The organism is Kitasatospora sp. CM 4170 (genome assembly GCF_032110285.1).
Classification (GTDB): Bacteria; Actinomycetota; Actinomycetes; order Streptomycetales; family Streptomycetaceae; genus Kitasatospora; species Kitasatospora aburaviensis.
This window is the reverse complement of record NZ_CP134877.1, coordinates 8,696,694-8,754,364: the sequence shown is the minus strand read 5'-3', so window position 1 is coordinate 8,754,364 and position 57,671 is coordinate 8,696,694. Positions and strand designations below refer to the sequence as shown.

Sequence of the window (57,671 nt, the reverse complement as noted above, 5' to 3'; positions counted from 1 at the left end):
CAGGAGCAGGCCGTCGGCGCCCTCGGTCGCGACGCCGCCGCCGTCGGGACCGTCCGCCGCGACGCCCCCGCCGGCGAGGCGGCTCCAGCGGTAGCCGAGCGAGAGGCCGGTGGTGTCGCCCACCCGGCCCGCCTCGACGCCGACGCCGGGGGTGCCGATACCTTCGACGACGGCGGCCATCCCGGCGGAGGTGACGTCGAGCGTCCAGGCGGCGATCGGCAGCCGCTCCTCCTGGTAGGTGTCCAGCAGGGCCGGTGCGGCCAGGCCGCGCACCACGTACCCGAGCTTCCAGGCGAGGTTCCACGCGTCCTGGATGCCGGTGTTCATGCCGAGCCCGCCGGCCGTGGGGTGCACGTGCGCGCAGTCGCCGGCCAGGAAGACGCGCCCCTCGCGGTAGCGCTCGGCCATCCGGACGTTGACCCGCCAGGTGGAGAGCCAGGTGGCGTTGGTGAGCCTGAGGTCCTCTCGGCCGGTGTGCAGGACGGCCAGGCGCTGGAAGCTCTCCAGCGACGGGGCGACCGCCCGGCCCTCGGCGTCCGTCTCCAGGCTGGCCTGCAGCTGCCAGCGGCGGGTGCCGGGGAGCGGGCAGAGCATGAAGGCGCCCTGCGGGCCGAACCACTGGTGCCAGGCGTCGGGTTCGAGCCCCTCGACCTCGACGTCCCCGCAGACCATCATCGGCTCCGGGTCGCCGTCGCCGACGAAGGGGATACCGAGCAGCTTGCGCACCGTGGAGCGGCCTCCGTCGCAGGCGACCAGGTACTCGGCGGCGATCCGCCCGCCGTCCACGAGGTGCACCTCCACTCCCCCGCCGTCCTGCCGGAACTCCACCAGCTCGGTGGCGAGTTCGACCTTCACGCCGTACTCGGCGAGCTGCTCGCGCAGCAGCCGCTCCACCCGGGTCTGCGGCAGCCACAGGCTCGCCGCGTAGGGGACGGTGGCGGTGGGGCGGGCGCCGGCGAACGGCTCGGTGTCGTTGACGAACTCGCCGTCGAAGTACTTGCGGAACGGCAGGTGGGTGCGGCCCACGGCCGCCAGGCGCTCCCCCAGGCCGAGGTCCGCGAGGATCTCCAGGCTGCGCAGGTTGAGGGTCTTGCCGCGCGAGCCGGTGTGGAACTCGGCCGCCCGCTCGATGATCCGGACCGCGACGCCCTGCCGGGCCAGTGCGCACGCCAGGGTCAGCCCGGTCGGCCCCGCGCCCACGATCACCACACCCGTCTCGTCCACCCCGGTCATCGTCTTCTCCGCCTTCGCCGTGTTGGTCGTGTTCGTCATGGCTCCCCGCCCCTTCCGGTGTTGTCGGCGGCTGCCGACACACACCATGAAACAGCAACTCGGTCACACATGCAACCGGGTAACAAATGTTTCCGGGTTATGATCTGGACATGAGTTCCAGCGAGCCAGACCCGGGTCTACGGACCGTCAAGAAGCAGCGCACCCGGCAGACCATCGCCGACGTGGCCATCGCCCTCTTCCTCGACCGGGGCTTCGACCAGGTGTCGGTGGCGGAGATCGCCTCCGCCGCCGAGGTCTCCAAGCCCACCCTCTTCCGCTACTTCGCCAGCAAGGAGGAGCTGGTCCTGCACCGCTTCGCCGACCACCGCGGCGAAGCCGGGCGGGTTGTGCGCGAACGCGCCGCCGGCCTCACCCCGCTGGACGCCCTGGAGCGCCACCAGCAGGAGCGGCTGGCGGCCCGGGACCCGAACACCGGGCTCAACGACACCCCCGAGGTGCTCGCCTTCCTCCGGCTGATCTACGAGACCCCCAGCCTCTCCGCCCATCTGCGCGAGTACGTCGACGCCGACACGCGCGCCCTCGCCGAGGCGCTCGACCCGGACGGACGGATGGCCGCCCGCCTGCTCGCCGCCCAGTTCACGTCCGTCCGCCAGGTCCTCGCCCACTCCACCTGGGCCCGGCTCGCCGCCGGCCAGGACATCGACACCGTCGCCCGGCTGGCCGCCGACGAGACCGCAGAGGCGTTCGCCCTGCTGCGCGACGGCGCCGCCACCCACGGGTTCTGAACCCGGACGCACCCCAGGGGCCGGCACGAGGCCCGAACGGCCCCGCGCGGACGGCCCGGGCCGATCAGCGGCAACCCCCGGAGGTTCGCGCACCCACCAGGGCCGCCGAGCGGTCCACGGCCGGGTGTTTCGCGGCGTGCGCACGCCGCGAAACACCCGGCCGTAACACCCCCGTCGCCGCCCGGCGGCCCACCGTGCGGCATCTCACCAGCCGCCCTCTCTGGTTCGTTCGCGTCCCGATGTGGTGAGATGTGCCCGTCAAGAGGTGTTGGCCGCTGACGGGGGTGTGTGTTGAGAAGTGGACGGCTGCTGGGGACCGGTCTGGACGGGGACGCGGTGCAGCTCGCCGCGGCCGGGCTGGTCCGGCTGACCGCGGAGGAATGGCTGGGCGGAGCGGCCGGGGCCCCGGCGTGGTTCTCGCACGTCCGGGCGGCCTCGTTCGCGGACACCTGGCTCGCATTCGGCGAGACCGCGGCGCCGGGCCTGCGGGTACCGGCACGGGCCGTCGTGCGGTCGGTCGCCCGCCTGGCGGCGGAGCTGGTCCTGCAGGCCCGCGCGTACGACGATCCGGCGACGCTGGAGTGGCTGGGCCGGGAGTCGGCCGAGGCCCGCGACCGGGCACGCCGGGACGACGTGTCGCATCCGGCGGAACCCGCCGCCCTCGCCCTCGTCTGGCACGGCGTGCAGGCGGCCGCCGACGACGAGGACGCCACCGCGGAGGGCCGGGAGTCCCACGACAGGCGCATCACCGAGCGGGCCGAGGCGTACGTCCGCGAGCGGCACCACCGCCAGGACACCCTGGCCCTCCTGCTGGCCTGCGCGCGGATCGCCGCGACCGCCCTCCAGGAGCTGAGCAGCGGAGACCGCGCCGAGGCCGCCCGCCACCTGGACGAGCTCGCCGGCCGGCACATGCCGCACACCGCCCCCGTCCCCCTCTGGGTCCCGGGCCGCCCCGACCAAGCCGCCGCCTGAGCCACCCGCCCGGCGCGGGCGTCGAGCGCATCCGGCGACCGGCGGCGATCGGCCCTGCGGGCGGAGTGGTGGGCTCCTAGGGTGGAGGTGTGCGGCGTCTCGGGCGGGGCGGCCTGCCGCGGCGGGGCGCTCATCCGGCCTTCGGCCGGGGTGCAACCCCACGCCGCCGTGTCGGCCGTGCCGCTCCCCGAAACGGGTGCGGCCGCCCGGTCCGAACGCCCCACCGGAGCGAGGTGCGATGCGCCACTTGCCCGGCGGGCCGGAGCAGAAGCGCCGTGCCCGCCCCGATCCGACGGTGGTGCACCGCGCCGTCCGGGTGACGGCGGCCGCGTGCGCCGGCTTCTACTCCTTCCGCTACGGCTTCCACCAGCCGGTGACGGCCACCTACGCGCTGTTCGGCGCCGTGGCGGTCGGAGTCCTGGCCCGGGTCGAGGGCGGTGCGCGCACCCGGGCGCGCACGCTGCTGCTGACCCTGCCGTTCGCCTGGGTGCTGATCTGCCTGGGCACCGCCCTGGCCGTCCACTCGTGGACGGCGGCGCTGGGCATGGCGGGCGTGGGGTTCGCGGTGTCCTTCGGCTCCGTGGGCGGGCCACGGCTGGTGGGACTGACGAACGGGCTCCAGCTCTTCTACATCCTCCCCTGCTTCCCGCCCTACGCCCCGGACACCCTCCCGCAGCGGCTGGCCGGCGTGACGGTGGGGCTGCTCCTGCTCACCGCGGCCGAGCTGCTGCTCTGGCCCGAGCCGGCCCCGCCGGACTACCGCGACCGGCTGGCCCGTGCCGCCCGGGCGGTGGCCCGGCTGGCCGACCTGGCCGCCGCCGAGTGCGCCGACGGCCACCGGCCCGCCGCAGCCCCGTCCGGTCCGCGCCCGCCCGGCGCACCGCCGGACGGGCGCGCACCGCCGGCGGGCGGGCCGTCTCACGACGCGGACGACGCGGAGGAGGCGGAGGAGGCCGCGGCCCGGTTGGACGAGCTGAGGCTCTCCCGGATCCCGATGATGGAGCGGCCCGCCGGGCCGGGCGCCGTCGACCGGGCCCTCACCCACAGCGGCAGCGTCCTGCACGCCATCGCGGCCGACCTGCAGCGGGTCCGCCGCTACAGCGCCCCCGGCGGCCCGTCCGCGCAGGCGGCCGGCCTGGTGGCCGCCACCGCGCAGGCGCTGCGCGCGGCCGCCGCCGGGGTGCGGCCGGGCGGCCCGCTCCCGTCCGCCGAGCCGATCGAGGCCCGCATCGCCGCCTTCGAGACCGCGCGCATCTCTGCCGCGTCCGTCCCCGACGCGATCGGCGACACCGCCGGCCCCGGTCCGGCCGCCGACCCGCCGTCCAGTGACGGCGACGGCGACGGCGACCACGCCCGCGGCGCCGGTGACCACGACCGCGACCATGACCACGACCGCGGACGAACGGCGGTGGCCCGGCTGGTGCTCGGCTCGGCCGCGCTCAACGCCGCCGAGGGCGCCCGGTTCCTCACCCTCACCACCCGCACCGCCCGCCACGCGCCCCCGCCACCCGACGACACGCCCCCCGACGAGCGCCCCGGCCCGTTCTGGTACGCCCACGAGCCGGCCCCGAGGCTCTGGTGGCACCGCATCAGCGGCAACCTGACACCCCGCTCCGTCTACTTCCGCAACGCCCTGCGCACGGCCTTGGCCCTGAGCGCGGCCCGACTGGTGGCCGGCGCCCTCGACCTCAGCCACGGCTTCTGGGTCCTGCTGGCGACCCTCACCCTGATGCGCACCAGCGCCGCCGACACCCGGATGACGCTGCGCCCCGCGCTGGTCGGCACGGCCGGTGGCGCGGTCGTCACCGCCGTACTGCTGATCGCGGTCGGCGAGCACCCGGTCTTCTACGCCGCCGCGCTGCCGCCGGTGATGCTCTTCGCGTTCACCGTCGGCCCGGTGCTCGGACTGGCCTGGGCCCAGGGCACCTTCACGGTCGTGGTCGCCATGGTCTTCACCCAGCTGGCCCCGGCCGGCTGGCGGCTCGCCGAGGCACGCCTGGTCAACGTGGCCACCGGCGCGACGATCGGCATCCTCGCCGGGCTCTGTGCCTGGCCCAAGGGCGGCGGCCAGGACCTTCGGAGGCGCACCGCCGAACTGCTCGACCAGAGCGCCGCCGCCCTGCGCGAGACGGTCGCCGTGCTCACCGGGACGGGCCCGGCGCAGGGCGCGCTGCGCCGGGCCCGGCACTCCGTGCTGCTCACCGAGGCGCTCTACGCCCAGTACCGGAGCGAGCGGCACGATCCCGCCGAGGACGGCCCGAACTTCCAGGCGGCCGTACGCACCGGCCAGCACACCGTCCGCCGCGCCGAACCGCTGCTGGTCCGCGTCCCGCCCGGCGGTGCGGCGACCGGCCCGGACGGGGCGGCCGCGCTGGTGGGCCGCGCGGACCAGGTCGCGGCCGCCTTCCGCCGCCAGGGCGCGGCCCTGCGCGGCCGCGCGCCCACCGGCACCCCGGACCACCAGCTGGCCGACGCCCGCACCGCCCTGCGCCACGCCCGGCTGATCGCCACCCGGACGCCCTCCGACGCCGCGGCGCTGGACGCCGTGGACGTGACCCTGTGGCTCTCCGGGCTGCTCGACGACCTGGAGCGCGTCAACCACGGTGCGCCCGCCCGTCCCGCCCCGGGCGCGGCCCGCTGACGCCCCTCCCCCAACCCGCCCGCGCACACCCGGCGCCGACCGCCCCCGGGATTCCCGAGGCCGGGGCCCGTACCGGGATTCCCGCTCCGGCCGGCCGCCGCCCGGCTAGCGTTGCTCCGTATGACGCACGCCAAGATCGAGATCACCGCCGAGGTGGTCCGCGACCTGCTCCGCGACCAGCACCCCGACCTGGCCGACCGCCCGGTGACGTTCGGTGCGCGCGGCTGGGACAGCCAGCTCTGGCGGCTCGGCGAGGACCTCGCCGTCCGCCTGCCCTGGGCGACGGAGTCCGCGGACGCCCTGCTGCGCAAGGAGCACGCCTGGGTGCCCGGCCTCGCCCCGCGGCTGCCCCTGCCGGTGCCCGTCCCGCAACGGCTCGGTACGCCCTCCGAACGGTTCGCGCGGCACTGGATCGTCACCACCTGGGTGCCGGGCGATCCCGCCGACCGCGCCCCCGTCACCCGGGGCGCGGAGGCCGCCGACGCCCTGGCGGCCTTCCTGACGGCCCTTCACCGGCCCGCTCCCGACGGGGCGCCCGTCGGCCGCGGCCGCGGCGGTCCGCTGGCCGAGTACGCCGAGGGGTTCGCCCGGACGCTGGCCGAGGCGACCGGGCTGGGGCTGATCCCCGACCCGGACGCCGTCCGCACGGTCTGGGAGGACGCCGCCGCCGCGCCCGCGTGGGCCGGGCCGGCGCTGTGGCTGCACGGCGACCTGCACCCGGCCAACGTCCTCACCGCGGACGGCACCATCTCCGGCGTGGTCGACTTCGGCGACCTCTGCGCGGGGGATCCGGCCTGCGACCTCGCCGCCCCCTGGATACTCCTCCCGGACGGCGCCGCCGAGGACTTCCACCGGGCCTACGGGGCGGCCGCGGACGCCGCGACCCTGCGCCGCGCCCGCGGCTGGGCAGTGATGCGCGCCCTCACCGGCCTCCTCATCGGCGAGGCCGGCCGGCTCGGCCGCCCCGGCGGCAAACCCACCTGGGCCCCACCGGCCGCCGCCTCCCTGCGCCGCCTCGTCGCGACCGCGCCCCGCTGACCGGGAACGCCACCCGCCCGGGAACGACGCCGAGGCCCGTCGGGAGTGGGAAGTCGGACCGGCCGACTTCCCACTCCCGACGGGCCTGACCTGAGCCCTCACCCGCGCGGCGACGTCGGGGCCCGCTGCCCGTCTACCGGCGTGGCGCACGCCGCGCCTGAACGTGCATCACGCGAGACTGACGCTGGATGTGCGTGACGGCGCGAAGCCCCCGAGCGGTGGTACGGCGTCGACGACTGTTACCGCCCTTCGGGCGGCAACGGGATTCCCTGATTCCCTGGACAAGGAGGCGGTCATGACGGATCAGCGCAAGGGGAGCTACACCGTCCCGGAGGAGTTCGGCGAACTGGTCGCGGAGTTTCGCGGTCTGCTGGAGAAGTACCCCCGGGCGGCAGGGCAGTTCTCGCTCGCGTACCACCCCGCGGGTGACGGAGGCGGCCCGGGCACGACGATGACGGCGAGCATCAGCCAGCCCGTCTTCGAATGCTCGGAGATCGACACCGGATTCGTCGTGTGCAGGCGCATCGACGAGCAGTGACCGCGCAGGCCGGGCGGAGCGGGACGTCGAACCGGCCGACGCCCCGCTCCGCCCGGCACTGCCGCCCCCGGTGTCACTTCACGGATCCGGCCATCGCTCCCTGGATGAAGAACCGCTGGAAGCAGAGGAACACCCCCACCGGGACCAGCGGGGACAGGAACGCGCCGGGCGCGAGGACGTCCATGTTGCTGCCGAACTGCCGCATCTGGGACTGCAGGTAGACGGTCAGCGGCTGCGAGTCGTTGCCGGCGAAGATCAGCGCGACCAGCATGTCGTTCCAGACCCAGAGGAACTGGAAGATGCACAGCGAGGCGACGGCCGGCGCGGCGAGCGGCAGGGCGAGGGTGCGGAAGATCCGCCACTCCCCGCAACCGTCCATCCGCGCCGCCTCCAGGAGTTCGGCGGGGATCTCCAGGAAGTGGTTGCGCATCAGGAACACCGCGAACGGCAGCCCGTAGCCGACGTGGAACAGCACGACGCCGGGGACGGTGCCGAACAGCCCGAGGGCGCCCTCCAGCTTGGCGACCGGGATGAGCCCGACCTGCACCGGCACGACCAGCAGCCCGACCACGCCGAGGAAGATGGCGTCCCGGCCGGGGAAGCGCATCCAGGCGAAGGCGTAGCCGGCGCCCGCGGCGAGGGCGACGGTCAGCAGGGTCGCCGGGACGCTGATGAGCACGGTGTTCCACAGCGCCTCGGGGACGTCGCCGCCGCCGAGCAGCGCGGAGTAGTTCTGCAGCGTGAGCTGGGCGGGCTCGGTCAGTGCCGTCCACCAGCCTCCGGTGGCCGCGGCCTGCTTGGGCCGCAGCGAGGAGACCAGCAGGCCGACGGTGGGCACCAGCCAGGCGACGGCGGCCACGATCAGCACGGCCTGGACGAGGCCGCTCCGGGTGAGCGCGGCGAGCCGGGTCGTGAGCGGCACGGCGGGCCGGCCGGCGGGCACCGGAGCGGCGGCGGGGGTGGTGGTGGCGGCGGCCGGGACCGCTCGGGTGGTGGTCATGCGCGGCTCCCTCGGAAGCGCCGGACGTTGAGGAGCATCACCGGCACCACCAGGAGCAGCAGCAGGACGCTGAGCGCGCTGCCGAGGCCCTGGTCGTTGCCGCCGCCGAAGGAGACCAGGTAGAGCCGGAGCGCGAGCACGCTCGCGTCCTGCTGCACCGGCCCGGGCGCGATGATGTACACCAGGTCGAAGATCTTCATCACGTTGATGACCATGGTGATGAACACGACGCCCAGGACCGGGGCGAGTTGGGGCACGGTGATGCGGCGGAGGATCTGCCATTCGCCGGCGCCGTCGATCCTGGCCGCCTCGATGGTCTCGCGGGGCAGGTTGGCCAGACCTCCGGCGATGATGACCATGGCGAAACCGGCCCAGATCCAGATGTAGGCGCCGATGACGGCGGGGGTGATGAACGCCGGGCCGAGCCAGTCGACGCCGCGGTAGGGGGCGGCGAAGTCCGCCGCCGGCAGGACGACCGAGGTGGTGGCGGACGGGGCCGCGGCGAACCGGAAGGTACCGTCGCCGGCCGTGGTCGTGGTGTCGACCGTCCGTCCGCCGTCCCGGAGTTGGACGGTGACGCCGGGCAGGCCCTTCTTCCCGTCCTCCAGCCGGCCCGGGTGGCCGCCGCCGCCGGGCACGAAGTCCAGGAACACCGTGCCGCTGACGCCGTCGCCGGCGGCCGGCTCCCGGGCCGTGCGGGCGTTGGCCGGGAGCGCGCCGGGCTGTACGCCGACCAGCGGCAGCAGGACGACGCGCGTGGGGGTCGGCGCCGTCACGTCACCGCCCCGGTCCTGGTCGAGGCTGCCGCCGGGGCGCGGGTGGGCGCCCGGGTAGGACGGCCGGTCGTCGAAGGTGTCGTGGACGGCGACCGCGGCGGCGTTGAGGACGCCGCGCTGCGGGTCCGCGTCGTACACCGTGCGGAAGATGATCCCGGCGGCGAGGAAGGAGATCGCCATCGGCATGAAGACGAGCAGCTTGAACGCGGTGGCCCAGCGGATCTTCTCGGTGAGCACCGCGAACACCAGGCCGACGGCGGTCACCAGTGCCGGGGCGACGGCGACCCAGATCGCGTTGTTGCGCACGGCGGTGAGGGTGGCGTGGTCGGTGAAGGCGGCGCCGTAGTTGTCGAGTCCGACGAAGCGGTGGCCGGAGGAGTCGAAGAGGCTTCGTGCCACCGAGTAGCCGATGGGGTAGACGACGAGGGCGCCGAGCAGCAGCAGGGCGGGCAGGACGAAGAGCAGGGCGAGGCCCCGGTGGCGCCGGACGGCGCCACCGGATGCCCGGCCCCTGCGGGGTGAGCGCGCAGACATGGTGGATCAGCCCTTGTAGGCCTTGGCCGCGTCGGCTTCGAGCCTGGCCGCGGCACCCTGGACGTCGGTCGGGTCGGCGAGGAAGTCCTGGAGGTCCTTCCACTCGCCCTGGCCCGCGGTGCCGCCGAACGCGGCGGGGGCCTGGTCCGACATGTCGAAGCGGAAGGAGTCACCGGCGTCGATCACCGACTTGGCGAACTGCCGGGTGGTGTCGTCGGGGTAGACGGACGGGTCGAGGGCCTTGTTGGGCGAGATGAAGCCGCCGGCCTTCGCCCAGACGGTCGCGGCCTCGGGGCCGGCCAGGAACTCGACGAGCTTCTGCGCGGCCTCGGGGTGCTTGGCGCCCTTGAGGACGACCGCGGCGTCGCCCGCGCCCATCACCGGGGCCTTGCCCCCGTCCACGGCGGGGAAGGGGAACACCTTGGCGTCGGTGCCGACCTGCTTCTTCAGCTCGGAGGCGATGACACCGCCGACGAAGTCGCCCTCGTGGGTCATGGCGGCCTTGGGCTGCGCGCCGAAGACCTGCTGGACGGAGGTGGGGAAGTCGGTCTGCAGGGCGCCCTGCTTGCCGCCGGCGACGAGTTGCCGGTCGCCGAACACCTTGCCGAGGGTGGTCAGGGCCTTGAGGACCGACGGGTCGGTCCACGGGATCTCGTGCCGGGTGAGCTTGTCGTAGAGCTCGGGTCCGGCCTGGGAGAGGTAGACGTTCTCGAACCAGTCGGTGAGGGTCCAGCCGGCCTGACCGGCGACCGAGAAGGCCGGGGTACCGGAGTCGGAGAGCGTACGGCCGGCCTTGAGCAGGTCGTCGAAGGTGGTCGGGGGCTGGACGCCGGCGTTCTCGAAGGCGGTGGGGCTGTACCAGACGGTCGACTTGTCGGCGGCCTTGAAGTAGAGGCCGTACTGCGTGCCGTTGACGGTGCCGAGGCCGGACCAGACGCTGGCGTAGTTCTTCCTCGCGGCGTCGGTGACGGCGGGCGAGAGCGGCGCCAGCCAGCCCTTGTCGGCGAACTGCCTGATCACGCCGGGCTGGGCGACCATGACCACGTCCATCGGGTCACCGCCCTCGATCTTGCTGCCGACCACGGTGGAGAGGTTGTCACCGGTGGAGGTGTAGCTGACGGTGGCGCCGGTCTTCGCGGTGAAGGCGTCCAGCACCTTCTTGAAGTTCTCCTGCTCGGTGCCGCTCCACACGGCGGCGACCGTCAGGTTCTGTCCCTTGAGCTCCTGGGTGCCGGAGTCGGCGGCGGTGCCGCCTCCCCCGCTGCCGCAGGCGGTGGCGGTGGCGGCCAGGACGACGGAGGCGGCCAGGGTGGGGAGAGCGCTACGGAGTCTCATCGTCGAGTCTTCTTCCGTGAGGCGGGGTGGGAGGTGTGCGATGGGGGCTTGTGATGTGATTGGACGTCAGACGAGGCCGACAGCCGCGTGGTTGATCCACCAGGCGGCGGTGGCGGGCGGCAGGAGGCCGTCGCCGCAGGGAGCGCTGGCCAGCAGGGGCGGACCGGCGACCGGGGCGGGCGCGGGGGTGTCGCCGAAGTTGACGGCGCACACCAGACCCTCGCCGCGGACGAACGCGAGGACCCCGGGCGGGGTCTCCAGCCACCGCAGCGTGCCCTCACCGAGCTGCGGGAGTTCACGGCGCAGTTGGAGGGCGGTGCGGTACAGGTGGTACACCGATCCGGCGTCGGCCCGCTGCCGCTCGGCGGTGTGGGCGGCGAACGACTCCGGCTGCGGCAGCCAGGGTGCGGCCGGGGAGCCCGGCGGGCTGAAGCCGTACGGCGCCCCGGTGCCCGACCAGGGCAGTGGTATCCGGCAGCCGTCGCGGATGCCGGTCCGGCTGCCGGTGCGGTGGAAGATCGGGTCGGTGATCGACTCGTCCGGCAGGTCGAGGACTTCGGGCAGTCCGAGTTCCTCGCCCTGGTAGATGTAGGCGGCGCCGGGCAGGGCCAGCATCAGCAGGGCGGCCGCCCTGGCCCGGAGCGGCCCGGAGGCGGGGTGCTCCCCCGCGAACCGGCTCACGGTGCGGACCTGGTCGTGGTTGTTGAGCACCCAGGTGACCGTCGAACCGGTGGCGGTGATGTCCCGCACCGCGTCGTCGATGACCCGGTGGAAGTGCGCGAGGTCCCACGGTGCGTGCAGCAGGTGGAAGAAGAAGGCCTGGTGCAGCTCGTCGGGGCGCACGTACAGCGCCTGTTCCGCCGGTGTGGGCACGGAGGCCTCGCCGACCAGCAGCCGCTCGCGGCCGTCCCGGGCGGTGTACTCCTCACAGACCGCGCGCCACCGGCGCCAGACGCCGTGCACCTCGGGCTGGTTCCAGGCCAGCGGGTTGACCGAGTCGCGGGTGCGCTCGTCGGCGTCCGGGTCGGGCGAGTCGGGCAGTTCGGGGTGCTTGTACAGCCCGGCGGCCACGTCGATCCGGAAGCCGTCGACGCCGCGGTCCAGCCAGAACCGCAGCACCTCCTCGAAGTGGGCGGCGACGTCGGGGTTGCGCCAGTTGAAGTCCGGCTGCTCGGGGGTGAACAGGTGGAGGTACCACTGGCCGGGCCGGCCGTCGGCCTCGGTGGCCCTGCTCCAGGCCGGGCCGCCGAACATGGCCCGCCAGTTGTTGGGCGGCAGCTCGCCGGCCTCGCCGCGCCCGTCGGCGAAGTGGAACCGCGCCCGCTCGGGGCTGCCGGGGCCGTTGGCCAGCGCCTTCTGGAACCACGGGTGCTCGCTGGAGCAGTGGTTGGGGACGACGTCCAGGACGAGCTTGAGGCCGAGCAGCCGGCAGTCCGTCACCAGGCGGTCGAACTCGGCGAGGTCCCCGTAGACGGGGTCGACGGCGCAGTGGTCGGCGATGTCGTAGCCGTGGTCGTGCTGGGGTGAGACGTAGAAGGGGTTGAGCCAGACGCCGTCGGCGCCCAGCTGCCGCACGTGGTGCAGCCGTTCCCGGACGCCGGCGAGGTCGCCGACACCGTCGCCGTCGGTGTCCCGGAAGCTGCGCACGTAGATCTGGTAGATCACGGCGTCGCGCCACCAGGCACGGGTGGCGGGGGTGGTGGTGGGGGCCGCCGAACGGGCGCGCGGAAGGAAGACCGCGTCGCCGTCGGGGAGGGTGGGGTTGGGCATCTCGCTACTCCAACGGTTATGCATTCGCGTTAGGTATAGCAGGCAGAGACGTCCGCTGTTAAGCCCTTGTTCCACACGGTTTCCCAGGAGTTACGGCAGGACGCACCGACTCATGAATAGATACATGTTAGGTACTGGAGAGTAGAGGCCCGCAGAGAAGGGGCGCCAGGGAGGAGGGGCCGGCAAGCCCGGTCGGCGTCGACTCAGCCGACGATGGCCCGCAGGTCGGCGGCCAGCCGGGGCAGCGCCGCCTCGGCGGTCCGACGGCCCGACACGACCTCGAACGCGGTCTCGCTGAACGCGAGGCTCAACTGCTGGTACTGCGGGACGGCCGGGCGCGCCCCGGCCGCCAGGATCGCCGTGCGCAGCACCGGCAGGTAGGGGAAGCGGGCCGTCAGGTCCGGGTCCGCGTAGAGGTCGGCCCAGACCGGCGGCAGCCCGCCGTCGGTCAGCACGCGGTACTGCGCCCGCCGGCTCGTCAGGTGGGCGATCAGGGCCCGCGCGGTGCGCTGGCGCCGGGAGAACCGGCTGACCGCCAGCCCCGAACCGCCCAGCACGCCGCTGCCCGGGCCCTGCGGACCGGGCAGCGGCACCACACCGAACCGTCCGGCCACCGGGGACCCGGCCGCGCCGACGGCGTGGTAGACGTACGGCCAGTTCCGCAGGAACAGCAGGCCGCCCCCGCCGAAGGCCGCGCGGGACTCCTCCTCCTGGTAGCCGAGCGCCTCGGGCGGGATCCAGCCCTCGTGCACGCCCCCGGCCAGGAACTCCAGACCGGCCCTGGCCTGCGGGCTGTCCACCACCACGGTTCCGTCGGCGGCCAGCAGGTCCCCGCCGGCCGAGCGGATCGCCTCCAGCGTGTTGACGGCGAGCCCCTCGTACGGGCTCAACTGGCCCGCGTACCCGGACATCCCGTGCGCGGGGGCCAGCGTCCTCGCCTGCCGGGCCAGGTCGGCCCAGGTGGCGGGCGGCTGCTCACCGGCGGCGGCCAGCACGTCGCTGCGGTAGTACAGCAGGGCGGCGTTGGCGACGAAGGGCACCGCGTACAGCCGTCCGTCGTAGCGGCCGGTCCGCACGACCGGCGGCAGGAGGCTGTCCAGGGCGAAGTCCGACTCGTCCAGCGGCACCGTCCAGCGCCGGGCCGCGAACTCGGCCGTCCACACCACGTCGAGGTTGAGCACGTCGAAGCGGCTGCCGCCGGCCGACAGTTCGCCGGCGAGCTGGGCGTGCACCTCGTCCGCCGCCTCGGGCAGCTCGACCAGCTCGGCCGGCTGGTCCGGGTGCTCGGCGTTCCAGTCGGCCAGCAGCCCGCGCAGGTAGCGGGTGGTGTCCCGGCCGGTGGCCAGCGTGACCGGCCCGACGCCGTCCGGGTCGCCCGCCTCCCGCGCGCCGCCGGCCAGGCCGTACCAGGCGGACGCGCCCCCGGCCGCGAGCGCCGCCGCCCCGCCCACCAGCGCGCGCACCACGCGCCGACGGCCCGCATCGGGCCCGGTGGGCGGCCGGTCTTCCATGGAGCTCCTTCGGTCGGCCGGCACGGGTGGGCGCCGACGCACGTCCCTTTATACGGCCTCCCTGCTCGTGGGGTCCCACCTGCCCGTACTGTGTGACCGAGGTGTAACCAGCGAACAGGGACGAGAAGGAAGAGGTGACGCCCGGTGCGCCATCAGCTGCTGGCGCTGCTGGCCCGGCAGCCCGCCTACGGGTACGAGCTCAAGCAGGGGCTTGAGCAGACCTTCGGCGCGGCGTACCCTCAGCCGAACATCGGCCAGATCTACGTGACCCTGAGCCGGCTGGAGAAGTCCGGTCTGATCCGCGGCACCGAGGTGACGCAGGAGGGCAGGCCGGACAAGAAGGTCTACGAGATCACGGAGAAGGGCACCGAGGAGCTCGCCGGCTGGTTCGAGGCACCCACCGAGGGGCCACGGGTCAGGGACGAGTTCTTCATGAAGCTGATCCTGGCCGAAGGCACCGACCTCGCCGACCGGCTGACGCTGATCAACAACCAGCGCCGGCACTGCATCAACACGATGCGCGGACTCAACAAGCTGGCCGCCACCGAGCGCGGCAACCGGACCTCACTGCTGCTGATCGAGGGCGCGGTCCTGCACCTGCAGGCCGACCTCGACTGGCTGGAGCGTTGCCAGGAGGAGCTCACTTGACCGGCTCGGAGCCGACACCGCCGCTGCTGGCCGCCGACACCCTGGTGCGCTCGCACCTGAGCGGCTCGACCCTGATACCCGCGGTCCGCGGCATCAGCCTGCGCATCGACCGGGGCGAGTTCGTCGCCGTCACCGGGCCCTCGGGCGCCGGCAAGTCCACCCTGCTGCACCTCCTCGGCGGTCTGCTGCGACCCGACGAGGGCGAGCTGCGGCTCGACGGCCGCCGGGTGGACGGCCTTCGGGAGGCCGCCTGGGCCCGCCTGCGCCGGCGCCACTACGGCATCGTCTTCCAGAGCGGCAACCTGCTCTCCGACTTCTCCGTCGCCGACAACATCGAACTGACCGCCGTGCTCGCGGGCATGTCCGGGCGCACCGCCCGCGAACGCCGCCAGGAACTGCTGGCGGACCTCGGCCTCGCGCACAAGGCCGCCGCCGGGCCCGGGGAGCTCTCCGGCGGCGAGCGCCAGCGCGTCGCCCTGGCCCGCGCGCTGGTCAACCGGCCGCAGCTGCTCCTCGCCGACGAGCCGACCGGGAACCTCGACAGCCGCAGCACCCGCGACGTCCTCGCGCTGCTCAGCCGCTACCACGAGCAGGGCACCACCATCGTGCTGGTCACCCACGACGCCCGGGCGGCGAGCACCGCCGACCGGGTCGTCAGCCTCTTCGACGGCCGGATCGCCGACGACGCCCGGGTGGAGGAGCCCCCGGCCGCGCGGCGCGCCGTCGGGGTCCGCGACGTCATCGATTTCGGCGGGTGAGCCGGTGCGTGCCCTGTTCCGCTGGATCCGCGCCGACCTGCGCTCGCACCGCGTCCACGCGCTGCTGATCGTCCTCGCCACCGGCGGCACCGCTGCCGCCCTCCTGCTCGCCGGCGCCCTGCTCGGCGCCGCCGCCGACCCGTGGCAGCGGCAGTTCCAGGCCGCCGGGTCGCCCGACGTCCGGATCGACCTGCGCCCGTCCGCGACCGCCCGCGGCGGGGCCGACGAACCCTCGGCCGCCGTGCTGGCCCGCGAGCCCGGCGTGCTCGCCGTCTCACCACCCCAGCACACCGCCGAAACCACGCTGGTCGGCCGACAGGCCGGCGGCGCCGCCACCGCGGGCCCGCCCGGCCGCACCCCGCTCGTGCTGCGCGGCGACACCCCGGACGCGGCCCGCCCACTGCTGCGCTCCGGCACCTGGCTCGACCCCGCCGACGCGCACGGCATCGTGCTCGAACAGTCCGCGGCCGATGCCGCCTGGGCCCACCCCGGGGACCACCTGACCGCCCTCGACGGCCGCGGCTCGGCCGTCGACCTGCGGGTCGTCGGCATCGCGGACAGCCCCGACCAGTTGCCCGCCGAGGCCGCCGGCCACGACCTCGGCTGGGCCCTCCCCGCCACCCTCGACCTGGTCCAGCCGGACCGTGCGACACACGGCCTCACCGTCGGACTGCGCCTCGCCCACCCCTCCGACGCCGGATACACGGCCCAGCGGGTGGTCAGCGTCCTCGGGGCCGAGCGGGTCTCCCGGATCACCACCTGGCTGGACGCGCGGGCCGCGCGGCAGCAGGACAACCGGCTGGCCGGCCTGCTGCTCGGGCTCAGCGGACTCGCCGCGCTGCTCGCCGCCGCGCTCGCGGTGGCCGGCGCGGCCGGCGCCCGGATCAGGACCAGGACCGCCGACATCGCCCTGCTCAAGGCGCTCGGCTTCACCGCCGGCCAGGTCGCCCGGATGTTCGTCGCCGAGCAGCTCCTGCTGGCCGGCACCGGAGTGCTGCTCGGCGCCGGCGGGGCCGCGATCGCCGCCCGCACCGTACCGGCCCTCGGCGGCGGGACCGACGCGTTCCACGGTCTCGTCCCCGGTGGCACGGCGACCACCGCCGCCGTCGTCGCCGCCGCGCTCCTCGCCGTCGGGGCCGCCGCCGCACTGCCCGCACTGCGGGCCGCCCGGGTCGCCCCCGTGCCCCCGACCGACGGCACCCGTCCCCCCGTCATGACGGCCCGACCGGTCCGGCTCGGCCCGCTCCGACGGCTGCCGCCGGCCCTGGCGATCGGGCTCGGCAGCGTCCTGCGCCGGCGTTCGGACCTGGTCGGGAGCGCCCTGCGACTGACCGTTCCGGTGGTCGCCGCCACCCTGGCCCTGAGCACCTGGGCGACCCTCGACTCCGTCACCCGGCCCGACGGCGGTGCCACCGTCCCGTCCGTCACCGCCCGCCGGACCTCCCCGGAGCAGACGCCCGGCGACGGGCAGCTCGCCGGCGCCCTGGCCGCCGACGCCGCCGTGCAGGGCGTCTACCCGGGCACCGAGATGCAGGCCCTCGCGCCCGGCCAGTCCGCGACCCTCACCCTGCGCGCCGTCGGCACCACCGACGCGCCGTACCCGTACACCGTCGTCGAGGGCCGGGCGATCCGCGCCACCGACGAGGCCGTCGCCGGACAGGGCGCCCTCGATCTGCTCGGCGCCCGGGTCGGCCAGTGGGTGCGGCTCACCACCGGAAGCACCCCGCGCATCCTGCACATCGTCGGACGCAATCTCGAACCGGAGCACGGCGGCCGCGTGCTGTCCACCGGCTTCGACACCCTCGACCGGCCCGGCGACCCCACGCACCCCGACTTCTGGAGGCTGGCCCTGCGCCCCGGCCAGGACCCGGCCGAGGTCCAACGCGACCTACCCGCCCGCACCGGCCTCGCCGGGCAGACGGAGGTCCGCCTCCCCACCGGCCCGGTCACCCGGCCCGGCGCCCTGCGGGCCAGCGTGGTCGGCCTGCTGCTCGTACTCGCCCTCATCTGCCTGGTCGACCTGCTCACCACGGCCACCGCCGGCTTCCACGAACGCCGCCGGGACCTCGGCCTGCTCAGGGCGCTCGGCCTCACCCCGGGCCAGTCCGCCGTCGTGCTCGCGGTCCGCGGGACGACCATCGCCCTGATCACCGTCGCCGTCGGCTCCGCGGTCGCCGTGCCGCTCGTCGGCCGGCTCCTCGACCGGCAGGGCGAGCTGAGCGGCATCGGCGCCGGCATCGCCCGCGCCCCGTCCGCCTGGACGGTCCTCGCCATGGCCGCCGTCTGCGCCACGACGGCGGCCGCACTCTGCGCACTCCCGGTGCTGCGGATCCCCCCGCCCACCCGGGCCCCGGACGGCACCGGCCGGTAGGGCCCCGTACTGCTCGGCGGTGGTTACAGGTGCTCGCCGAGGGTGGTGCCCTCCGGCGCGCCCGGGAGGACGTAGGCGACGGCGGACGCGGTGTGTTCGAGGAAGGGGTTGAGCGCGTCGCGGGCGGCGAGGCGGTTCTGGACGCGGGTGAACTGGCCCGGGTCGCGCATGAAGGCGCAGAAGAGCAGCCCGCGGTCGCCGGGGCCGTCGTCGTAGCTGTAGCCGCGGCGGAGCATCCGCGCTCCGCCGTCGAGGCGGGGGCTGGTGAGGCGGACGTGGGCGGTCGCGGGGATGACGTAGGAGCCGTCCGGCCGCTTGGCGTAGATGTCCGGGTCGTCGTGCTCGGCGGTGCCCGTCAGCGGGGATCCGTCGCCCCCGCGGCGGCCCATCACGAGGTTCTGCCCGTCCTCGGGGAGGGCCGCGAAGGCCGCGGTGTCCATCCGGATCCGCCGGTAGACCAGAACGGTGCCGTTCTCGTGCGGCCCCGGCGGGCCCCACACCCACTGCTTGGCGGCCCCCTCGTCGGGGTTGGCGGTGCCGTCCTTGAAGCCGAACAGGTTGCGGGGCGTGGCGCCCGGCTCCGTGGGCGGCAGGAAGCCGGACTGTGCCCAGCGGGGCGCGGCGCCGGCCGTACGGGCGGCGCTCGTGAGGAGTTCGCCGACGACGGCGAGCGTCCAGCGGTCCTCGGCGCACAACTGGACCAGCAGGTCGCCGCCGCCGCGGGCCGGGTCGAGGCGGTCGCCCGGGAACGGCGGCAGGTCGGCCAGTCCGGCGGGGACGGCGAGGTTCAGCCGGGCGGCGAGCGCGGGGCCGACACCGACCAGGGAGGTGAGCCGGGCCGTTCCGGCGCCCCGCAGGCGCGGGTCGGGCGGAGGGCCGGTCACCGCGCTCGACAGCGTGCGCGTCCACGCGCCGAGGAGGGTCCGCAGGACGTCCCGGTCCGCGGCGGCGGAGGCCTGCGGAAGGTCGAAGGCGAGCAGCTGCGTCGCCGCGGGCTGAGGGAACGTCACCCCCGCCTGCCGGGGCGCGTGGAAGGGGATCGCGGCCTCCGGCGGCGGCCCGCCGGCGGCGTCCGTGCGGCCGGCGGTTCGGCCGGACGGACGTCCGCCGTCGGTCAGTTCGGCGGCGGCCGCACCGACCCCGGCGGCGAGCACCGCCCCGGCCGCCAGCAGCGCCCGTCGCCGCCCGACACCGGCCGCGGAGAATCCGCTCGACGGTTGCGCGTTTTCCGGTTCGGTGGGCATGCGGCCCATTGGAGACGATAGAACACGTACTATGCAAATCACGCCTCCTGATCGACCGTCGAGGCCGGCGGCCCCCCGCCCGACGAAGTCCCGGGCGGCGCTGCGGCGCCTGCTGGTCCTGGCCCTCCCGCTCACCATGGCGGCCACCGGGTGCTCGTCGACGGCTTCGACGTCGGACGACGCCGGGCATCCGGCCGGGAGCGTGGTGCGGGTACCGGAGGACTTCCCCACCGTCCAGAAGGCCGTGGACGTCGCGCGCGAGGGCGAGACGGTGCTGATCGGCCCCGGCACGTACCGCGAGAGCGTACGCGTCACCAAGCGGAACCTCGTGGTGCGCGGGACGGACCGCAACGCCGTGGTGCTCGACGGCGGACTCCGCCTGGCCAACGGCATCACCGTCACCGGCCCCGGCTCGGTGGTCGAGAACCTCACCGTCCACGGGTACCTGGCCAACGGCGTCCTGTTCACCGGCGTCACCGACGAGAAGCTGCAGCAGCGCGGCGCCGGCGGTTCGGCCTACGACCCGCTGGACACCGCCCGCTTCCCGCCCGTCCAGGGCTTCCGGGCGACCCGGGTGACGGCCTACAACAACGGCCTCTACGGCATCTACGCCTTCGACGCGCGCGGCGGCGTGATCGAGGACTCCTACGCCTCCGGGCACGCCGACTCCGGCGTCTACGTCGGCCAGTGCAAGCCCTGCGACACCGTGGTGCGCGGCAACACCGTGGAGCGCAACGCGGTCGGCGTCGAGCTGACCAACGCCTCGGACGGGCTGTCGATCCTCGGCAACCGCGCGGTCGGCAACCGCGTGGGCGTCACGGTGAACTCCAACGACCTGGAGGCGCTCGCCCCGCAGCACGGCGCCGTGATCGCGGGCAACGTGGTCGCCGACAACAACGCCGCCGACACGCCCGAGCAGGCGGACGGGGGCTTCGGCATCGGCATCGGGATCGGCGGCGGCACCGCGAACCGGGTGGAGCGCAACCTCGTCCGCGGCAACCGCGCGGCCGGAGTGGTCGTCACCGACCCGCCCGGGCACCCCGCCGGCGGCAACCGCGTCGAGGGCAACCTGGTGGACGGCAACGGGGCCGACCTCGTCCTGGCCTCGGCCGACCCCGGCAACTGCTTCAGCGGCAACCGGCCCGCCCTCCAGAGCCCCGAGGGCCTGGAGGCCGCGGCGGGCTGCGGTGGCCAGGGCCACGGACCGCTCGCCGCCGGCCGCACCGCTCCGGTCCAGGCCCCGCCGGGCGTCCCGTTCAGCCAGGTGCCGGCCCCGCCCGCCCAGCCGTCGCTGCCCGACCCCTCGGCCCCCGGCCGGCCGGCGACCGACCTGCCGGGGGCGGTGGACCCCGGCGCCTACCCGCTGCCGGCGGACGCCGGTTCGCTCCCCGGCCGACCGGCGTGAGGGTGCCCGTCCGTCCGGTCCGTCGCCGGTCCGGACGGACGGGCACCGCACTGCGGGCGCCGGGAGCCGATCCCGGAAGCCGCGTCGGAACCCGCGCCCCGGAGGCCGGTGCGCGGGAGGCCGGTGCGCGGGAGGCCGGTGCGCGGGAGGCCGGTGCGCCGGAAGCCGGTGCGCCGGAAGCCGGCCCGGCGACAGCCGGTGTCAGCCGGTGAGCCAGGGCGCCTCGGGGAGCTTCGCGGCCCCGTCGTGGCCGCCGAACTCCACCGTGGCCGGCGTGCCCAGACCGGGCATCCGCATCGTGACCCGCCGCAGCGTGCCGTCGCCGTCGACCCAGTAGGTCAGCGGCGACCGGGCGCCGTCGGGCGCGGCGCCCTGCGCCCGCGGGCCGGCGAACCGGTCGTGGTCGCGGCCGTCGATCCGGTCGCGGCCGAGCCGGCGCGCCCCGGACTGGGCGAGCAGCAGCGGGTTGTCGGGCCGGTCCGCGCCCAGCTCGATCAACAGCTGGAGCCCGGCGTCCAGCGGGTCCGCGGTGTACGTGCGCGGCGACCATCCCTGCCGGGGGACGCGCTCGGCCTGCTCCCAGGCCGGGCCGTCGGTGCCGGCCGGTTCGGGAGCGAGCCCGAGGCCGCCGGCGTCCCAGACGACGAGTCCGTGGTCGAGCGGGCCGCTCGCGCCGGTGACCCGGTAGCGGCCCACGCCGCGGCGGGCGTGGTAGTCCACGACCCCCTCGACCCGGACGTCGACGCCCCCGCCCTCGGCGGCGGCGAGCGTCACCGTGACCGGGCTGGCCTGGTACAGGTTCAGGCGTGACAGGGCCAGCCGGGAGGCCTCGTCGACGGTGACCGGTCGCTCCCCCGGCTCCTCGTCGACGGTCCGGTAGGCGACCAGGCCGGCCGTCGCCGTCGCGCACACCACGAGCGCGATCAGCGCCCTGAACCGGAGGGTCCGGCCACGTGGCCCGCGGGGGGCGGCCGTCGTCTTCCGGGCCATGCGATTGCCTTCTCTCGTCGGTCGGTCACGACGGTCGGGCGGGCCCGCGGACCGAACGTCCGCCGACCCGCCCGACCTCTGCCGGTGCTTCGGCACCGGCGCCTGCCCGGCCCGGGGCGGGCCCGGGCAGGCGGGGGTACTACTGCTGCCCGGCCCTGCGCCGGCGGGCCACCAGCACGAGCGCCGCACCGAGGACGGTCAGCGTGCCCGCGCCGGCCAGCATCACCGGGATCCCCTGGCCCGCACCGGTACTGGGCAGGTGCGACCCCGGGACGGGAGCCGGAACGGCCGGCGGTGCCGGGGGCGGCATCGTCGGGGCGGGCACCGCCGGGGCGGGGCCGGTCGGCGCCGGCGTCGGCGTCGGCTGCCCGGTCGGCGTCGGCGACGAAGTCCCGGTGGGCGTCGCCGTCGGAGTCGGCGTCGGCGTCGGCGTCGGGATCAGGCGGTTGACCGCCGTCACCTCGACGCCGGCGTCGAGGTTGTCGGCGTTCAGCACCAGCGGCCCGAACACCGTCACCTCGGGCGCGGCGTAGCCCTCCGGCGGACTCAACTCCTGCCAGTAGTACGTCCCCGCGGCACCGCTGCCCCGACAGGTGCCGTCGGCCCCGGTGGTGCAGGGGTCGCCGACCGCCGTGTCGGGCTTGTCACCGGTGCTCTGCAGCCCGCTCGTCCCGTTCGTCTCCTTCCACAGCCGGAACTTCGCGCCGGCCAGCGGCTTGCCGTCCTGGTCGTGCTTGACCAGGCGCAGCGCGCCCTCCTTCTGCCGGAAGCCGAAGTCGTAGGTGTGGTCGTTCTCGCCCGGCCCCCCGGTGGTGAGGGCCCGTTCCACGTACGTGCCGCCCGCCGGGACGACGCCCTTGGAGTCGACGAAGTGGTTGTCACCGACGTCCGCGTCGGTCGGCACCCACTGGTACAGGGGTCCGCCCTTGGCGTAGTCGGCCGGGTTGTCGAGCCGGACGGTGTACTTGGTGTGCGGCTTGAGGCCACCGGTGACGTTGGAGTCGTCGAAGTAGTACTCGCCGCGCGCCGTCGTCTTCGTCGTGCCGACGACCTTGCCGGCCTCGTCGTAGAGGTTGACGGTCGCCCCCGGCACCGGCTTCTGGCCCGGGCTCTGGATGCCCGTGCGCTCCGGGTCGTACCAGACCCGGTTGCCGATCTGCAGCGGCGCCTGGTCGCAGAGAACCTCCAGGTCGCCCATCGAGGCACCCTTGCCGAACGGTGCGCTGTCCACCCCGGACGGGTTGAGCCGCAGGCCGAACCTCGGGTCCTGCTTGCCGTTCCGCTGGAGGAACGACGTGCCGTAGCCGAGGGCGGTGTGATTGGGGTCGAAGGCGGAGACCGCGATGGTGTTCTCGACCTTGGAGAGGGCCATGCCGGCGAACGCCGTGTTGTGGTGGCCACCCCAGCTGGTGTCGAAGAAGCGGGTGCCCCGGGAGGTCACTCCGCAACCGTTGTTGGTGTCCATCACGTACGTGCCGTTCACCGGGCACGCCTTGTTCAGGTCACCGCCCGACATGACGACGGAGGCCGAACCCGGCGTCGGACCGGCCGGTGCGCGGTCGCCGAAGCGGTCGCGGAAGGCCAGCAGCATCGAGCCGTCGGACTCGAAGGCGATCTCGCCCAGCTCCGGTTCGGGCTGGGCGATGGTGGAGGCACCGCACGGCTTGCCGTTCTGCGAGGTCGGGTAGGAGTCGGTCCACGGGAACCAGCCCGCTCCGTCGCACGGGCCCGTGCCGACCGTCGACTCGCGCGGGTAGTCCAGCGGCTGGTCCAGCACCGCCTTGCCGAAGACCCCGGTGGTCAGGTCGAACGGCAGCACCACCGCCCGCAGGTCGGACGTCTTGCCGGTGGACTCGCCCGAGCAGACGCCGCCCAGGTACCCGGTGCCGTCCTGGAGGCCCAGGCCGAACGGGCGCCAGTCCCCGGCCGCCGGGCAGCCCGGGTCCGGGATCGGGTAGGCCGCGTTCGGCGACGGGGCCGTGGGCACGGTGGCGTTGTAGCGGTAGAGCCTGCGGTCGTGGAGGTTGACGACGAAGAGGTCCTTGCCGTCGTCGGTGACCTTGATGCCGCCGAGGCTCTCCTTGCCCGGCACCGCCAGGAACCCGTCGTCCGTTCCGTCGCCGTGGACGGTCGAACCGGCGTCCGGGACGGTGGTGAACAGCGTGGTCTTCTTCTGGGCGAGGTCGGTCACGTAGATCGCGCCCGCACCGCCCGGACCGTAGTCCGTGGTCCGCTTGGCCAGCGCGGAGGAGAACACCCGCCGGTCCGCCCGGTTCCACGCGATACCGAAGAGCGTCCCGGTCTCCGCGTCCGTCGCGAGGTTCGTGACCTTCACGTCCACGCCGTCCTCGCCGCGGGCGCTGTACGGGAAGGACACCAGCGTGCGCTTCGCCCCTCCCTCACGGCTGGCGGACTGACAGGTCGTCACCAGCGGTGCGTTCTTCTGGCAGTAGTCACCGGGATTCCACAGCCCGGTGGTGTACGTCACGTCCTTGCCGCCGGAGAGGTCGACGAACTCCTCGTTGCTGCTCAGCCGGTTGGGCTCGCCGTCCAGCCCCTGGCGGGAGGCGAAGGCCGGGAAGAGCGTGCCCGGCTTCGGATTCACCACCTGGACGCGGTACTTGCCGCCGGTCAGCTTGGCCGCGGCCGGCGCCAGCGCCACCGTGCCGTCCGCCGCCGTGGTACCCGTGATACTCGTGCCACCGTCGTCGGTGAGCGTCACCTTCACGCCCGCCATGCCCGGCTCCAGCCCGGGCGTCCACACTCCGTCCGTGTCCACGGCCCGCACCACGCGGACCGTCACCGTGCCGTCGCCGGTCTGCGGGAAGGCCGCCGGTGCCGCCACCAGCGAGCAGGCGCCGATCCCGACGGCCAGCGCCACGGCGCCGCCCACGGTGCGCCCGCCGAGCGCACCCGATCGGCGCCGGTCCGGGCCGCGCGCGGCACCGGCTGTTTGTCCAAGTGTCGTTGTCATCCCTGCTCTCATCGTCCAGTTGGGCGTTCCGCCCGACCTCGTGAGGGAGTTCGTGAGTGGCGGAGCGCCGCCATTGTTAATGGGAGCTTAAAGGGACTCCGCACAAGTTCGCAGCAGAACCGGAACGTTGTCACTCAATCAGGGATTCGTCGGCGAAGGGTCGCGCCTCCCGCAGTGGGCGCACACGTACTGGCGGTCCAACTCTCCTTCACCGCAGACAACTTCTTCCTCAGGTTTCACTGCCCGGAGACCCTGCCGGAGCGGACACGACCGAGTCCCCGAGAGGGCGGCCGCCCAGCGCCGGAAGGGGTTCATCAGGCGCGCCTTTCGCCCGACGGTCCGCCCGGCCCATCCGAGCCCGGACACCCGTTCGTCACACCGTCTGCACGTTCAGTGCGGCCGTGAAGCCCTTGGACAGGAGAACGGAGTGGGAAGTCGGGCCGGCCGACTTCCCACTCCGCACGTTCCGGCGCATGGCCGCCCGGCCGCTACCGCAGGTGACGGGCGAGGAAGAGCTCGGAGTCCGTCACCTCGAAGTCGGGCACGTCCAGATGGCCTCCGGGGTTGGCGTGCAGGGTCTTCTCGGCGGAGGCGAAGGCGTCGAACAGGGCGAGGGCCGCCCGGCGCGGGACGAGTTCGTCGTCCCACTGGAGCAGGAACTCGACCGGGACGGTGACCCGGCGGGCTGCCTCGGTCAGCGAGTCGTCGCCGGCCAGGCCGAACACGGCCACGGTGATCCGCGGGTCGGCCCCGGCGAGCGGGACGCCGATCACGCTGCCCAGCGACAGCCCCCAGTAGCCGACCGGGCCGTCCGGCCCGACGCCGTCGAGCTTGCGCAGCGCGTCGATCACGGCCTGCCACTCGGGCACGGCCTGCTCGGCGAGGGCCGCGGTGTGCCGGGCGACCCTTGCACTGATCGGCCGTCCCGTAGCCAGCAGTTCCCCGATCTCCGTGGCGAACCGTTCGTCCTGCGCCGTGCGCGGCCGCTCCCCGTGCCCGGGTGCGTCGAGGGCCGCGACGGCGAATCCGTACCGGGTGGCGCAGCGGCCGGCGCGGGCCACCAGGCCGGGGGCCAGCTTGTGCGAGCCGCCGCCGTGGCCGAGCAGCACCAACGGCCGACGGGTGGGCGCAGCGTCGGCCGGCGCTGCGGCAGGCGAACCGGCCTGCGCAGTGGCCGGCAGCCAGAGCACACCGGGGACGCCGTCGAGGGTGAAGCAGTGCTCCGTGACGCCGTCCGCGGTCGTCTCCGAGGTGAAGTGCACGGGTGTGGTCGCCTTTCGAGGTGGCTGCGGGAGCCGGACGTCCGGGATGCCGAACGTCCAGAGGACCGGTCATCCAGGGGTCCGGTCGTCTCATGGTGGCGGCCGCCACCGGCCGCCGGTACACCGGGGTCCGCTCGCCCGGCCCGCCCCTCCCTCGACGCCGCCCCGCGCTCGGTTCGCATACCGGCACATGGCAGGATACTTGCGACAACCGGCATTCAGGTCACGTCGGCATTCAGGTCACGACGGCGGCCGGACAACGGCCGGAGGCGCAGGAGTGGAGGAGAGACCGATGGCCCGCAGGAAGCACCGCGTCGCCGTGCTCGTGCTGGACGGCGCGAAGCCGCTCGACGTGGGCATCCCTGCCCAGGTGTTCTCCACCCGGCCGAGCATGCCCTACGAGGTACGGGTCTGCGGCGCCGCCCCCGGTCTGGTGACCGGCGGCGACGGACTGGCGTACCACGTGGCCGACGGATTGGACGCCCTGGAGCAGGCCGACACCGTCTTCGTCCCGGGCTACCGGGATCCCGCGACCACCGCGCCACCGGCGGAGGTCGTCGCATCGCTCGTGGCCGCCCACGACCGGGGCGCGCGACTGGCGGCCATCTCGACGGGGGCGTTCGCACTGGCGGCGACGGGCCTGCTCGACGGCCGGAAGGCGACGACGCACTGGCACTACACCAAGGCGCTCGCCGAGCAGCATCCGCTGGTGTCGGTCGACGAGAACGTGCTGTTCGTCGACGAGGGCGACATGCTCACCTCGGCGGGCGCGGCCTCGGGCATCGACCTCTGCCTGCACCTGGTGCGGCGCGACCACGGGGTCGGCCTCTCCAACCACGTGGCGAGGCGGCTGGTGGCCGCGCCCTACCGCAGCGGCGGGCAGGCGCAGTACGTGCCGCGCAGCGTGCCCGAGCCGCTGGGCGACCTGTTCGCGGACACCCGGGAGTGGGCCCTCGCCCACCTGGCCGAGCCGCTGACCCTCGAAACCCTGGCCCGGATCGCCCGGGTCTCGGCCCGGACGTTCTCGCGGCGCTTCGTCGAGGACACCGGCTACACGCCGATGCAGTGGGTGCTGCGGGCCCGCGTCGACCTGGCCCGCGAGCTGCTCGAACGCACCGACCTGGGCGTCGAACAGATAGCCGACCGGGTCGGACTCGGCACCGGCGCCAACCTGCGGCTGCACTTCCAGCGCATCCTCGGCACCTCGCCCACGGAGTACCGGCACACCTTCGCCGCCCCGACCGCCTGACCGACGACCCTCGACGCGGCCACCTACGGGCACCGCCCCGACGACCTGGCCGTCCTGCCGGCCGCCTCCACCCCCACACCGACCGCGTCCGCCCCTGCGCCCTCCGCGTCCGCCCCTGCGCCGGCCGCCTCCACCCCACCCGCTTGCCCGACATCCGCGCTGGTCGGGGCACTTGAGCCTGCCCGGAACCGGCGCCGACCGGGGTGCCCCGAGCGACCCCGAGCAGCAGTGGCGAGATCCTTGCGGTGGTTGGCGAGGATCATGGCGAGATCCTTGCGCACCCTGTCATTCCTGCCCCTGTCCGGCGGGCGCCCGGCTACCGATCATGGAGGGCGAAACGACCGGAATCCGGAAGGAAGCCTCCATGACCCGCATCGCCATCAACGGATTCGGCCGCATCGGGCGCAACAGCCTGCGCGCCCTGCTCCAGCGCGGCAGCGACCTCGAGGTGGTCGCCATCAACGACCTCTCCGCGCCCGAGTCGCTCGCCCACCTGCTGAAGTACGACAGCGCCCTCGGCCGCCTGAACCGCAGCGTGACGGTCGACGAGGGCGACCTCGTCGTCGACGGCCACCGCATCAAGGTGCTCGCCGAGCGCGACCCCGCCGCCCTGCCGTGGGCCGAGCTCGGTGTCGACATCGTGCTGGAGTCCACCGGCCGCTTCACCTCTGCCGACGCCGCCCGCGCGCACATCCAGGCCGGCGCCCGCCGCGTGCTGGTCAGCGCCCCGGCCGACGGCGCCGACGTCACCCTCGCCTACGGCGTCAACACCGACGCGTACGACCCGGCCGAGCACGTCATCATCTCGAACGCCTCGTGCACCACCAACGCCCTGGCCCCGCTGGCGTCCGTCCTGGACGACCTGGCCGGCATCGAGCACGGCTTCATGACCACCGTGCACGCCTACACCCAGGAGCAGAACCTCCAGGACGGCCCGCACCGCGACATGCGCCGTGCCCGCGCCGCCGGCGTGAACATCGTGCCGACCACCACCGGTGCCGCCAAGGCCATCGGCGTGGTGCTGCCGAACCTGGACGGCAAGCTGTCCGGCGACTCCATCCGCGTTCCCGTCCCGGTGGGCTCGATCGTCGAGCTCAACACCACGGTCTCGCGCGAGGTCACCCTCGACGAGGTCCTCGACGCCTACCGCGCCGCCGCCGACGGCAAGCTCAAGGGCATCCTCGACTACGCCGACGAGCCGCTGGTCTCCGGCGACATCACCGGTGAGCCGGCGTCCTCGATCTTCGACGCCGCCCTGACCCGCGTCGACGGCAAGCACGTCAAGGTCGTCGCCTGGTACGACAACGAGTGGGGCTTCTCCAACCGCGTCATCGACACGCTGGAGCTGCTCGCCCGCGACTGACCCGCGCCGGGCCTCGGACGTCCGAGGCCTCCGGACGGCCGGGCCCCCGACCATGGAGGCGCGGGGACCCGGCCCCGGCGACAGCGCAGACGGCACGCACCCGAGTGGGCCCGGCCGGAATGTTCCGACATTCCGGCCGGGCCCACTGCCGTTCCCGAGCGGCCTTGACGGCTCGGGCTCGACGTCCTGCGCAGTGGCGCCTCACGCCTTGCCGCCGCTCACCGCTCACCGCTCACCGCACATCACTGCCGCCCGACCTCAGGGGCGCGCACCGAGGACCTGCTCCAGGGCGATGCCGTCCGCGTCGTCCAGACCGCCGGCCACGAAGGCGTCCACCGCCGGCGCGGTGTCGAGGCGGCCCTGCCAGGTGCGGACGACCTCGTGCAGCGGGGTCAGGTCGTAGGTCTGCCGGGAGTCCTCCAGCGCCTTGCCCCAGTCCCGCTCGAACGCCGTCAACCACCGGTTCGCGCGGGCCGCGTCCCGGTCGGCGCGGATGCGCGCGACCAACCGGGCGGCGGCCGCCGGGGCCGGAGCGGGCAGCGGGGCCCGCGGCGGGGCGGGGATGCGGTCGGGCTGGGCGCTCAATCGGGTCCTCCACTTCGTCCTCGGCCACGGTACGGCAATCACACCCACCCAGTGGGCGCCAAGAGTTGATTCCCCGTTCGCCGGCCACCGTGAACACCGGCACCGCCGCCGGTACCGCGCGGGGAGCCTCCGGCCAGGCCCACCCGGGCCCGGCCGCCGAAGGCCCGCCGACCGCCCGCCGACCGCCCGCCGAGCCACCTCCGTGATGACGTCGCGACACACCAGGCCCTTTCATATCTGCTCGAATCTGGCTATCTTCAAGCACATGCAAGCAGGCTTCGCCGGTGGACGCGCGAGCCTGTCCGCCGGTGCCGCCGACGACCGAGCAGGACGGCAGCCCGTCCCCCAGCGCGCGACAACGTTCCCAAGACTGCTCACAGCTCTCTGCAATCCCCACGAGCGGACCAGGCCAGGACGCGGGTCCGCAGGACGAAGGCGGTATCAGCAGTGAACAAACGTGTCATCGGCCTCCCGGCGGCGTGTGCCGCCGCCGTCCTCGTCCTCACCTCCTGCGGCAGCGGCGGTGACGGCGGCTCAGCGGACGGGAACGTGACCCTCAAACTGGTGGCCGCCGACTACGGCGACAAGGAGACCAACAGCTCGAAGGCCTACTGGGACGGCGTCGCCACCGCGTTCAACGCGGCCAACCCCGCCATCCGGATCGACGTCCAGGTGGTGAACTGGAACGACATCGACAAGCAGGTCAAGACGATGATCCAGAGCGGGAACGTCCCCGACGTCCTGCAGACCGGCGGCTACGCCGACAAGGTCGCCGACGACCTCCTCTACAAGGCCGAGGACGTGCTGTCGACCGGTACCCGGGCCAACCTCATCGACACCTTCGCCGACGCCGGCAAGGTCGACGGCGTCCAGTACGGCATCCCGTTCGTCTCCTCCGCCCGCGCCTTCTTCTACAACAAGGCGGTCTTCCAGCAGGCCGGCATCGCCCAGCCGCCCGCCACCTGGGACGAGGTCCGCAAGGACGCGGAGCTCATCAAGGCGAAGGTGCCCGGCGTCACCCCCTACGCGCTGCCGCTCGGCCCCGAGGAGGCCCAGGGCGAGAGCATGATGTGGGAGCTCGGCAACGGCGGCGGCCACACCGACAAGAGCGGCAAGTACAGCATCAACAGCCAGGCGAACATCGACACCTTCGGCTGGCTGAAGGCCAACCTCGTCGACACCGGCCTGACCTACGCCAACCCGGCGACCACCGACCGCAAGACGGCCTTCGCCGACTTCGCCGCGGGCAAGGCGGCCATGCTCAACGGCCACCCCTCGCTGATCCAGATGGCCAAGGACGGCAAGGTCGACTACGCCGTCGCGCCGATCCCCGGCAAGGCCGGCCCGCTCAAGTCCACCCTCGGCGTGGCGGACTGGACGATGGCCTTCAAGAAGAACGGCCACCGCGAGCAGATCAAGAAGTTCCTCGACTTCGTCTACGCCAAGGACAACACGCTCAGGTTCGACGAGACCTACAACCTGATGCCGGTCACCCAGGACACCCTGCGGGAGATGACGGCCAGCGGCCGGCACAAGGACCTCGAACCCTTCTTCTCCCTCCTGCCGCAGGCCACCTTCTACCCGCTCGGCGACACCACGTGGGACGCCGTCTCCGCCGAGCTCAAGAAGAGCATCGGCAGTGCGGTCGCCGGCGACCCGGCCAAGGTCCTGGGCGACCTGCAGAAGAAGTCCCAGGACGCCGTCGCGAACAAGTAGGCGGTCGCACCCGCTCGGAAGGCACCGCACGTGTCCCTCAAGTCCACCGCTGCGCGGCCCCGCCGGTCCGGTCGGCGCGCGCCCGCCCGCTCCGCCCTCGGCCGCCTCGGTCCGCTCCCCTGGATCGGCCCGGCCGTCCTGCTGATCCTCTTCGTGGTCCTGTGGCCCGTCTACGAGATGGTCCGCACCTCGTTCCTGCGGATCAGCACCAGCGGGTTCGTCCGCGGCTCCGCCGGGCTCGACAAGTACCGCAAGCTGTTCGGCGAGTCCGACCTCGGTCCCGTCCTGCTCCGGACGGCGGCCTGGACGGGCGCCGTCGTCGGCCTGACGATGCTGCTCTCCCTGGCCCTCGCCCAGCTGTTCGACCAGCGCTACCCGGGCCGCCGGATCACCCGCTGGGCGCTGATCGCGCCCTGGGCGGCCTCCGTCCTGATGACCTCCATCGGCTTCAAGTGGATGCTCAACCAGACCGCCGGCGTGCTCAACACCGCGATGACCGACCTCGGTCTGATCGACGGGCCCCAGGACTGGCTCGGCCGGCCCTCGACCGCCTGGCCCTGGATGACGGCCGTCGCCGTCTTCGTCTCCCTCCCCTTCACCACCTACACGCTGCTCGCCGGGCTGCAGACCGTGCCCGGCGAGCTGTACGAGGCCGCCCGCGTGGACGGCGCCTCCCCGTGGCAGGCCTACCTGAGGATCACCCTGCCGCTGCTGCGTCCGGCCTTCCTGGTCGGCGTGGTGATCAACCTGATCAACGTCTTCAACTCCTTCCCGGTCATCTGGGGCATGACCCAGGGCGGACCGAGCAGCGACACGGCCACCACGACCGTGTTCATGTACCAGTTGAAGAACACCGACATCGGCGAGTCGGCGGCGATGTCCGTCGTCAACTTCGCCCTGGTCGTCCTGATGGTGCTGGCGTTCCTCAGGGTCAGCCGCTGGAACAGGGAGGAGAGCTGATGGCGGCGACCCCGCCCGTTGCCCCGGCCGCTTCCGCGCCCGCCCCGCGGGAACGGCCGGCCCCGCGCCGGCCCCCGCGCCGGACGGCACGCACCGCCCCGGGCCGGACCGGGCGCCGGATCGGGCCGCGCACCCTGCTCGTCACCGCGGTGGCCTGGCTGCTGGCGGCGGTCTTCGTGCTGCCCTACCTGGAGATGGTCGTCACCGCGCTGCGCCCGGCGAACGAGCTGCGCGACCCGACCTACCTGCCGGAGCACTTCGCCTGGTCCAACTTCGTCGACGTCTGGCGCGAGTCGACGCTCGGCGGCAACCTGCGGGTCACCCTGCTGGTCGCCGGCGGCTCCACGCTGCTCGCGCTGCTGGTCGCGCTGCCCGCCGCCTACTACACCGCGCGGGTGCGCTACCGGGGCCGGCGGCTCTTCCTGCTGCTCGTCCTGGTCACCCAGATGTTCCAGCCGACCTCGCTCCTGGTGGGCCTCTACCGCGAGTTCTACCAGCTGCACATGCTCAACTCGGTCTGGACGCTGATCCTCTGCAACGCCGCCTTCAACCTGGCCTTCACCATCTGGATCCTGACCGCCTACATCGGCTCGATCCCGGTGGCCCTGGAGGAGGCGGCCATGATCGACGGCCTCGGCCGGCTCGGGGCGCTGCGCCGGGTGGTCCTGCCGCTGGCGATGCCGGGCGTGGTGACCGCGGTGATCTTCACCTTCATCGCGGCGTGGAACGAGTTCGTGATGGGCCTGACCCTGTCCACCGAGCCGGACAGCCAGCCGCTGACGGTGGGCATCAACGGCTTCGTCGGCAACTACACCGTGCAGTGGAACTACCTGTTCGCCGGGTCGGTCGTCGCCATCGTGCCGGTCGTGGTGCTGTTCGCCTTCATCGAGCGGCAGGTGGTCTCCGGCCTCACCGCCGGATCGGTCAAGTAGCGCAGCGCCCGGCGGACGGCCGGCCCGGGGCCGGGGCCCCGAGGGCCGGCCGTCCGCCGGTCAGGCCCGCTGCACCCGGACGCCGACGTCGGTCAGCGCCTTCTCCTGGTCCTCGGAGAGGCCGTCGTCCGTCACCACGTCGTGGATGTCCGCCAGCGGGCAGATCGAGGCGAAGGTGACCCGGCCGATCTTGGTGCTGTCAGCGAGGACGACCGAGCGCGCGCTGCCGCGCAGGAAGGCGCGGTCCGTCTGCGCCTCCATCTCGTCGTGCGTGGTGCAGCCCTCGTGCGCCGTGAGGCCGTCGACCCCGATGAAGGCGAGGTCGAAGTGGTACTGCGCGAGCATCCGGTCCGCGGCCGGGCCGACCAGCTCGTAGCTCGCCGACCGGGCGAGCCCGCCGATCACCACCAGACGGACCTCCGGGCGCACGATCAGCTCCGCCGCGATGTTGACGGCGTTGGTCACCACGGTGATCCCGCCGCGCTCGGCCAGCACGCGGGCGAGCTCGGTGGTGGTCGTGCCACCGGTGAGCCCGACGACCGCTCCCTCCGGGACGAGCTCCGCGGCCGCCCGGGCGATCCGCCGCTTCTCCTCCCGCTGCTTCTCGCTGCGGTGGCGCAGTGGGAGTTCGAGGTTGACCGCGCCGGTCACGGCTCCGCCGCGGGTGCGCTGCAGCCGGCCCTGGTCGTGCAGCTCCTGGAGATCCCGGCGGACCGTCGCACCGGAGACCCCGAGCAGCTCGGAGAGCACGTGCACGTTTGCGCTCCCCTCCTCGGCGACGTGGGCGAGGATCCGGGTGGCGCGATCAGCTTTGAGCATGGACGGAGTGTAGCTCCGGGGGTGGACACCGCTTCGGACCACCGTCCGGCGGCGGACTCGCGCCGCCGTGCGGACCGGCCCGACCAGGGCGGATCCGGCGTTCCGCTGCCGTTCGGGGCGGCGGAACGCCGCAGTGGTCGGCGGTGGGGCGGCCTTCGGGCGCGACCGCCATCGCCATGTACTGCTCAAATCTGAACAGACGGGACGGCCCCGGCGGGCGCACCGGACCTCCGTCCGGTGCGCCCGCCGGGTGTGCCGGCCGAGCGGCGGTTCAGCCGCTCCCGGCGCGGCCGGTTCCCCCGGCCGCGGGGACTCCGGCCACCGCAGCGCCGGCAGCCGCGGCGCCGGCCGCGGGCGTCTTGGCCGCGGGGGCGCCCGTCGCCGTGATCTCGGCCGCGCTGGTCCACGGCCCGCGGTCGCCGGCCTCGCTCAGCGCCCGCAGCCGCAGGTAGCGCCCGGCCGCGGCCGGGAACGACACCGTCTTCTCGGTGCCGGTGTCGGCCCAGGTGCCGGTCGCCACCGGACTGCCCCAGGAGGTGGCCGAGTCGGAGACGTAGACCTCGTACCGGCCGATGCGGCCGTTGACGCCGCCGTCCTGCCGGGGCAGGTAGCGCAGGCCGTCGACGGCGTTCCGGGCGCCGAGGTCGATCCGGATCTCGTGCGGCAGCTCCGCGGGCGTGCCGCCGGAGTAGGCGGTGTGCCAGAGGCTGCCGCTGCTGCCGTCGAAGGCGTTGGCGGCGGCGCCGTTCTCGGCGGCGGTCTCCTGGCTGTCCGCCGACACCAGCTTCCAGGCGGACTTGTCCAGCGCGGGCGAGCCGCCGGCCCCGGTCGTCGGCGTGGGCAGGGTCGCACCGGGCAGGGTGACCGTGAACGCTCCGGACTGGCTGCCCGCCTTGACCCGCAGGACGCCGCCGCGATCGGCCGGGTCGAAGAACCAGCCGGTCGCCGCCGCGTCGTAGTCCGCCATGGTGGCCTGCCGGGCGAGCCGGGCCGGGCCGAGGTTCACGGCGGTGGGCGCGCCGGCCAGGTGGACGGTCAGCTCGTAGCCGCGCTCGGCGGGCTTGCCGGCGTAGGAACCGGTGCTCGCCCCGACCTGGACGGTGACGGTACCGGTGCCCGCGGCCGGCGCGTCCACGGTGACCTGCTGCCGCGCCGAGGCGCCGGCCCGGTAGGCGCGGGTGAGGCCGTCGTCCTCGTAGAGGCTGAACGCCGACCGCCCCGACGGGTACAGGTCGTAGGTGAGGGTGGAGACGGGCTTCTCGCCGGTGTGGTTCATCTGCGGCCACATCGGGACGATGCCGCCGCCCTTGACGAACACGGGCGTCGAGTCGAGCGGCGCCGCGTAGCCGTTGAGCGTCGTCGGGCCCTGGTAGACCCGGCCGGTCCAGTAGTCGGTCCACGTCCCGGCCGGGAGGTAGATGCCGTCCCGGGTGGTGCCGCCGGTCGTCACCGGGGCGACCAGGAAGGAGTCCCCGGCCATGAACTCCTGCGCGGTGGCGTTGCCCTGCGCCACCGGGTCGTCCGGGTACTCCAGCACCAGCGCGCGGGTCGAGGGCACGCCGGTGGTGCTGGCGGCCTGACTCATCGTGTACAGGTACGGCATCAGCCGCATCTTGGTCTGCAGCGCCTTGCGGTTGGCCGACAGGTAGGGCTCGGCGAACCGCCACGGCTGCTTGTCGGTGTAGCCGGCGGCCGGGTTGGTGGCGCCCCAGCCGGACATGGTCATGAACGCCGGGGTGAACGCCTTCCACTGGAGGTCGCGGGTGTAGGTCTCCGGGCTGCCGCCGAAGATGCCGTCGACGTCGCCGGAGGCGTAGTTGAGGCCGGACAGCCCGGCACCCACCACGGCGGGGACGGTCCAGCCCATGGTGGGCCAGTCGCCCCGGGTGTCGCCGGTCCACACGACCGCGTTGCGCTGGGTGCCGGCCCAGCCGTCGACGGTCCAGACGAAGCGGCGGGCGTCCGAGTTGTCCTCGATCCCGGCGACGGCCTGGTTGACCCCGTCGAACGCGCCCTTGTAGCCGCCGCCGATCCACGCCACGTCGGTCTTCACGCCGCGGGAGCCGTCGGTGCCGACCTCGGTCTTGATGTCGCTCAGCCCGGTCGACGTCCAGAGCCCGGTGTGGAAGCCGAGGCCCGCCAGGTCGGACACCGTCTGCCGCAGGTCGGTGTAGCCACAGCCGTAGCCGTCGTTGGGCAGGATCCAGCCGGACGGCATGTCGGCCTTCCGCGCGTCCTGCGCGTACCCGACCACGTCGGGGGTGGTCTGGTGCCGGGCCCGCGTGTGGTCTCCGGTGTAGTCGGGGTTGGAGGCGTTGAAGCAGTCGGCGTTGCCGAGCTCCAGACCCCAGATCGGGGCCAGGAACGGTTTGCCGGTCACGTCGGTGTACGCGCCGAGCACGCCCTTGAGCGAGTCGGCGACGAAGTAGTAGGCGTCGAAGCGCTTCTCGTTCTCGGTCGTGGCCACCGGGTCGGTGAACGCGTACGAGCCCGGCGCCCAGGTGTTGCGCAGCACGCCGTATCCGTTGGAGGACATGTAGAACGGCGCGGGGCTGGCGTTGCTGTTCGGCTTCCAGGTGTTGTCGACCGCGATCGGCACGGTCTGGTCCCGCAGCGCCCACGGCCCGAGCCGCAGGCCGGTGCCGTAGTACTGCTCGGCCGGGCCCCGGCCGAGGTACTGCGTCGTCCTCGACGCGGTCCAGGCGGTCGGCTTCGACTCCTGCCAGAGCAGCGTGCCGTCCGGCCGGTAGGCGGCGAACGTGAGCGGCCGTTTGTAGGCCCGCAGGGTGACGGCGGTGGTGGCGATCTCGTAGTAGGAGCCCCGGTCGGTGGCCGTGACGGTCGGGGTGCCGAACGCGGTGTTCACGGTGAGGTCGCTGCCGGCCGGGTCGGTGAACCGGCCGTCGGGCGCGAGCTGGATGCGGAAGATGTCGGCGCGGACGAACACGACCCGCACGGCGGTGCCCGAGGACGTGGAGACGGTGGAGGTCGTCCCGGACTGGCGGAAGGCCGTGATGTTCCCGGCCGTGCTCCCGGCCGCGGTGCCGGCCGGGGCCAGCCCGACCATGACGGTGGCGAGCACGGCCGTCACCAGGCCGACCCGCAGCGCCCGTCGCGGGGGCCGGCCGGTTCGGGCGCGGATGCGGAGGTGGCCGAGGGCTCGGAAGAGCCGGCTTCGGATGGTGCCGCTCGGTTGGGGCATGACGGTCCCTCTCGGAACGGAGACAGATGCGCGGAGGAGCGAGCGTGCACCCGGAATTGCATCAGCCACTGCTCAGTTCAGTCAACAATGCGAGCTGATTCTCCAATTTTGAGCATCCATCACGCAATATCGCGCGGGGCGGGGGTCGGCCTCGGGTGCTCCCACGGTCCCTTGGCGCGGCTCTCAACTAGGGTCGGGGCCATGTCTGCTGCTCGTGGGCCTGCGCCCGCCCCTGTCCTGCGCCCCGCCACCCGTGCCGAGCTGCCGGCGGTACTCGCCCTGCTCGCCGACGAGGACACGGTGGTCGACCCGGCGACGGTGGCCGTCACGGAGGCGTACGAGCGGGCCTTCGCGGCGATCGAGGCGGATCCGCGCAACGAGGTGCTGGTCCTGGTCGAGGACGCCGACCGCGGCACCGGCGGCACCGTGGTCGGCTGCCTGCAGGCGACGTACATCCCGGGACTCGGCAAGGGCGGCGCCGAACGGGCCCTGATCGAGGCGGTCCGGGTCCGCGCGGACCGCCGCGGCAGCGGGCTCGGCCGCACCCTGATGCAGGCGGCGACCGCCCGGGCACGCGCACGCGGCTGTGCGCTCGTCCAGCTGACCAGCAACAAGCAGCGGGAGGACGCGCACCGCTTCTACACCAGGCTCGGCTTCACCCGCAGCCACGACGGCTTCAAGCTCGCGCTTTGACTTCCGCTCCCCGCCCTAAAGGGCGGGATTCCTACCACGGTCGTCTGACCGTCTCGGTGGGTTCCTGCTTCTTCGCGCTGTGCGGGGACGGGTCCCCGGCTTACCCGCGCTCGACAGGCTGACACCGCCAGTCCGGCGGCCGTGGCTATGTTGACGGCGGCGTTGACGTCCCGGTCCAGCCAGACGCCGCACGCCTGGCACTGCCAGACGCGGATGTTCAGCGGCTTGGGGCCGTCCTTGACGCCGCAGTGGGAGCAAACCTGGGAGGTCGGCTCGAAGCGGCCGATCTTGATCAGGTTCCGACCGTACTTCGCGGCCTTGTACTCCAGCATGGTGACGAACGCCGACCATCCGGCGTCGTGCACGGACTTGGCGAGCCGTGTGCGGGCGAGTCCCTTGACCGCCAGGTCTTCCACCGCGATTGCTTGGTTCTCGCGAATCAGTTCGGTGGAGAGCTGGTGGTGGAACTCGCGCCGGGCGTCGGCCACCCGTGCGTGGTTGCGAGCGACCTTGTGACGGGCCTTCTCGCGGTTCTTGCTGCCCTTGGCCTTACGGGACAGGGCTTGCTGTGCGCGTTTGAGCTTCTTCTCTGCGCGCCGGAGGAACTTCGGGGCGTCGATCTTCCGCCCGTCCGAGAGGACGGCGAAGTGTCCGAGGCCGAGATCGAGACCGGTGACCGGCTCGGTCTCGGGAAGGATCTCGGGGTCCGTCTCGACAACGAAGCTGGCGAAGTACCGGCCTGCGCTGTCCTTGATCACCGTCACCGAGGATGGCACGGACGGCAAGGCGCGGGACCACTTCACCCGCACGTCGCCGATCTTCGGCAGCGATAGGTCGCCGCCCGGTGTGATCTTCCATCGGGCGTTCGCGGTGAAGCGGATCGCCTGCCGGGTGTCCTTGCGGGACTTGAACCGGGGCGGTCCCATCTTCGGGCGCTTGCCCTTGAGGCCGTCGAAGAAGTTCCGGTAGGCGGTGTCCAGGTCCCGGAGGGACTGTTGCAGCACCACGGCGGACACCTCGCCGAGCCATGCCCGTTCGGGGGTGTTCTTCGCGGCCGTGAGCTGCTTGGACAGCTCGCCGGACGGGATGAACGGCAGCCCGGCGGCGCGGGCGGTCTCACGTGCCCGGAGGGCATCATTGAAGGCCATCCGTGCACACCCGAACGCCCTGGCCAGCGCGGAACGCTGAGGCCCGTTCGGGTACACGCGGAAGCTGTACCTGAGCTGCACGGTCAGCACCGTACCATTTTGGTTTATGGCTGAGTATCAGAACATCCGCACTGGTCGGCACTGCGCTTTCGCCCTGCATGCGCACTTGGTTTTCGTGACGAAGTACCGTCACAAGGTTTTCGCCGACCGGCATCTGACCCGGCTCGAAGAGATCATGCGGGACGTGTGCGCCGACTTCGAGGTGGAGTTGGTCGAGTTCAACGGCGAGAACAACCACGTCCACCTGCTGGTGAACTTCCCGCCGAAGGTCGCCCTGTCCAAGCTGGTCAACTCGCTCAAAGGCGTCAGCTCGCGCCGGCTGCGGCAGGAGTACCCCGAGCTGGTCAAGCACTACTGGCGGGCACAGCGTCTGTGGTCCGGTTCGTACTTCGCCGGATCAGTCGGCGGCGCGCCGCTGTCGATAGTCCGGCAGTACATCGAGCAGCAGAACCGTCCGGCTTGACGGTCTGCGGTGGGCACCGTCCACAGCGCGGGAGGGTGCCCACCGCACAGGTCAGAGCAGGGTTCAGAATCGCTTCACCACCGGGCTGAAGCCCGGTGCACTGCGATTAGTCCAGGTAGCGCCGGCGGTGACGCAGCGCCGGCCCCGGGCCGGCGCTGCTCAGGGCGCGGCCCGGCAGCCGCGGAGCCGGATCAGAGCCTGAAGACCGCGCCGCGCCACGTCCACCCTGCGGCGAGGACGGCGTCCCGCAGCGGGTCCTTCAGCGCGGCGGCGTCGAAGCGGGCCGCCTCCTCCACTCCGAGGCGGCCGTCGGCCCGGCGCCCGACCGTCCACTCCCGGGAGGACTCGGTGACCTGGCCGCGGGAGTACTCGCGCTCCAGGACCAGCGTGGGCGTGCCACCGGTCCAGGTGACCTTCCACTGCTCGTCGAGGGCCCGGAGTTCCCGGGCGGCCGGGAGCAGCCGCATCCGGATCCGGAGCGTCCGGTCGAGCTGCGTCCGGGCGAAGTACGGGTGCCAGGCGGGCTCCCGCAGACGCCACTCCGCGACGAGATCGGCGCCCTCCGCCGGGGCCGCGGCGCGCACGACGTACGGCGCCTCCGGCCCGTTGAGGCCGAGCAGTGCCGCCCGGACACCCTCGGTGGAGCGCGGTTCGACCCCGCGGTCGGGGTGCTTGGTGCCGGTCAGCCGGTCGAGGAAGCCCATGGGGACCACCCTAGATACCGCTGGACCCCGGCCACGCGTCCGGGCCGGGGTCACGGCCCTCGGCGCGGCCGACGGCCTCAGCCCTCCGTGCCGGTGAGGACCTTCTCCAGGGCGGCCAGCGCCCACTCCAGCTCGTCGCGGGTGATGGTCAGCGGCGGGGCGAGCCGGATGGTCGAGCCGTGGGTGTCCTTGACCAGGACGCCCTCGCGCAGCAGCCGCTCGCTGACGGCGCGTCCGGTGCCGATGGCCGGGTCCACGTCCACGCCCGCCCACAGGCCCCGGACGCGGTGGGCCGTCACGCCCTTGCCCGCGAGTGCGGCCAGCCCGGACTCCAGGACCGCGCCCAGTTCGGCGGCACGGCGCTGGTACTCGCCGGTCTCCAGCAGCGCGACCACGGCCGAACCGACCGCCGCCGCCAGCGGGTTGCCGCCGAAGGTCGACCCGTGTTCGCCGGGGCGCAGCACGCCGAGCACGTCGCGGCGGCCGACCACCGCCGAGACCGGGACGATGCCGCCGCCGAGCGCCTTGCCCAGGAGCACCAGGTCCGGCAGGACGGACTCGTGCTCGACCGCGAGGGTCCGGCCCGTGCGCCCGAGCCCGGACTGGATCTCGTCCGCGACGAACAGGCACCCGGCCCGCCGGGTGAGCTCGCGGACACCGGCCAGGTAGCCGTCGTCGGGGATCAGCACCCCGGCCTCGCCCTGGATCGGCTCGATCAGGACGGCCGCCGTGGTCTCGTCCAGCGCCGCCTCCAGCGCGGCCAGGTCGTTGTACGGGACGCTGCGGAAGCCGGGCGTGAACGGGCCGAACCCGTCGCGGGCGACCGGGTCGTCGGAGAAGCTCACGATCGTGGTGGTCCGGCCGTGGAAGTTGCCGCCGGCCACGACGATCGTCGCCTGCCCGTCCGGCACCCCCTTGACCTCGTAGGCCCACTTGCGGGCGACCTTGATCGCGCTCTCCACCGCCTCGGCGCCCGTGTTCATCGGCAGCACCATGTCCAGACCGGTCAGCCCGGCCAGTCCTTCGGCGAAGGCGGCGAGCCGGTCGTTGTGGAACGCGCGCGAGGTCAGGGTGAGCCGGTCGAGCTGGCGGTGCGCGGCCTCGACGAGCGCCGGGTGGCGGTGGCCGAAGTTCAGTGCCGAGTAGCCGGCCAGCATGTCCAGGTAGCGGCGGCCCTCGACGTCCTCGACCCACACGCCCTCCGCCCGGGCCACGACCACCGGCAGCGGGTGGTAGTTGTGCGCGAGGACGGGCTCCTCGGCCCGGATCAGCTCCGCGGACGAGCGGTCGGCCCGGTCCGCCGGGGTCGGGCCGACCGGGCCGGCGGGGTCGGTGGGGCGGGCGGCTGCGGTCATGACCGGTCTCCTGGGTGCGGGCGGCGGATCGGTGCGGACGGGTGGCGCAGGCGATCCGCGGGCACGCGGGCGGTCCCCGCGTGCGGCTTCGGGGGTGTCCTCAACGCTAGGGAGCGGGCCCGCTCCGCGACAAGCGGCATCGCCGCCGCGGCACCGCAGCTTCGCTGCGTGTTCCGCCGCTTCAACGCAGCATCGCTGCGCCGCCGCCCCGCGCCGCGCGGTCGGCACCGGCCTCGGCACCGGGCTCGCTGCCGGGGGCGAGCAGGTCGGAGAGGACCAGGCTGCTGACCGTCCGGCGGACGAACGGCTCGGCGCGGATCCGCTCCAGCACCTCCTCGAAGTGCTGGACGCTGGCCGCCCGCACGTGCAGCAGGGCGTCCGCCCCGCCGGTGACGGTCATCGCCGCGACGATCTCGGGGTGGTTGCGCACCACCTCGGCCAGCCGTCTCGGCGGCGCCGCGCCGTCGCAGTACACCTCGACGTACGCCTCGGTGCCCCAGCCCAGGGCGGACGGGCGCACCGTCGCCGTGAACCCGGTGATCACGCCGTCCGCGCGCATCCGGTCGACCCGGCGCTTCACGGCCGTGCCGGAGAGGCCGACGGCCGCCCCGATCTCGTTGAAGCTCGCCCGGGCGTTCTCCATCAGCGCCGCCACGATCCGGCGGTCCAGGTCGTCGAACTGCGGGGTGGTGGCGTGCGTCGTGGCCTTGGTACTCATGGTCGGTGGTCCTTCACAGCGCAGCGGGTGGCCGTCGGGCGGGCCGGGCGGCGGGCGCACGGGCCGGCCGCCCGGGGCTCCGCGCGCCCCACGGGCGCAGCATAACCACAGGTCAGCCCGGTCGGGGCGGGGCCGAACGCAAGACCGGGCCGGGCACCGCGGTGTCACCACGAATGCCCGTCGAACGCCGCGCCGAGAGTCGTCGAGCAGGTCGCGACCGCCACCGGCGCGCGGGGTCGGCGTTCCGCCCGGGTACCCGGAGTGCCGCCGGGCGACCGGTCGCCTCCCGCGGCGAGGCGGTGATCATCTGACGGACGGTCGTCTACATTGATCGGCCGGACGGGGCCCCGGGGCGCCCGTCCCCCACCTTGGCCGACCGGCCTCGGTCCCGACCGACGAGGAGTCACATGTCTTCGCCCGCCCTTTCCCGACGCCGTCTGATGTTCGCCGGGGCGGGTGTCGCCGCCGCCGCGGCCGCGCCCCTCGCGGCGGCCGGCGCCGCGCAGGCCGCCGCCGCTCCGGTGAACCCGGCGAACATCCCGGACGGCGCCCCGCTGATCGGGGTCGACCACGGCTCGACCCGGTGGGCCGGGTCGATCGTCAACCGCGACACCTCGACCACGCTGCAGGGCATCGCGTTCGACTCGGTCAACGGTCACCTGTACACCCTGCAGATAGCCGGGGCCAGCCAGGTCGCCTACCTCCGGTCCGGCAGCCAGGTCGCCGTCACCGCCACGATCGACGGCGACCAGCACGCCGCCTCCGGCGACCTCTGCCTCACCAAGCACGACCTGAGCGGCGCCGTCCTGGGCCACATGTACCTGCTCGGCTTCGGGCACGGCGTGTCGCTCGGCATCGAGCCCGCGACCGCCGTCACCCCCGCCTACGTCTGGACCGAGGCCAGTGCGGCCACCAGCGGCTACGGCCGGGAGATCGTCCGGTTCCCGTTCGCCGACCAGACCCTGCTCTGGACCAGCCACCCGGACGTCCGGCGCCTGGCCTCCCCGGATGCCGCCGCCACCGCGATGACCCCGTACGTCGACGCGGCCAACGGCATCCTCCTGCTCCGCTACGCCCTCGCCGGCGAGCACTGGTTCGCCGCGTACGACCTGACGGCCGCGCGCACGGCCGCGACCGACGGCACCGCCCTGCCGGCCCCGCTGGCCCGCATCCAGCAGCCGTTCCTGCCGAAGGCCGACGCCAACGGCGCCCCGACGCAGACCGCCGCGACCTTCCAGGGCTTCGCCTCGCACGGCCGGTACGTCTACCTGCTCGACGGCGATGCGCGCACCGGCGACCCGTCGAAGCCGCTCGCGGGCCTGGACAAGTGGACCGTCCACACCACCTCGATGGACCTCAACGGCGTGCAGAACGACCCCGCCACCGGCTACATCCGGCGCACCCACTCCGAGGCGGACGCGGGCGCCAACCCCCGTGAGCCCGAGGGCATGGCCGTCTACACCGGCCCCGAGGGGCTGCGCCTGTGCTTCGGCATCACCAACAACTCCGCCTCCGGCACCCGTCAGTTCGACCTCTACTACAAGGTCTGACCACGCGTCCGGTCGGCAGACGCCCGGGGGACGACGGCACTCCGGGCGTCTGCCGTCGACCGGCCGTCGGGCCGCCGGATGCCATCGGCCACGACACCGCATAATTGATCTTGTATCGGGGCGCGGGGAGGCCGGGCGTCCGGCCGCTGCCTGCGGCGGGACCGACCGGCCGGGCCGCAGGAGTGTGGGAGGTCGTGTGGGGTGGTCAGGCGCCTCGGCTGCCGTCGTGCCGCCGGCGGACAGGTTCGAGTGGTTCCGTGCGGCGGTCTCCAGCGACCTGATGCCCGTCGCGCTCAGCAGCGAGCACACCAGCGACTTCCGGGCCGAGATCACCAACCTGGAGCTGGGCACCGTCCGGCTGTCGACGTTCGCCTTCTCCCCCGTGGTGTCCCGCCGCACCCCGGCCCATGTGCGGCGCGGCGATCCCGAGCAGTACCAGCTGGCCTGGATCACCAGCGGCGCCTTCCACGTCGCCCAGCTCGGCCGCGAGGCGCTCGTCACGGGGGACCTGATGCTCACGGACACCTCCCGGCCGATGGAGAACACCGCCCTGGCCGAAATCGGACAGGCGCGGGCCGCCGTCCTGCAGATCCCCCGGTCCGTGCTGCCCCTGCGGTCGGACCGGGTGGACGGGCTCCTCGCCCGGCGCCTCCCCGCCCACACCGGAACCGGTGCGATCCTCACCGGCTTCCTGGAGACGCTCCTCCGCCACGGCCCCGGCTGCCGGCCCGAGGAGCTGGCGCGGATGGGGGCGGTCGCCCTCGACCTGGCCGGCGCCTGCCTCGCCCAGCAGCTCGGCACACCCGACGAGGTACCGGCCGAGGCCCGCGCCCAGGCCATGATGCAACGGATCACCACCTACATCGAGCACAACCTCGGCGACCCGGAACTGACACCCCAGACGATCGCCGACCGGCACGGCATCTCCCTGCGCACCCTGTACGGGCTCTTCCGCGACCGGCCGGACAGCGTGGCCGCCACCATCCGCCGGGCCAGGCTCGAACGCTGCCGCGCCGAGCTCGAGTGCCCGCACCTGGGCGGCCTGCCCGTCCAGACGATCGCCACCCGCTGGGGCTTCGCCAGCTCCACCGCCTTCAGCCGCGCCTTCCGCGACGCTTACGGCCTCAGCCCCACCGAGCACCGCGCGAACGCCCGGCACGACGCCGGGCTGCGGGACGGGCCGGAGGGCTTCCACCGGCGGGCCAACACCCGCGTCTCGTCCGGGCCGGGGGCGGCCACGGTTCCCCGGCAGCGGGACGGCGGCGTCGGCGCCACCCCGCCGGGCGGCGACGGGCCGTGACCCCGCGCTGACCGGCCCGGCGGTGCCCTGCCCGGCGTCCCGCCGTCGGCCGGCCGTCACCGGGCCGGCCCGCTTGCCGTCCCGGGCTGCGGACCGTCAGGCCCGCACCGCCTCCGCCGCTTCGACGATCACCTCGGCCACCCGCGCCGGCTGCTCCACCAGCAGCAGGTGCCCGGCATCCGCCACCGTCACCATGGTGATCCCGGGGCTCGCCTCCAGCCCGCGGCGCTCCTCGTCCGTCAGCCCGATCTCGTCGCGGTCACCCCGCACGACCCAGGCGGGCTGTCCGGAGTCGCGGAGCCGGGCGACCAGCGACGGGTGGCGGTCCAGGTACTCGTAGTAGCACCGCACGGACGGGCGGCAGAACCCGGGATCGTTGTTGCTCATGTCCGCCGCGAGCGTCCGCGCCCGGTCCTCCGTGACCCCGCCCTTGATCATTTCCTTCTTCATCATCGGCGGCAGGGTCTTGACCACCGCCGTCCAGGAGAGCGGCCCCAGCCCGGGCACCCGGCCCAGGTGGTCCAGCACGCCGAGGAACGCGGCCTCGTCCTTCTTGGAGAACGTCGGCGACAGCAGCACCACGGGCCCGGCGAAGTCGCCCGCGGCGGCCATCTCGATCGCGACGTTCGCGCCCATGCTGTGACCCACGACCAGGTCGCAGGCCTCGTCCGCCGCGCACTCCCCCATCAGCCGGGCGTAGTTCTCCATCGCGAGGTCGTCCGGCGGCACGGTGCGCCCGAACCCCGGCAGCGTCACCGCCACCGTGGCCAGCCCGGCTTCGACCAGCGCCGGCTCCGCCATCACGTCCGCGTAGAACTCGGCGCTGCACATCCCGCCCGGCAGCAGCAGCGCCCGGTGCCTCGGGTGCTCGGGGCCCGCGCGGCGCACGTCCAGCGATTCCTTCATAGGCCCAGGCTGGACCCGCCGCCGCGATCACGCCACCGCCGGGGTGTCCCGGCCGGCGGCCCGCGCAGCGGGGCTGCGGGGAATGCGGCGGGGCTGCAGGGAATGTCGAGGGTTCCTGCACGGTGGGCACACCCGGCGCCCGCCGCGCCGTTCTAGAGTCGGCGGAGTCGGAAGCCGCAGGCAGCCCGGCCGCGCGACGCGCGAGCCCCGGGGCGCACGGCCGGCCCGTCCGGGGTCACGACCACCCCTCCCACCCGTCTTGACAGGGACACATTCATGCACAGCGAAGTTCTGAAGCCCGTTCTGACCCGCGCCGCCACCGCCGAGACCACCAGCGACCCGAGCAGCGTGATGACCCTGCTGGCCGACTGCGGAACCGACGGCAGCCCGATCACCAGCTACCGCTCCACCTTCGCCGAAGGCGCCGTCGGCGCGCCGGCCCACTTCCACACCCGGGCCTCGGAGCTGTTCTTCGTCATCGGCGGCTCGCTCCAGGTGCTCGTCGACGAGGAGGTGACGGTGCTCGACGAGGGCGACTTCCTGCTCGTCCCGCCGCACACCCCGCACGCCTTCGCCGCCGCCCCCGGCTCGACCGCCGACGTGCTCTTCACCTTCACCCCCGGCATGCCCCGCTTCGACTACCTGCGCCTGCTCGGCCGGGTGATGCGCGGCGAGGCGAGCCCGCAGGAGATCAAGGACTCCTCCGAGCTGTACGACAACCACTACGTCGACAGCCCGCTCTGGCGCGCCGCCCTGGAGGCGGCTGCGAAGTAACCCCCGGCGTCGACCCTCCGGCGTCGAGTGACCCGCCGGCGCGGAGGAGCACTCGGGTCGGGTCGGCGGGCCGGCCCGGGTTGCACCTTCCTGCCAACATCTCGGCGATCTCCGTTCGAACGCGATCTTCGCGGCTATGCTCCGTAGCCGTCCGAGCATGATCGAACTCGTCGAAGGGGCAAGGAACGTGACGTTCCGTTCCACCACTGTCGCGCTGGCCGCGGCCGGCCTGCTCTCCCTCCTGGGGACCACCACCGCCGTCGCCGCCCCGGCCGAGGCGCCGGCCGGCCAGAGCAAGGAGTGCGGCGCCGTCCGCCTCACCGGCTCGCTGCCGGCGCCGGCGCCGGGCCAGGCCGTCCAGCAGCAGGTCACGATCGGCGCCGACTGCACACCGCAGTTCGGCCCGGTCACCTACAAGCCGGCCTCGGCCGCGGCGTCGAAGACCGCGGCCGCCGGCCAGGGCGCGGCCGCGGCCGGCACCACCCGGCAGCTGCGCAGCTGGAACGAGATGTTCGACTGCTGCAACATCCGGATGACCGGGCTGTACACCACCGCCACCTGGACCACCGACGGCGGCCGGATCACCACCGCGGCCACCGAGGCGACCCAGGGCAACAACCGCGAGCCGTGGAACGCGGGCTGGTCGGTGAAGTCCGCGGCCAAGACGGACGACTGCACCACCGACTGCGCCGTCGTCCACACCAAGGCCGACGCCGAGTTCGGCTACCAGGGGATCTTCGACGTCACCGGCAACTGGTACGCCAACACGCACCACTCCTCGGTGCAGCTGAACGCCGACTCCACCGCGTCGTGCACCTTCGACGTCGAGCTGCGCCACACCTTCATCGGCTGGAACTGGCAGCGCGGCTGCGAGTGATCCGATGCCGGACGGCGTGCGGGCGGTGACGGGAGCTCCCGTCACCGCCCGCACGCCGTCCCGCCGTTGCACCCGGCCGCGAGCCGCCAGCGGCCGCCGGCTCGCGGCCGGCCGCCGACGGGCAGCTCAACGCACGGCCAGGCTCGCGTAGTCGGGAAGCGTGATGTTCTCGGCGGTCCTGCGGGCGATCCTGGCGGCCATGTCCTTGCCCGGTAGGTAGGGCATGAGCTTGTAGTACCGGTTGAGGAACGAGGCCGTCAACCGGCTCCCGGGGACCATCAGCCTGGCGACCCCGTCACCCATCTTCTGGCAGCCGGCCGCGTACGCGCCCATCCGCTCCTGGTAGCGGTCGTAGGCGGTGCGGTGGTCGCCGTCCGCGGCGGCCAGCTCCCCGGCCAGCACGTACGCGCCGACCAGCGCGAGGCCCGAGCCCATGCCCGAGAGGGAGGACGGGCAGTGGGCGGCGTCGCCGACCAGGGCGACCCGGCCGCGGGTCCAGGCGTCCATGCGGACCTGCCCGACCGAGTCGAAGTAGAAGTCGGGCGCGTACCGCATGTCGTGCAGCAACCGGTCGCTCTCCCAGCCGTTGCCGGTGAAGCGCTCGGTGAGGAGCGCCTGCTGGCGCACCACGTCGCGGCGGTCCAGGCCCAGCTCCGGTGAGCCGAAGTAGAAGACGGCCTTCGCCTCCGCGTTGTGGCGCGCGCTGTACATCGCGGTCAGCCGGCCGGCGGTGCGGTAGGCGTGCCCGGTGTGGTCGAGCCCGAGGTGGTTGGCGGTGGTGAAGATCGCGCAGTAGACGCCGAGGTGCTTGACGAACTGCTCCTCCGGGCCGAAGGCCAGGCGGCGGGTGTTGGAGTGCAGCCCGTCGGCGCCGATCACCAGGTCGAAGCGCCGGGGCGCACCGCGCTCGAAGCCGACGGTCACGCCGTGGTCGTCCTCGGCGATCGAGGTGACGGAGTCTCCGAAGACGTACTCGGTGAAGCCCTTGGTGGCGTCGTAGAGGATGCGGGCGAGATCGCCGCGGAGGATCTCCAGGTCGCCCGCGAAGAGGTCGGCGGGAAGCTTCGCCACCGGCTTGCCGGCGCTGTTGACGTAGGACATCGAGCCGACGCCGGTACGGGCGGCTTCGAGCTCGGGCAGGATGCCCATCATCCGGAGGATCGACATGTGCGCCTCGCCGCGGAAGTCGACGGCGTACCCGCCGTCGCGCAGCGCGGGGGCGCGCTCGACGATCACCGGGTCGAAGCCGTACTGGTGGAGCCAGTAGGCGAGCGCGGGGCCGGCGACGGAGGCGCCGGAGATGAGGACGTTGCGGTTCTTCATGGCAGTGAGCTTCGCCGGGGGCGCTCACCGCGGGCTCACCTCCGGCTCACGCCCGGCTCACCGCCTCGACGAGGGCGTCGGGCAGGCCCAGCACGCGCAGCACGGCCGACGCGGACGGCCCGACCGCGGCCGCGGACTCGGCGGCCCTGCGGTAGTGCGTCCGGGCTGCGGCGCGGTCCCCGTTCGCCTCGGCGACGCGGGCGAGCCCGGCGAGCGTGCGGACCAGGTTGCCGAGGGCTTTGATCCAGTGCGGGTCGATCCGCTCCAGCGCCTCGGTGTACAGCCGCTCGGCCTCGGCCGGGTCGCCTGCGGCGAGGGCGAGGTCGGCCTGGCCCCGCAGGGCGGCTCCCAGGCCGTCGGCGCTGCCGGCGCGGACGGCCAGCTCCGCGGCCCGGGCGTAGTCGGCGCCGGCCGCCGGGAGGTCGTCGGCGGCGAGCCGGTCGCCCCGGTTGACCAGCAGGTCGGCGGCGTCCTCCAGGGCGCCGAGCTCCTCGGTGAGGGCGAGGGCCCGCTCGGTGAGGGCGATCGCCCGTGCCCGGTCCCCACGTCCGCCCGCCAGGCCGGCGAGCAGGTCGAGGACCAGCGCGGCACCCCAGCGGTCGCCGAGCGCGTCGAAGCCCTCCCCGGCCTGGGCGAAGGCGCTCTCGGCGGCCTCCTGGTCCCCGGTACCGAGGGCGCCGAAGCCCGCCACGTACCGGGCCACCGAGCGGGCCCAGGGCTCGGGGCAGTCGCGCTGCGACGTGACCAGCTCGAATGCGCTCTGCCGCTCCTGGAGGCCGGCCTGGCCGGCGTTGCGCATCATCCACACCAGGAGCGCGGCCGGGTACCGTCCGGACCGGTCACCCGACCAGGCGGTGGCCAGCGCCCGTTCGGCGGCGGCGCGGTGCTGCTGCCAGACGGGTATCCCGGTGGAGCCGGGCGCGGCCAGCAGGGTGCAGACCGCGTACTCCTCGCCGAGCCCGGCCGGGGGCTCGGTGCCGGGCGCCACCGGGCCGCCGGCCGGCACCGGGCGGGCGGCCGCCGACCGGGCGTCGATCGCCGCGAGCAGCGCGGCCGCGTCCGGTGCCACCGAGGCGGCGGTGCCGCGGATCCACAGGTAGGTCGAGGCGGAGGCGAGCAGCTCCAGGGCCGTCTCCACCCCGCCGGCCGCGATCGTCCGGCGCAGCGCGGTGAGCACGTTGTCGTGCTCGGCGGCGAGCACCGGCAGCCAGTCCAGCTGTTCGGCCCGCCGCAGGTGCGGGTCGGCGGTGCGCAGCAGCTGCCGGACGTACCGGGTGTGGGCGCGTTCGGCCGCTTCCTGTTCGCCGGCCTCCGCGAGCTGTTCGGCGGCGTAGGCGCGGATGGTCTCCAGCATGCGGTAGCGGCCGCGGGCGGCCTGCAGGAAGGACTTGTCGGCGAGCGACTCCAGCGTCTCGGCGTCGGTGTCGCACACCTGTGCCGCGGCCTCGGCCGTCGCGCCGCCGGCCAGGACGGCGAAGCGCCTGGCGGCCTGCCGCTCGGGTTCGGAGAGCAGCTCCCAGCCCCAGGCGACGACGGAGCGGAGCGTCCGGTGCCGCTGGTCGGCGGTGCGGGCGCCGCGGGCGGCGATGGCGAGCCGGTCGTCCAGCCGCTCGGCGAGGTCGTGGATCTCCAGCGTCCGCAGCCGGGCGGCGGTGAGCTCGATGGCCAGGGGCAGGCCGTCGACCGCGGCGCAGATCCGGCGGACGAGCGCGGGGTCGGCGGTGGGCCCGCGCCGGACGGCCGCGGCCCGGTCGGTGAAGAGGCGGGCGGCGGCGTCCTCGTCGAGCGGCCCCACCTGCTGCAGGCTCTCGCCGATGATGCCGAGCGGCTCGCGGCTGGTGGCCAGGATGCGCAGCCGGGGGCAGGCGGCGAGCAGTCTGGCGGCCAGCTCGGCGGTCTCGTCGACGAGGTGTTCGCAGTTGTCCAGGACGACCAGCAGCAGCCGGTCCGAGAGCGCGGCGATCAGCCGGTCGACGGGGGTGCGCGAGCCGTCGAGGTGGAGTCCGCTCTCGCGCAGGCCGAGCGCGCCGAGCAGCGCCTGCGCCGGGGCGGCTCCGTCGCGCAGGGGGGCGAGTTCGACGAAGCAGACCTCGCCGGCTCCGGTGTCGGTGGCGCTGCGTGCGGCGATCTCGATCGCGAGCCGGGTCTTGCCGACGCCGCCGGGGCCGACCAGGGTGACCAGGCGGGCCGCCCGCAGCAGTTCGGCGGTCTCGGCCGCGTCCTCGGCGCGGCCCACGAAGGAGGTGAGCTGGGCCGGGGGCGCGGCGATCGCCGGCGTGGTGCCGGTGTCCAGCAGCTCGCGGTGGAGTGCGGCCAGTTCGGGTGAGGGGTCGGCGCCCAGCTCGTCGGCGAGGTGGCGTCTGGTCTCCTCGAACACGACCAGGGCTTCGGCCTGGCCGCCCTGGGCGGCCAGGGCGCGCATCAGCAGCGCCGCCGGCCGCTCGCGCAGCGGGTGGCGGCCGACCAGTTCGCGCAGTTCGGCGACGGCGGTGCGGTGTTCGCCGAGGCGCAGGGCCGCCTCGAACCGGTCCTCCAGTGCCCCGAGCCGCAGTTCCTCCAGCCGGACCGCGGCCGCGCGGGCCGTCTCGGTCCCGGCGACCTCGGCCAGCGCGGGTCCGCGCCAGAGTCCGAGCGCCTCCTGGAGCAGCGCGGCGGCCCGGTGCGCGTCGCCGTCCCGCAGCGCGGCACGGCCCCGGTCGGTCAGCCGCTCGAACCGGCCCGCGTCCACGGCGTCGTCGGCGACGGCGATCCGGTAGCCGGCTCCGGCGCGCTCGATCGGGGCGGCCGGGCCCAGGGCGGCGCGCAGCCTGGACACCTGCGACTGCACGGAGTGGGCGGAGAGCTCGGCGGCCGGGTCGATCTCCTCGGCCAGGCGGTCCGCGGAGACCACCTCACCGGGGCGGACCAGCAGCAGGGCCAGCAGGGCCCGGCGGGCGGGGCCGCCCAGGGGCACCTCGGCCCCGTCGTCGTGCCACGCCCGGGTCTCGCCGAGGATTCCGAACAGCATGCGGGTGATTATGCATCAGGTTCGATCTTGCAGACACGGTCGAGCCGACGGGATCGCGCGGATCCGATCACCGCGGCGGCGTCCCGCCGGCCCCCGTGCCGGCACGGTCGCGCCGGCCGGCCCCGGCCCGCGCGACCGTGCGGACCGGCTCACGCCGGGACGATCGGGCCGAGGAAGGTGCCGCCGGAGACGTCGACGGTCTGGCCGGTGATCCAGCGGCCCTGCGGGCCCGCCAGGAAGCCCACGACGTCCGCGACGTCCTCCGGCTCACCGAGGCGCCCGAGCGCGGTGATCGACTCCAGCCCCGCGACCACCTCCGGGATGGCGGTGTGGCCCGCGGTCATGTCGGTCCGCACCGCGCCGGGCGCGACCGTGTTCACGGTGATCCCGCGCCGGCCGAGCTCGTTGGCCAGCGAGGGAGCCATCGACTCCAGCGCCGCCTTGCTCACGGTGTAGGCGATCTGCGTGGAGACGGCGAACCGGCTGGCGGTCGAGCCCATGTTGATGATGCGGCCGCCGTCGTTGAGCAGCGCCAGCGCCCGCTGGACGACGAAGAACGGCGTGCTGACGTTGATCGTCCAGACCCGGTCGAACTCCTCCGGGGTCACGGCCGCGATCGGGTTGCCCGAGATGATGCCCGCGTTGTTGACCAGGATGTCCAGGCCGCTCGCGCCGTGGGCCGCGAGGCCCGCGGTCAGGCCCGCGAACAGCCGGTCCACCGCGCCGGCCTCGCCGAAGCGGGCCTCGACGGCGAACGCCCGGCCGCCCGCCGCCTCGATCCGCGCCACGGTCTCCTTGGCGGCGGCCTCGTTGCCGCCGTAGTGCACGACGACCAGTGCGCCCGCCGCGGCCAGCCGAAGCGCGACCGCCCGGCCGATGCCCCGCGAACCACCCGTCACCAGCGCCGCCTTGCCGGTCAGCTCACCCATGATCGTGCTCCTTCGTGCGGTTGTCCGGGCCTCCGTCGGCCCGGCGATGGCCCAAGACTGTCGGTGGCCGCTCACCGCGCCCTCACCGCCGGCTCACCGACCGGTCCGCCGCCGGTGAGCCGGCCGGCCGCACCCCGGCGAGCCGGGCAGCCCACCCCGGTGACCGACCACCGCGCCCTCGGCGGACCGGCGCCCGCACCCCCGCCCTGGGCCGACCGGCGAACCGGACCCGGCCGTCCCGCTTCTCCCCTCCCCCATGGGAAATCTTTACGCTTTCCCACCTGGACAGAACGATCACCGCCCTGCGTACGATCACGCGGACGGTGCGTCACCAGTGGTGCAGGTGGGGCCGGTTCGGTCCGTCGGAGCGGACGACCGGGCCCCGACGGGCGCTCCGCCAGGCAGACCGATCCGAACGGGGGAAGTCCAGACGTGAGTACACCTGCGGCAAACGACCAGTTCAGCGTCAACACCCAGGCCATGGGCGGGGCCCAGTCGGCGCTCAACGGCATGGCGCTGGACAGCAAGACCATCGGCGCGACGGCGGACGAGTCGACCAACGCGGCGGCCGCCGCGCACAAGGGCTGGGACACCGCCAGCGCGCTGCGCGCGGCGCTGACCGAGTGGCACGAGCAGGTCGACCAGCTGACCGCGCGCCTGCACCAGAACAGCGCGGCGATGCAGCAGACCACACTGAACTACCACACCACCAACCAGTCCGTCGCCGACTCGCTCAAGGTGAAGTGACCCATGCTCGGATACGAGGACGTCCTCAACGCGAACCCCGGCACCCTGTCCACCGCCGCGGGCAAGTGGCGGGAGATGGCCCAGAAGTTCCACACCATGGAGGGCAACTTCGACCGGGACGTGCTCTCGGTGACCCGCAACGGGCTGTGGACGGGCGGCACCGCCGGCCTGGCCAACTTCCAGCTCATGTTCACCAAGGACCAGATCGCCGCCGCCCAGGTCGAGGCGAACGCGATGGCCTCCCTGCTCGACGACGCGCGCGCGGACTTCGAGGCCGCGCAGAAGCAGGTGCGCGAGGCCGCGGACGGCGCGGTCAAGGCCGGCTTCAAGGTGACCGGCACCGGGGTCGCCGTCCTCGACACCAGCACGCTCGACAAGGGCACCCTGAACGACCTCCACCACGACGCCGACACCCAGCGGGCCTACCAGGAGGCCGCGGGCAAGTGGACGCAGGCCATCGAGGCCGGCATCCAACGGGCCACCGACGCCGACCAGCGCGCGGCCCGCGCCCTGCGCAGCGCGTCGAAGGCGGGCAGCATCGACAACACCTTCAACGGCAAGGCCCTGGGCGGTGGCGACGCGGCCGACGCGCAGCGCGCGGCCGACCTCGCCACCCGGATCGACAGCCTGAACGACGACGAGCGGGCGCAGCTGGCGAACCTGATGAAGGCCAACGCCGACAGCCCGCAGTTCTCGCAGACGCTGCTCGACCGGCTCGGCCCCGAGAAGACGTTCGACCTCGCCGAGAAGCTCAACAACCCCGGCAAGGACGGCGGGAAGAAGGCCGCCTACCCGGGCCTGCAGACCGACCTGACCCGCGTCATCGCCTCGGCCACCCAGGACCCGAACACCGAGTTCTACCGGAAGTGGCGCGAGGGCCTGAAGGAGAACGGGACCAAGAACTTCGGCTCCAACACGGAGCCGGTCTACGGGTACCAGATCCTCGGCACGCTGATGTCCAAGGGCGACGCGAAGTACTCCACGCCCTTCCTCACCGATCTCGCCGACGACATCATCGCGAGCGAGAAGAAGCACCCGGGGCTGTGGAGCTACAAGGCCTCCCACGACGGCACCTCGCTGGGCGCGGACCCGCTGGACGAGGTGCTCGGCGTGATGGGCCGCCAGCCCGAGGCCGCGACGTCCTACCTGGACCCGGGCGCCGACGGCGGCAACAAGCGGCTGCACTTCCTGTTGAAGGAGCGGGAGTGGCCGCAGGGCTACATCACCGGCTACACCGGCATGATCAAGATCGACGACCCGCTGGCGCAGAGCGGCCTGGCCGCCGCGATCGAGGCCGCCTCCACCGGCGAGCGGGCCGGCACCGCCCACGACGGCAAGCACTCCGAGGCCCAGGCCCGGATCATGCACGACACCATCGTCACCCTGGACGAGGACCACGGCGGCGACAAGGTCAAGGCCACCCTGCGCCAGCCGCTCGCCAACGCCCTCGCCGACTACGTCGGGGACACCCACGAGCTGCTCAACGGCCGCAACGACGTCTACAACGGCCACACCGGGCACGACTCGGTGTGGAAGGACGGCGACACTGTACGGATGGCGGTCGGCCAGGACAGCCTGGTCCGGTTCATGCGCGGCCTCTCGGACGACCCGGCCGCCTACGGCACCCTGCACCGCGCCGAGACGGGCCGGATCGACCAGGAGCTCGCCGCCATCGGACCCCACCCCACCGAGGCCCAGATGAAGGACCCGATGGGCAAGGGCGCGGCCGCGCTAGGCGTGTTCGACGCCATCCGCGCCGACACCGCGATGGACATGCGCGACGACAAGAACGCCCAGGCCGACTGGAAGGCCAAGGTGCTGTACCACACCATCGGCGCGCCGATCACACCGATCGCCCCGCTCGGCGACGCCGCCCAGCGCCTGGTCGACACCTGGACCTACGCCGTCAGCCTGGAGGAGAAGGACCAGAACAACTCCGAGGCCAACGCGAAGATCTCCGACACCTACCTGGGCGCCAACCGCCAGATGTCCGACATGGTCGGCATCTGGGCCCGGGACCGCGGCATGGACCCCGACAGCCCGGACATCAACTCCCTCCAGGACGACATGCTCAACAGCCGCAACCGCAGCAACGACGTCGCCGGCCGCTACCTCGGCCGGGGCAACGCCTGATGAGCCCCCGGATGCCGACCCGGATGCTCCCCGCCACCCGGCGTTCGCGCGCCGCGGCCGCCGCCACCGCCCTGGTGGCGGTGGCCGCGGCCGGCCTCGGCCTCTGGTGGACGCTCGGGCGCGACGACCCGGACCGCGACTGCGCCGGGCTCCGCACCGACGGGCGGATCCGCACCGTCCTGGACGGTGCGTGGAGGTCCGACCTGCCCTGCCGCGAGCTGGCGGAGGGCCTGCGCCGCGCCACCACCGGCGAGCGGCCGGGCGTCCACACCCTCCCCCAGGCCCGGGCCATGCGCACCGTCGTCCTCGTCCTCGCCGACCGCCCGGACCACCGCGTCCACCCCGAGGTCCGCGGCCCGCTCGCCGAGGCCCTGGCCGACTACGCGGCCGACACGCACGCCGTGCTGACGGGCGTCAACGACGTCTACGCCGCGCACGACGGCCCGAGCGCCGACGCCTGGCAGGACGGGCAGGGCGTCCACTTCGCGGTGCGCAAGGACCAGCTGGTCGGCGCGGTGCGGGGGCTCGCCGAGGACGCGTCGGGCTACGCCGCCCTGCGGGCCGCCGACCTGCGCCAGGGCGCGGCCGGCCTCGCCGCCGTCGGACCGGGCCCGGAGCAGAGCGCGATCGTCGACCCGCTGGTGCGAGCCGCCGCACCCGCCGGCGCCTTCGACGGCATCGCGGACGACGTGCTGCGCGACCGCGGGGACGCCGCCCGCCGCAGCTGGCAGGGCGAGGTGCTCACCCGGCTGAAGGCCTCCGGAGGCGGGCCCGCGCCGAGCTTCGCCGCCGATCCCGCCGGCAACCTGACCGCCACCTGGCTCGGCCCCCTCACCCCGGCCGACCCGGCCGGCCCCGCCGGCTACCCCCGGCTCCACGACCAGGCGGCCGCGCTGCTCGGCCAGTGGGCCGACGCCGCCCGCGCCGGCCTCGCCCCGGAGGCCCTGCGCACCCTCCAGGACCGGGCCCGCACCACCACCGACCGCGAGCAGCGCGAGGCCCGCACGACCCTGGGCGGCTGAGGACGCCACCGCGACCCGCGACGCGGGTGACCGCCGTTGGCGCCGTTGCCGTCCTTGGCGTCCTTGGCGTCGGCGCCGGGGCCCCGCGGCAACGGCGGCCGCCCCACCGAGAGCGGTTCGACCGGTCGCGGCCCGCCGCCGTGTGCGGGGCACGCCAGTACGACCATGAACCAGTACGACCATGAAGGGGTGGACGCAGTCCCGTACGACCTGCCCGGCCTCCTCGACGTCGCACCGACACCCCGGACCGCGGTGGCCTGGCTGCCGCCGTCCGGGCTGTGGGAGGCCGTCCAGGAGATCCGGCGGGAGCACGATCCACAGATCCGCCGCTGGCCGCCCCACGTCAACGTCCTGTTCGGGTTCGTCCCGGAGTCCGACTTCGGCCCGGCCGTCCCCCTGCTGGCCGCCGCGGCGGCCGAGCAGCCCCCGTTCACCGCCCGGCTGCGGGGTGTGCGCAGCTTCCGCCACCGCCGCGATTCCACCGTCTGGCTCGACCCGGCCGCCGACGGCGCCGGCCCCTGGACGGCGCTGTACGGCTCGCTGGTCGAGCGCTTCCCCCGCTGCCGCGGCCGGGCGGAGGGCTTCACACCGCACCTCTCGCTGGGGCGGACGCAGGACCCGCGCGGCCTCGCGGCCGAGGCCACGGCGCGGCTGGGCAGCGCCACGGCGCCGGTCGCCGAGCTCGTCGTCCTCTCCCGCCGGGGCGACGGCCCGATGGAGGTCAGGCTCGCGGTCGAACTGGGGACGGGCACCGTACGGCGGCCGGGTCGCTCCGCCGCCGGTGCGCTCAGCTGAGCGACGGCCCCCGCGCGACCCCGCCACCCGCGCCGGCCGCGCCGCCGGCTACCGGTCGGTGCGCTGCCAGGGGAAGGGCCGGAGGTCCGGCTCGACCCAGCCGGCCCTGGCCTCGGCGCTCGCCAGTGTCGCGGTCCGGTAGAAGCGGCTCAGCAGCGCCGTGTCGAGCAGCTCCGGATGCCGGTCTGCGAAGGCGTCGAAGGCCTCGAGGTCGGCGCCGCAGGCGAGGTCGGCGCCGCAGGCGACGGCGGTCCCCGCGCGGCCCGCGTGGTGGCCCACCAGCTCGACCCAGGCCCGGGTCATGGTGGCGTGGTACTTCTCCGGGGCCCCGGCGGCCCGGGCGGTGCGCCGGATGCCCTCGCCCACCAGCCCGACCGCGGCGGCAGTGCCGTGGCGCCGGACGGCCAGCCAGGTCAGGTGGACGTGCTGACGGTGCCCGAACCGCTCGGCCGCGGCCATCACCTCACCCATCAACTCCGCGAACCGCTCGGCAGGCTGCTCACCGGTCTCATCCGCGGACTGCGGCGACACCTCCGCCGCGCCCCGGCCGTCCCCG

The 57,671-nt window shown here is 74.1% G+C and carries 46 protein-coding genes (2 of these 46 cut by a window edge); 24 read left to right on the top strand and 22 right to left on the bottom strand.

All coding sequences use genetic code 11. The features are described 5' to 3' along the window. Positions 1-1,272: the 5' portion of an FAD-dependent monooxygenase gene (locus tag RMN57_RS36645; protein ID WP_313767619.1), read on the bottom strand. The gene continues 303 nt to the left of window position 1, outside the view; 1,272 of the gene's 1,575 nt are visible here — the first part of the coding sequence; the start codon lies at positions 1,270-1,272; the stop codon falls past the left edge of the window. Between the two features lie 110 nt (positions 1,273-1,382). Between RMN57_RS36645 and RMN57_RS36640 the strand changes: the two genes are divergently transcribed. From RMN57_RS36640 to RMN57_RS36620, 5 genes are all read left to right on the top strand, one after another. Further along, positions 1,383-2,018, top strand: coding sequence for a TetR family transcriptional regulator (locus tag RMN57_RS36640; RefSeq protein WP_313767618.1), 636 nt, complete (start codon positions 1,383-1,385; stop codon positions 2,016-2,018). Between the two features lie 291 nt (positions 2,019-2,309). Continuing rightward, the gene (locus tag RMN57_RS36635) at positions 2,310-2,990 is read left to right on the top strand and encodes a hypothetical protein (RefSeq protein ID WP_313767617.1); all 681 of its coding nucleotides are present in this window, start codon (positions 2,310-2,312) and stop codon (positions 2,988-2,990) included. A gap of 238 nt (positions 2,991-3,228) precedes the next feature. Next, complete coding sequence (locus RMN57_RS36630; protein WP_313767616.1) at positions 3,229-5,631, top strand: FUSC family protein; 2,403 nt, start codon at positions 3,229-3,231, stop codon at positions 5,629-5,631. A gap of 120 nt (positions 5,632-5,751) precedes the next feature. Continuing rightward, positions 5,752-6,669: a phosphotransferase gene (locus RMN57_RS36625; protein WP_313767615.1), complete on the top strand. Its 918-nt coding sequence runs from the start codon at positions 5,752-5,754 to the stop codon at positions 6,667-6,669. A gap of 295 nt (positions 6,670-6,964) precedes the next feature. Further along, positions 6,965-7,207, top strand: coding sequence for a hypothetical protein (locus RMN57_RS36620; RefSeq protein ID WP_313767614.1), 243 nt, complete (start codon positions 6,965-6,967; stop codon positions 7,205-7,207). A gap of 73 nt (positions 7,208-7,280) precedes the next feature. Here the strand turns inward: RMN57_RS36620 and RMN57_RS36615 are convergent, their stop codons facing one another. From RMN57_RS36615 to RMN57_RS36595, 5 genes are all read right to left on the bottom strand, one after another. Beyond that, a complete protein-coding gene (locus tag RMN57_RS36615) occupies positions 7,281-8,207 on the bottom strand; it encodes a carbohydrate ABC transporter permease (RefSeq protein WP_313767613.1) in 927 nt (308 codons plus the stop codon). Continuing rightward, positions 8,204-9,517, bottom strand: coding sequence for a sugar ABC transporter permease (locus RMN57_RS36610; RefSeq protein WP_313767612.1), 1,314 nt, complete (start codon positions 9,515-9,517; stop codon positions 8,204-8,206). The genes RMN57_RS36615 and RMN57_RS36610 overlap by 4 nt, the downstream gene beginning before the upstream one ends. Before the next feature lie 6 nt (positions 9,518-9,523). Then, positions 9,524-10,852 (bottom strand): extracellular solute-binding protein, encoded by a 1,329-nt coding sequence (locus tag RMN57_RS36605; RefSeq protein ID WP_313767611.1) that lies wholly within the window; start codon positions 10,850-10,852, stop codon positions 9,524-9,526. Positions 10,853-10,918: 66 nt separating this feature from the next. After that, complete coding sequence (locus RMN57_RS36600) at positions 10,919-12,622, bottom strand: glycoside hydrolase family 13 protein (protein WP_313767610.1); 1,704 nt, start codon at positions 12,620-12,622, stop codon at positions 10,919-10,921. Between the two features lie 203 nt (positions 12,623-12,825). Continuing rightward, the gene (locus tag RMN57_RS36595) at positions 12,826-14,133 is read right to left on the bottom strand and encodes an ABC transporter substrate-binding protein (RefSeq protein ID WP_313767609.1); all 1,308 of its coding nucleotides are present in this window, start codon (positions 14,131-14,133) and stop codon (positions 12,826-12,828) included. A gap of 144 nt (positions 14,134-14,277) precedes the next feature. Here RMN57_RS36595 and RMN57_RS36590 point away from each other — a divergent pair, with 144 nt between their 5' ends. Genes RMN57_RS36590 through RMN57_RS36580 form a run of 3 tightly spaced genes read left to right on the top strand, consistent with a single transcriptional unit; the run spans position 14,278 to position 17,910 of the window. Then, the gene (locus tag RMN57_RS36590; RefSeq protein WP_238864452.1) at positions 14,278-14,781 is read left to right on the top strand and encodes a PadR family transcriptional regulator; all 504 of its coding nucleotides are present in this window, start codon (positions 14,278-14,280) and stop codon (positions 14,779-14,781) included. Continuing rightward, positions 14,778-15,539: an ABC transporter ATP-binding protein gene (locus RMN57_RS36585; RefSeq protein ID WP_313767608.1), complete on the top strand. Its 762-nt coding sequence runs from the start codon at positions 14,778-14,780 to the stop codon at positions 15,537-15,539. Before RMN57_RS36590 ends, RMN57_RS36585 begins: the two co-directional genes overlap by 4 nt. A gap of 4 nt (positions 15,540-15,543) precedes the next feature. Then, a complete protein-coding gene (locus RMN57_RS36580; protein ID WP_313767607.1) occupies positions 15,544-17,910 on the top strand; it encodes an FtsX-like permease family protein in 2,367 nt (788 codons plus the stop codon). A 23-nt stretch (positions 17,911-17,933) separates the two neighbouring features. On the opposite strand, the gene RMN57_RS36575 is transcribed toward RMN57_RS36580, so the two are convergent. Next, a complete protein-coding gene (locus tag RMN57_RS36575; RefSeq protein WP_313767606.1) occupies positions 17,934-19,154 on the bottom strand; it encodes a Dyp-type peroxidase in 1,221 nt (406 codons plus the stop codon). Positions 19,155-19,185: 31 nt separating this feature from the next. On the opposite strand from RMN57_RS36575, the gene RMN57_RS36570 reads away from it, so the two are divergent. Then, complete coding sequence (locus RMN57_RS36570; protein ID WP_313767605.1) at positions 19,186-20,559, top strand: right-handed parallel beta-helix repeat-containing protein; 1,374 nt, start codon at positions 19,186-19,188, stop codon at positions 20,557-20,559. 201 nt (positions 20,560-20,760) lie between these two features. Here the strand turns inward: RMN57_RS36570 and RMN57_RS36565 are convergent, their stop codons facing one another. The 3 genes from RMN57_RS36565 to RMN57_RS36555 form a co-directional block, all read right to left on the bottom strand. Next, the gene (locus RMN57_RS36565) at positions 20,761-21,549 is read right to left on the bottom strand and encodes a hypothetical protein (protein ID WP_313767604.1); all 789 of its coding nucleotides are present in this window, start codon (positions 21,547-21,549) and stop codon (positions 20,761-20,763) included. Positions 21,550-21,688: 139 nt separating this feature from the next. Next, positions 21,689-24,523, bottom strand: a complete 2,835-nt coding sequence (locus RMN57_RS36560; protein ID WP_313767603.1) for an SdrD B-like domain-containing protein — start codon at positions 24,521-24,523, stop codon at positions 21,689-21,691. Positions 24,524-25,011: 488 nt separating this feature from the next. Then, entirely contained in the window at positions 25,012-25,785 is a 774-nt protein-coding gene (locus RMN57_RS36555; RefSeq protein WP_313767602.1) for an alpha/beta hydrolase, read from the bottom strand. Positions 25,786-26,077: 292 nt separating this feature from the next. Here RMN57_RS36555 and RMN57_RS36550 point away from each other — a divergent pair, with 292 nt between their 5' ends. Both RMN57_RS36550 and gap read left to right on the top strand, forming a co-directional pair. Beyond that, complete coding sequence (locus tag RMN57_RS36550) at positions 26,078-27,034, top strand: DJ-1/PfpI family protein (protein ID WP_313767601.1); 957 nt, start codon at positions 26,078-26,080, stop codon at positions 27,032-27,034. Between the two features lie 364 nt (positions 27,035-27,398). Beyond that, entirely contained in the window at positions 27,399-28,397 is a 999-nt protein-coding gene (gap, locus tag RMN57_RS36545) for a type I glyceraldehyde-3-phosphate dehydrogenase (RefSeq protein ID WP_313767600.1), read from the top strand. 258 nt (positions 28,398-28,655) lie between these two features. Here gap and RMN57_RS36540 read toward each other — a convergent pair whose 3' ends face one another. Continuing rightward, a complete protein-coding gene (locus RMN57_RS36540; RefSeq protein WP_313767599.1) occupies positions 28,656-28,982 on the bottom strand; it encodes a DUF6247 family protein in 327 nt (108 codons plus the stop codon). 447 nt (positions 28,983-29,429) lie between these two features. Here RMN57_RS36540 and RMN57_RS36535 point away from each other — a divergent pair, with 447 nt between their 5' ends. The 3 genes from RMN57_RS36535 to RMN57_RS36525 are packed head-to-tail and all read left to right on the top strand — an operon-like array spanning position 29,430 to position 32,590. Next, entirely contained in the window at positions 29,430-30,698 is a 1,269-nt protein-coding gene (locus RMN57_RS36535) for an extracellular solute-binding protein (RefSeq protein WP_313767598.1), read from the top strand. A gap of 30 nt (positions 30,699-30,728) precedes the next feature. Then, positions 30,729-31,658: a sugar ABC transporter permease gene (locus RMN57_RS36530; RefSeq protein WP_313767597.1), complete on the top strand. Its 930-nt coding sequence runs from the start codon at positions 30,729-30,731 to the stop codon at positions 31,656-31,658. Beyond that, positions 31,658-32,590 (top strand): carbohydrate ABC transporter permease, encoded by a 933-nt coding sequence (locus tag RMN57_RS36525; protein ID WP_313767596.1) that lies wholly within the window; start codon positions 31,658-31,660, stop codon positions 32,588-32,590. Before RMN57_RS36530 ends, RMN57_RS36525 begins: the two co-directional genes overlap by 1 nt. 60 nt (positions 32,591-32,650) lie before the next feature. On the opposite strand, the gene RMN57_RS36520 is transcribed toward RMN57_RS36525, so the two are convergent. Beyond that, on the bottom strand, positions 32,651-33,409 hold the full coding sequence (locus RMN57_RS36520) for a DeoR/GlpR family DNA-binding transcription regulator (RefSeq protein WP_313767595.1): 759 nt from the start codon (positions 33,407-33,409) through the stop codon (positions 32,651-32,653). A 271-nt stretch (positions 33,410-33,680) separates the two neighbouring features. Next, positions 33,681-36,611 carry a TIM-barrel domain-containing protein gene (locus RMN57_RS36515; RefSeq protein WP_313767594.1) on the bottom strand — a complete coding sequence of 977 codons (2,931 nt, stop codon included), beginning with the start codon at positions 36,609-36,611 and terminating at the stop codon, positions 33,681-33,683. A gap of 201 nt (positions 36,612-36,812) precedes the next feature. On the opposite strand from RMN57_RS36515, the gene RMN57_RS36510 reads away from it, so the two are divergent. After that, entirely contained in the window at positions 36,813-37,304 is a 492-nt protein-coding gene (locus RMN57_RS36510) for a GNAT family N-acetyltransferase (RefSeq protein ID WP_313767593.1), read from the top strand. Here RMN57_RS36510 and RMN57_RS36505 read toward each other — a convergent pair. Beyond that, positions 37,250-38,533: an RNA-guided endonuclease TnpB family protein gene (locus RMN57_RS36505; protein ID WP_313768082.1), complete on the bottom strand. Its 1,284-nt coding sequence runs from the start codon at positions 38,531-38,533 to the stop codon at positions 37,250-37,252. The genes RMN57_RS36510 and RMN57_RS36505 overlap by 55 nt on opposite strands. Before the next feature lie 25 nt (positions 38,534-38,558). Here RMN57_RS36505 and tnpA point away from each other — a divergent pair, with 25 nt between their 5' ends. Beyond that, on the top strand, positions 38,559-38,975 hold the full coding sequence (gene tnpA / locus RMN57_RS36500; protein ID WP_313767592.1) for an IS200/IS605 family transposase: 417 nt from the start codon (positions 38,559-38,561) through the stop codon (positions 38,973-38,975). Positions 38,976-39,166: 191 nt separating this feature from the next. Here tnpA and RMN57_RS36495 read toward each other — a convergent pair whose 3' ends face one another. The 3 genes from RMN57_RS36495 to RMN57_RS36485 form a co-directional block, all read right to left on the bottom strand. Continuing rightward, positions 39,167-39,679 carry a hypothetical protein gene (locus RMN57_RS36495; RefSeq protein ID WP_313767591.1) on the bottom strand — a complete coding sequence of 171 codons (513 nt, stop codon included), beginning with the start codon at positions 39,677-39,679 and terminating at the stop codon, positions 39,167-39,169. 77 nt (positions 39,680-39,756) lie between these two features. After that, positions 39,757-41,034 (bottom strand): ornithine--oxo-acid transaminase, encoded by a 1,278-nt coding sequence (gene rocD, locus RMN57_RS36490; RefSeq protein WP_313767590.1) that lies wholly within the window; start codon positions 41,032-41,034, stop codon positions 39,757-39,759. Positions 41,035-41,215: 181 nt separating this feature from the next. Next, entirely contained in the window at positions 41,216-41,752 is a 537-nt protein-coding gene (locus RMN57_RS36485; protein WP_313767589.1) for an Lrp/AsnC family transcriptional regulator, read from the bottom strand. 407 nt (positions 41,753-42,159) lie between these two features. Between RMN57_RS36485 and RMN57_RS36480 the strand changes: the two genes are divergently transcribed. After that, positions 42,160-43,302 carry a hypothetical protein gene (locus tag RMN57_RS36480; RefSeq protein ID WP_313767588.1) on the top strand — a complete coding sequence of 381 codons (1,143 nt, stop codon included), beginning with the start codon at positions 42,160-42,162 and terminating at the stop codon, positions 43,300-43,302. A gap of 196 nt (positions 43,303-43,498) precedes the next feature. Next, a complete protein-coding gene (locus tag RMN57_RS36475) occupies positions 43,499-44,602 on the top strand; it encodes a helix-turn-helix domain-containing protein (RefSeq protein WP_313767587.1) in 1,104 nt (367 codons plus the stop codon). A 96-nt stretch (positions 44,603-44,698) separates the two neighbouring features. Here RMN57_RS36475 and RMN57_RS36470 read toward each other — a convergent pair whose 3' ends face one another. Then, a complete protein-coding gene (locus tag RMN57_RS36470; RefSeq protein WP_313767586.1) occupies positions 44,699-45,508 on the bottom strand; it encodes an alpha/beta hydrolase in 810 nt (269 codons plus the stop codon). Between the two features lie 276 nt (positions 45,509-45,784). On the opposite strand from RMN57_RS36470, the gene RMN57_RS36465 reads away from it, so the two are divergent. Together RMN57_RS36465 and RMN57_RS36460 are read left to right on the top strand one after the other, a co-directional pair. Next, on the top strand, positions 45,785-46,282 hold the full coding sequence (locus tag RMN57_RS36465; protein ID WP_313767585.1) for a cupin domain-containing protein: 498 nt from the start codon (positions 45,785-45,787) through the stop codon (positions 46,280-46,282). Between the two features lie 187 nt (positions 46,283-46,469). Next, positions 46,470-47,159, top strand: coding sequence for a hypothetical protein (locus tag RMN57_RS36460; protein ID WP_313767584.1), 690 nt, complete (start codon positions 46,470-46,472; stop codon positions 47,157-47,159). Between the two features lie 126 nt (positions 47,160-47,285). Here the strand turns inward: RMN57_RS36460 and RMN57_RS36455 are convergent, their stop codons facing one another. The 3 genes from RMN57_RS36455 to RMN57_RS36445 form a co-directional block, all read right to left on the bottom strand. Beyond that, positions 47,286-48,482 carry an FAD-dependent monooxygenase gene (locus RMN57_RS36455; RefSeq protein ID WP_313767583.1) on the bottom strand — a complete coding sequence of 399 codons (1,197 nt, stop codon included), beginning with the start codon at positions 48,480-48,482 and terminating at the stop codon, positions 47,286-47,288. A 46-nt stretch (positions 48,483-48,528) separates the two neighbouring features. After that, complete coding sequence (locus RMN57_RS36450; protein WP_313767582.1) at positions 48,529-51,489, bottom strand: BTAD domain-containing putative transcriptional regulator; 2,961 nt, start codon at positions 51,487-51,489, stop codon at positions 48,529-48,531. Positions 51,490-51,638: 149 nt separating this feature from the next. Then, positions 51,639-52,418, bottom strand: coding sequence for an SDR family oxidoreductase (locus RMN57_RS36445; RefSeq protein ID WP_313767581.1), 780 nt, complete (start codon positions 52,416-52,418; stop codon positions 51,639-51,641). A gap of 432 nt (positions 52,419-52,850) precedes the next feature. On the opposite strand from RMN57_RS36445, the gene RMN57_RS36440 reads away from it, so the two are divergent. The 4 genes from RMN57_RS36440 to RMN57_RS36425 all read left to right on the top strand — a co-directional run bounded on the left by RMN57_RS36440 (position 52,851) and on the right by RMN57_RS36425 (position 57,115). Continuing rightward, positions 52,851-53,165: a hypothetical protein gene (locus RMN57_RS36440; RefSeq protein WP_313767580.1), complete on the top strand. Its 315-nt coding sequence runs from the start codon at positions 52,851-52,853 to the stop codon at positions 53,163-53,165. A 3-nt stretch (positions 53,166-53,168) separates the two neighbouring features. Further along, complete coding sequence (locus RMN57_RS36435; RefSeq protein WP_313767579.1) at positions 53,169-55,298, top strand: DUF6571 family protein; 2,130 nt, start codon at positions 53,169-53,171, stop codon at positions 55,296-55,298. Positions 55,299-55,309: 11 nt separating this feature from the next. Continuing rightward, a complete protein-coding gene (locus RMN57_RS36430) occupies positions 55,310-56,320 on the top strand; it encodes a hypothetical protein (RefSeq protein WP_313767578.1) in 1,011 nt (336 codons plus the stop codon). 189 nt (positions 56,321-56,509) lie between these two features. After that, on the top strand, positions 56,510-57,115 hold the full coding sequence (locus RMN57_RS36425) for a 2'-5' RNA ligase family protein (protein ID WP_313767577.1): 606 nt from the start codon (positions 56,510-56,512) through the stop codon (positions 57,113-57,115). Positions 57,116-57,163: 48 nt separating this feature from the next. On the opposite strand, the gene RMN57_RS36420 is transcribed toward RMN57_RS36425, so the two are convergent. Next, positions 57,164-57,671 carry the 3' portion of a hypothetical protein gene (locus RMN57_RS36420; protein ID WP_313767576.1) on the bottom strand. It continues 5 nt past the right edge of the window, so only the last 508 of its 513 coding nucleotides appear in the window; its start codon lies off the right edge, out of view — the gene reads right to left on this strand; it ends in the stop codon at positions 57,164-57,166.

What these genes read in the sequence shown, in the direction of transcription:
- RMN57_RS36640 (WP_313767618.1), top strand. Translation starts at nt 1,383, where the DNA reads ATGAGTTCCAGCGAGCCAGACCCGGGTCTACGGACCGTCAAGAAGCAG.
- RMN57_RS36630 (WP_313767616.1), top strand. Translation starts at nt 3,229, where the DNA reads ATGCGCCACTTGCCCGGCGGGCCGGAGCAGAAGCGCCGTGCCCGCCCC.
- RMN57_RS36625 (WP_313767615.1), top strand. Translation starts at nt 5,752, where the DNA reads ATGACGCACGCCAAGATCGAGATCACCGCCGAGGTGGTCCGCGACCTG.
- RMN57_RS36620 (WP_313767614.1), top strand. Translation starts at nt 6,965, where the DNA reads ATGACGGATCAGCGCAAGGGGAGCTACACCGTCCCGGAGGAGTTCGGC.
- RMN57_RS36615 (WP_313767613.1), bottom strand. Translation starts at nt 8,207, where the DNA reads ATGACCACCACCCGAGCGGTCCCGGCCGCCGCCACCACCACCCCCGCC.
- RMN57_RS36610 (WP_313767612.1), bottom strand. Translation starts at nt 9,517, where the DNA reads ATGTCTGCGCGCTCACCCCGCAGGGGCCGGGCATCCGGTGGCGCCGTC.
- RMN57_RS36605 (WP_313767611.1), bottom strand. Translation starts at nt 10,852, where the DNA reads ATGAGACTCCGTAGCGCTCTCCCCACCCTGGCCGCCTCCGTCGTCCTG.
- RMN57_RS36600 (WP_313767610.1), bottom strand. Translation starts at nt 12,622, where the DNA reads ATGCCCAACCCCACCCTCCCCGACGGCGACGCGGTCTTCCTTCCGCGC.
- RMN57_RS36595 (WP_313767609.1), bottom strand. Translation starts at nt 14,133, where the DNA reads ATGGAAGACCGGCCGCCCACCGGGCCCGATGCGGGCCGTCGGCGCGTG.
- RMN57_RS36575 (WP_313767606.1), bottom strand. Translation starts at nt 19,154, where the DNA reads ATGCCCACCGAACCGGAAAACGCGCAACCGTCGAGCGGATTCTCCGCG.
- RMN57_RS36570 (WP_313767605.1), top strand. Translation starts at nt 19,186, where the DNA reads ATGCAAATCACGCCTCCTGATCGACCGTCGAGGCCGGCGGCCCCCCGC.
- RMN57_RS36565 (WP_313767604.1), bottom strand. Translation starts at nt 21,549, where the DNA reads ATGGCCCGGAAGACGACGGCCGCCCCCCGCGGGCCACGTGGCCGGACC.
- RMN57_RS36560 (WP_313767603.1), bottom strand. Translation starts at nt 24,523, where the DNA reads ATGACAACGACACTTGGACAAACAGCCGGTGCCGCGCGCGGCCCGGAC.
- RMN57_RS36550 (WP_313767601.1), top strand. Translation starts at nt 26,078, where the DNA reads ATGGCCCGCAGGAAGCACCGCGTCGCCGTGCTCGTGCTGGACGGCGCG.
- gap (WP_313767600.1), top strand. Translation starts at nt 27,399, where the DNA reads ATGACCCGCATCGCCATCAACGGATTCGGCCGCATCGGGCGCAACAGC.
- RMN57_RS36525 (WP_313767596.1), top strand. Translation starts at nt 31,658, where the DNA reads ATGGCGGCGACCCCGCCCGTTGCCCCGGCCGCTTCCGCGCCCGCCCCG.
- RMN57_RS36520 (WP_313767595.1), bottom strand. Translation starts at nt 33,409, where the DNA reads ATGCTCAAAGCTGATCGCGCCACCCGGATCCTCGCCCACGTCGCCGAG.
- RMN57_RS36515 (WP_313767594.1), bottom strand. Translation starts at nt 36,611, where the DNA reads ATGCCCCAACCGAGCGGCACCATCCGAAGCCGGCTCTTCCGAGCCCTC.
- RMN57_RS36510 (WP_313767593.1), top strand. Translation starts at nt 36,813, where the DNA reads ATGTCTGCTGCTCGTGGGCCTGCGCCCGCCCCTGTCCTGCGCCCCGCC.
- tnpA (WP_313767592.1), top strand. Translation starts at nt 38,559, where the DNA reads ATGGCTGAGTATCAGAACATCCGCACTGGTCGGCACTGCGCTTTCGCC.
- RMN57_RS36495 (WP_313767591.1), bottom strand. Translation starts at nt 39,679, where the DNA reads ATGGGCTTCCTCGACCGGCTGACCGGCACCAAGCACCCCGACCGCGGG.
- rocD (WP_313767590.1), bottom strand. Translation starts at nt 41,034, where the DNA reads ATGACCGCAGCCGCCCGCCCCACCGACCCCGCCGGCCCGGTCGGCCCG.
- RMN57_RS36485 (WP_313767589.1), bottom strand. Translation starts at nt 41,752, where the DNA reads ATGAGTACCAAGGCCACGACGCACGCCACCACCCCGCAGTTCGACGAC.
- RMN57_RS36480 (WP_313767588.1), top strand. Translation starts at nt 42,160, where the DNA reads ATGTCTTCGCCCGCCCTTTCCCGACGCCGTCTGATGTTCGCCGGGGCG.
- RMN57_RS36470 (WP_313767586.1), bottom strand. Translation starts at nt 45,508, where the DNA reads ATGAAGGAATCGCTGGACGTGCGCCGCGCGGGCCCCGAGCACCCGAGG.
- RMN57_RS36465 (WP_313767585.1), top strand. Translation starts at nt 45,785, where the DNA reads ATGCACAGCGAAGTTCTGAAGCCCGTTCTGACCCGCGCCGCCACCGCC.
- RMN57_RS36455 (WP_313767583.1), bottom strand. Translation starts at nt 48,482, where the DNA reads ATGAAGAACCGCAACGTCCTCATCTCCGGCGCCTCCGTCGCCGGCCCC.
- RMN57_RS36450 (WP_313767582.1), bottom strand. Translation starts at nt 51,489, where the DNA reads ATGCTGTTCGGAATCCTCGGCGAGACCCGGGCGTGGCACGACGACGGG.
- RMN57_RS36445 (WP_313767581.1), bottom strand. Translation starts at nt 52,418, where the DNA reads ATGGGTGAGCTGACCGGCAAGGCGGCGCTGGTGACGGGTGGTTCGCGG.
- RMN57_RS36435 (WP_313767579.1), top strand. Translation starts at nt 53,169, where the DNA reads ATGCTCGGATACGAGGACGTCCTCAACGCGAACCCCGGCACCCTGTCC.
- RMN57_RS36430 (WP_313767578.1), top strand. Translation starts at nt 55,310, where the DNA reads ATGCCGACCCGGATGCTCCCCGCCACCCGGCGTTCGCGCGCCGCGGCC.